This window comes from Mesorhizobium bavaricum (assembly GCF_056781655.1).
This window is the reverse complement of the sequence record NZ_CM165566.1, coordinates 2,461,126-2,517,902: the sequence shown is the minus strand read 5'-3', so window position 1 is coordinate 2,517,902 and position 56,777 is coordinate 2,461,126. Positions and strand designations below refer to the sequence as shown.

The 56,777-nt window shown below is 62.9% G+C and carries 51 protein-coding genes and 1 pseudogene (2 of these 52 only partly in view); 20 read left to right on the top strand and 32 right to left on the bottom strand.

What is annotated here, in order from left to right:
• The 3 genes in view from AC1RZR_RS12175 to AC1RZR_RS12165 are tightly spaced (each overlapping or abutting the next) and all read right to left on the bottom strand, a layout consistent with a single transcriptional unit that may run on beyond the window.
• On the bottom strand, positions 1-883 hold the 5' portion of the coding sequence (locus AC1RZR_RS12175) for an NAD(P)/FAD-dependent oxidoreductase (RefSeq protein WP_477269977.1). The gene continues 269 nt to the left of window position 1, outside the view; 883 of the gene's 1,152 nt are visible here — the first part of the coding sequence; the start codon lies at positions 881-883; its stop codon lies off the left edge, out of view.
• Complete coding sequence (locus tag AC1RZR_RS12170; RefSeq protein WP_477269975.1) at positions 880-2,265, bottom strand: FAD/NAD(P)-dependent oxidoreductase; 1,386 nt, start codon at positions 2,263-2,265, stop codon at positions 880-882. The genes AC1RZR_RS12175 and AC1RZR_RS12170 overlap by 4 nt, the downstream gene beginning before the upstream one ends.
• Entirely contained in the window at positions 2,247-2,567 is a 321-nt protein-coding gene (locus AC1RZR_RS12165; protein WP_477269973.1) for a (2Fe-2S)-binding protein, read from the bottom strand. The genes AC1RZR_RS12170 and AC1RZR_RS12165 overlap by 19 nt, the downstream gene beginning before the upstream one ends.
• A 112-nt stretch (positions 2,568-2,679) precedes the next feature.
• Between AC1RZR_RS12165 and AC1RZR_RS12160 the strand changes: the two genes are divergently transcribed.
• Both AC1RZR_RS12160 and AC1RZR_RS12155 read left to right on the top strand, forming a co-directional pair.
• Positions 2,680-3,585 carry a LysR family transcriptional regulator gene (locus AC1RZR_RS12160; RefSeq protein ID WP_477269971.1) on the top strand — a complete coding sequence of 302 codons (906 nt, stop codon included), beginning with the start codon at positions 2,680-2,682 and terminating at the stop codon, positions 3,583-3,585.
• 468 nt (positions 3,586-4,053) lie between these two features.
• Entirely contained in the window at positions 4,054-5,436 is a 1,383-nt protein-coding gene (locus AC1RZR_RS12155) for an aminomethyl transferase family protein (protein WP_477269969.1), read from the top strand.
• A gap of 229 nt (positions 5,437-5,665) precedes the next feature.
• Here the strand turns inward: AC1RZR_RS12155 and AC1RZR_RS12150 are convergent, their stop codons facing one another.
• Positions 5,666-6,592, bottom strand: a complete 927-nt coding sequence (locus AC1RZR_RS12150; protein ID WP_477269967.1) for an ABC transporter substrate-binding protein — start codon at positions 6,590-6,592, stop codon at positions 5,666-5,668.
• Between the two features lie 222 nt (positions 6,593-6,814).
• Between AC1RZR_RS12150 and AC1RZR_RS12145 the strand changes: the two genes are divergently transcribed.
• Positions 6,815-7,681 carry a hypothetical protein gene (locus AC1RZR_RS12145; protein ID WP_477269965.1) on the top strand — a complete coding sequence of 289 codons (867 nt, stop codon included), beginning with the start codon at positions 6,815-6,817 and terminating at the stop codon, positions 7,679-7,681.
• 69 nt (positions 7,682-7,750) lie between these two features.
• Positions 7,751-8,314 carry a YceI family protein gene (locus AC1RZR_RS12140; protein WP_477269963.1) on the top strand — a complete coding sequence of 188 codons (564 nt, stop codon included), beginning with the start codon at positions 7,751-7,753 and terminating at the stop codon, positions 8,312-8,314.
• Positions 8,315-8,467: 153 nt separating this feature from the next.
• On the opposite strand, the gene AC1RZR_RS12135 is transcribed toward AC1RZR_RS12140, so the two are convergent.
• The 12 genes from AC1RZR_RS12135 to AC1RZR_RS12080 all read right to left on the bottom strand — a co-directional run bounded on the left by AC1RZR_RS12135 (position 8,468) and on the right by AC1RZR_RS12080 (position 20,313).
• Positions 8,468-9,202 (bottom strand): FCD domain-containing protein, encoded by a 735-nt coding sequence (locus AC1RZR_RS12135; RefSeq protein ID WP_477269961.1) that lies wholly within the window; start codon positions 9,200-9,202, stop codon positions 8,468-8,470.
• Between the two features lie 120 nt (positions 9,203-9,322).
• Positions 9,323-10,177 carry an S-formylglutathione hydrolase gene (gene fghA, locus AC1RZR_RS12130; RefSeq protein WP_477269959.1) on the bottom strand — a complete coding sequence of 285 codons (855 nt, stop codon included), beginning with the start codon at positions 10,175-10,177 and terminating at the stop codon, positions 9,323-9,325.
• 180 nt (positions 10,178-10,357) lie between these two features.
• Positions 10,358-11,485: an S-(hydroxymethyl)glutathione dehydrogenase/class III alcohol dehydrogenase gene (locus AC1RZR_RS12125; protein WP_481828564.1), complete on the bottom strand. Its 1,128-nt coding sequence runs from the start codon at positions 11,483-11,485 to the stop codon at positions 10,358-10,360.
• 61 nt (positions 11,486-11,546) lie between these two features.
• Complete coding sequence (locus AC1RZR_RS12120) at positions 11,547-12,545, bottom strand: SRPBCC family protein (protein WP_477269955.1); 999 nt, start codon at positions 12,543-12,545, stop codon at positions 11,547-11,549.
• A gap of 50 nt (positions 12,546-12,595) precedes the next feature.
• Complete coding sequence (locus AC1RZR_RS12115; RefSeq protein WP_477269953.1) at positions 12,596-13,324, bottom strand: ABC transporter ATP-binding protein; 729 nt, start codon at positions 13,322-13,324, stop codon at positions 12,596-12,598.
• Complete coding sequence (locus AC1RZR_RS12110) at positions 13,317-14,048, bottom strand: ABC transporter ATP-binding protein (RefSeq protein ID WP_477269951.1); 732 nt, start codon at positions 14,046-14,048, stop codon at positions 13,317-13,319. Before AC1RZR_RS12110 ends, AC1RZR_RS12115 begins: the two co-directional genes overlap by 8 nt.
• Complete coding sequence (locus tag AC1RZR_RS12105) at positions 14,045-15,013, bottom strand: branched-chain amino acid ABC transporter permease (protein ID WP_477269949.1); 969 nt, start codon at positions 15,011-15,013, stop codon at positions 14,045-14,047. The genes AC1RZR_RS12110 and AC1RZR_RS12105 overlap by 4 nt, the downstream gene beginning before the upstream one ends.
• Entirely contained in the window at positions 15,013-15,879 is an 867-nt protein-coding gene (locus AC1RZR_RS12100) for a branched-chain amino acid ABC transporter permease (protein ID WP_477269947.1), read from the bottom strand. The genes AC1RZR_RS12105 and AC1RZR_RS12100 overlap by 1 nt, the downstream gene beginning before the upstream one ends.
• A gap of 60 nt (positions 15,880-15,939) precedes the next feature.
• A complete protein-coding gene (locus tag AC1RZR_RS12095; protein WP_477269945.1) occupies positions 15,940-17,148 on the bottom strand; it encodes an amino acid ABC transporter substrate-binding protein in 1,209 nt (402 codons plus the stop codon).
• 376 nt (positions 17,149-17,524) lie between these two features.
• A complete protein-coding gene (locus AC1RZR_RS12090; protein WP_477269943.1) occupies positions 17,525-18,787 on the bottom strand; it encodes an NAD(P)/FAD-dependent oxidoreductase in 1,263 nt (420 codons plus the stop codon).
• Positions 18,788-18,802: 15 nt separating this feature from the next.
• Positions 18,803-19,120: a 2Fe-2S iron-sulfur cluster-binding protein gene (locus AC1RZR_RS12085; protein ID WP_477269941.1), complete on the bottom strand. Its 318-nt coding sequence runs from the start codon at positions 19,118-19,120 to the stop codon at positions 18,803-18,805.
• A gap of 11 nt (positions 19,121-19,131) precedes the next feature.
• Positions 19,132-20,313 (bottom strand): cytochrome P450, encoded by a 1,182-nt coding sequence (locus AC1RZR_RS12080; RefSeq protein WP_477269939.1) that lies wholly within the window; start codon positions 20,311-20,313, stop codon positions 19,132-19,134.
• A 102-nt stretch (positions 20,314-20,415) separates the two neighbouring features.
• Between AC1RZR_RS12080 and AC1RZR_RS12075 the strand changes: the two genes are divergently transcribed.
• Entirely contained in the window at positions 20,416-21,351 is a 936-nt protein-coding gene (locus AC1RZR_RS12075; protein WP_477269937.1) for a LysR family transcriptional regulator, read from the top strand.
• A gap of 111 nt (positions 21,352-21,462) precedes the next feature.
• Here the strand turns inward: AC1RZR_RS12075 and AC1RZR_RS12070 are convergent, their stop codons facing one another.
• The 3 genes from AC1RZR_RS12070 to AC1RZR_RS12060 form a co-directional block, all read right to left on the bottom strand.
• On the bottom strand, positions 21,463-22,005 hold the full coding sequence (locus AC1RZR_RS12070) for a cupin domain-containing protein (protein WP_477269935.1): 543 nt from the start codon (positions 22,003-22,005) through the stop codon (positions 21,463-21,465).
• A 63-nt stretch (positions 22,006-22,068) separates the two neighbouring features.
• Positions 22,069-23,190, bottom strand: a complete 1,122-nt coding sequence (locus AC1RZR_RS12065; protein ID WP_477269933.1) for an alcohol dehydrogenase catalytic domain-containing protein — start codon at positions 23,188-23,190, stop codon at positions 22,069-22,071.
• Positions 23,191-23,303: 113 nt separating this feature from the next.
• Positions 23,304-24,053, bottom strand: coding sequence for an FCD domain-containing protein (locus AC1RZR_RS12060; RefSeq protein ID WP_477269931.1), 750 nt, complete (start codon positions 24,051-24,053; stop codon positions 23,304-23,306).
• A 332-nt stretch (positions 24,054-24,385) separates the two neighbouring features.
• On the opposite strand from AC1RZR_RS12060, the gene AC1RZR_RS12055 reads away from it, so the two are divergent.
• The 5 genes from AC1RZR_RS12055 to AC1RZR_RS12035 all read left to right on the top strand — a co-directional run bounded on the left by AC1RZR_RS12055 (position 24,386) and on the right by AC1RZR_RS12035 (position 29,904).
• Complete coding sequence (locus AC1RZR_RS12055) at positions 24,386-25,231, top strand: fumarylacetoacetate hydrolase family protein (RefSeq protein ID WP_477269929.1); 846 nt, start codon at positions 24,386-24,388, stop codon at positions 25,229-25,231.
• 94 nt (positions 25,232-25,325) lie between these two features.
• Positions 25,326-26,225 carry a VOC family protein gene (locus AC1RZR_RS12050; protein ID WP_477269927.1) on the top strand — a complete coding sequence of 300 codons (900 nt, stop codon included), beginning with the start codon at positions 25,326-25,328 and terminating at the stop codon, positions 26,223-26,225.
• 101 nt (positions 26,226-26,326) lie between these two features.
• Complete coding sequence (locus AC1RZR_RS12045; protein ID WP_477269925.1) at positions 26,327-27,208, top strand: alpha/beta hydrolase; 882 nt, start codon at positions 26,327-26,329, stop codon at positions 27,206-27,208.
• 32 nt (positions 27,209-27,240) lie between these two features.
• Complete coding sequence (locus AC1RZR_RS12040; RefSeq protein WP_477269923.1) at positions 27,241-28,278, top strand: Ldh family oxidoreductase; 1,038 nt, start codon at positions 27,241-27,243, stop codon at positions 28,276-28,278.
• A 57-nt stretch (positions 28,279-28,335) separates the two neighbouring features.
• A complete protein-coding gene (locus tag AC1RZR_RS12035; RefSeq protein WP_477269921.1) occupies positions 28,336-29,904 on the top strand; it encodes a bifunctional 3-(3-hydroxy-phenyl)propionate/3-hydroxycinnamic acid hydroxylase in 1,569 nt (522 codons plus the stop codon).
• A 79-nt stretch (positions 29,905-29,983) separates the two neighbouring features.
• On the opposite strand, the gene AC1RZR_RS12030 is transcribed toward AC1RZR_RS12035, so the two are convergent.
• Together AC1RZR_RS12030 and AC1RZR_RS12025 are read right to left on the bottom strand one after the other, a co-directional pair.
• Positions 29,984-30,604, bottom strand: coding sequence for a TetR/AcrR family transcriptional regulator (locus tag AC1RZR_RS12030; protein WP_477269919.1), 621 nt, complete (start codon positions 30,602-30,604; stop codon positions 29,984-29,986).
• Positions 30,605-30,660: 56 nt separating this feature from the next.
• Positions 30,661-31,017, bottom strand: coding sequence for a DoxX family protein (locus tag AC1RZR_RS12025; RefSeq protein ID WP_477269917.1), 357 nt, complete (start codon positions 31,015-31,017; stop codon positions 30,661-30,663).
• A 284-nt stretch (positions 31,018-31,301) separates the two neighbouring features.
• Here AC1RZR_RS12025 and AC1RZR_RS12020 point away from each other — a divergent pair, with 284 nt between their 5' ends.
• The 3 genes from AC1RZR_RS12020 (at position 31,302) to AC1RZR_RS12010 (ending at position 34,275) form a co-directional block, all read left to right on the top strand.
• The gene (locus tag AC1RZR_RS12020; protein ID WP_477269915.1) at positions 31,302-32,411 is read left to right on the top strand and encodes an alcohol dehydrogenase catalytic domain-containing protein; all 1,110 of its coding nucleotides are present in this window, start codon (positions 31,302-31,304) and stop codon (positions 32,409-32,411) included.
• Between the two features lie 104 nt (positions 32,412-32,515).
• Positions 32,516-33,538, top strand: coding sequence for an amidohydrolase family protein (locus AC1RZR_RS12015; protein WP_477269913.1), 1,023 nt, complete (start codon positions 32,516-32,518; stop codon positions 33,536-33,538).
• A 65-nt stretch (positions 33,539-33,603) separates the two neighbouring features.
• Entirely contained in the window at positions 33,604-34,275 is a 672-nt protein-coding gene (locus tag AC1RZR_RS12010; RefSeq protein WP_477269911.1) for a 4-carboxy-4-hydroxy-2-oxoadipate aldolase/oxaloacetate decarboxylase, read from the top strand.
• A gap of 265 nt (positions 34,276-34,540) precedes the next feature.
• Here AC1RZR_RS12010 and AC1RZR_RS12005 read toward each other — a convergent pair whose 3' ends face one another.
• Positions 34,541-36,007 (bottom strand): MFS transporter, encoded by a 1,467-nt coding sequence (locus AC1RZR_RS12005; RefSeq protein ID WP_477269909.1) that lies wholly within the window; start codon positions 36,005-36,007, stop codon positions 34,541-34,543.
• 91 nt (positions 36,008-36,098) lie between these two features.
• Between AC1RZR_RS12005 and AC1RZR_RS12000 the strand changes: the two genes are divergently transcribed.
• A complete protein-coding gene (locus tag AC1RZR_RS12000; RefSeq protein ID WP_477269907.1) occupies positions 36,099-36,620 on the top strand; it encodes a MarR family winged helix-turn-helix transcriptional regulator in 522 nt (173 codons plus the stop codon).
• Between the two features lie 21 nt (positions 36,621-36,641).
• On the opposite strand, the gene AC1RZR_RS11995 is transcribed toward AC1RZR_RS12000, so the two are convergent.
• From AC1RZR_RS11995 to AC1RZR_RS11975, 5 genes are all read right to left on the bottom strand, one after another.
• Entirely contained in the window at positions 36,642-37,028 is a 387-nt protein-coding gene (locus tag AC1RZR_RS11995) for a RidA family protein (protein ID WP_477269905.1), read from the bottom strand.
• Positions 37,029-37,130: 102 nt separating this feature from the next.
• Entirely contained in the window at positions 37,131-38,447 is a 1,317-nt protein-coding gene (locus AC1RZR_RS11990; protein ID WP_477269903.1) for an MFS transporter, read from the bottom strand.
• A 37-nt stretch (positions 38,448-38,484) separates the two neighbouring features.
• The gene (locus AC1RZR_RS11985; RefSeq protein WP_481828563.1) at positions 38,485-39,273 is read right to left on the bottom strand and encodes an SDR family oxidoreductase; all 789 of its coding nucleotides are present in this window, start codon (positions 39,271-39,273) and stop codon (positions 38,485-38,487) included.
• A 1-nt stretch (position 39,274) separates the two neighbouring features.
• Positions 39,275-40,261, bottom strand: coding sequence for a D-2-hydroxyacid dehydrogenase family protein (locus tag AC1RZR_RS11980; RefSeq protein ID WP_481828562.1), 987 nt, complete (start codon positions 40,259-40,261; stop codon positions 39,275-39,277).
• A gap of 16 nt (positions 40,262-40,277) precedes the next feature.
• Positions 40,278-41,024 carry an RraA family protein gene (locus tag AC1RZR_RS11975; RefSeq protein WP_481828561.1) on the bottom strand — a complete coding sequence of 249 codons (747 nt, stop codon included), beginning with the start codon at positions 41,022-41,024 and terminating at the stop codon, positions 40,278-40,280.
• 158 nt (positions 41,025-41,182) lie between these two features.
• On the opposite strand from AC1RZR_RS11975, the gene AC1RZR_RS11970 reads away from it, so the two are divergent.
• Complete coding sequence (locus AC1RZR_RS11970) at positions 41,183-42,130, top strand: LysR family transcriptional regulator (RefSeq protein ID WP_481828560.1); 948 nt, start codon at positions 41,183-41,185, stop codon at positions 42,128-42,130.
• Positions 42,131-42,206: 76 nt separating this feature from the next.
• Here the strand turns inward: AC1RZR_RS11970 and AC1RZR_RS11965 are convergent, their stop codons facing one another.
• Positions 42,207-43,250 carry an MBL fold metallo-hydrolase gene (locus tag AC1RZR_RS11965; RefSeq protein ID WP_477269893.1) on the bottom strand — a complete coding sequence of 348 codons (1,044 nt, stop codon included), beginning with the start codon at positions 43,248-43,250 and terminating at the stop codon, positions 42,207-42,209.
• A 302-nt stretch (positions 43,251-43,552) separates the two neighbouring features.
• On the bottom strand, positions 43,553-44,944 hold the full coding sequence (gene eglC / locus AC1RZR_RS11960) for an endo-1,3-1,4-beta-glycanase EglC (RefSeq protein ID WP_477269891.1): 1,392 nt from the start codon (positions 44,942-44,944) through the stop codon (positions 43,553-43,555).
• 399 nt (positions 44,945-45,343) lie between these two features.
• Here eglC and AC1RZR_RS11955 point away from each other — a divergent pair, with 399 nt between their 5' ends.
• The 5 genes and pseudogenes from AC1RZR_RS11955 to AC1RZR_RS11935 form a co-directional block, all read left to right on the top strand.
• Positions 45,344-45,982 carry a response regulator transcription factor gene (locus AC1RZR_RS11955; protein ID WP_477269889.1) on the top strand — a complete coding sequence of 213 codons (639 nt, stop codon included), beginning with the start codon at positions 45,344-45,346 and terminating at the stop codon, positions 45,980-45,982.
• 426 nt (positions 45,983-46,408) lie between these two features.
• Complete coding sequence (locus AC1RZR_RS11950) at positions 46,409-51,130, top strand: beta strand repeat-containing protein (RefSeq protein WP_481828559.1); 4,722 nt, start codon at positions 46,409-46,411, stop codon at positions 51,128-51,130.
• Positions 51,131-51,236: 106 nt separating this feature from the next.
• A complete protein-coding gene (locus tag AC1RZR_RS11945) occupies positions 51,237-52,952 on the top strand; it encodes a type I secretion system permease/ATPase (RefSeq protein ID WP_477279943.1) in 1,716 nt (571 codons plus the stop codon).
• A gap of 3 nt (positions 52,953-52,955) precedes the next feature.
• Entirely contained in the window at positions 52,956-54,482 is a 1,527-nt protein-coding gene (locus AC1RZR_RS11940; protein ID WP_477279941.1) for an HlyD family type I secretion periplasmic adaptor subunit, read from the top strand.
• Positions 54,483-54,522: 40 nt separating this feature from the next.
• Positions 54,523-54,783, top strand: a pseudogene (locus tag AC1RZR_RS11935) (beta-barrel domain-containing protein); the annotation flags it as partial.
• Between the two features lie 27 nt (positions 54,784-54,810).
• On the opposite strand, the gene AC1RZR_RS11930 reads toward AC1RZR_RS11935, so the two are convergent.
• The 3 genes from AC1RZR_RS11930 to AC1RZR_RS11920 form a co-directional block, all read right to left on the bottom strand.
• A complete protein-coding gene (locus tag AC1RZR_RS11930; RefSeq protein ID WP_481828558.1) occupies positions 54,811-55,611 on the bottom strand; it encodes a GGDEF domain-containing protein in 801 nt (266 codons plus the stop codon).
• 198 nt (positions 55,612-55,809) lie between these two features.
• Positions 55,810-56,511 (bottom strand): thermonuclease family protein, encoded by a 702-nt coding sequence (locus AC1RZR_RS11925; RefSeq protein WP_481828557.1) that lies wholly within the window; start codon positions 56,509-56,511, stop codon positions 55,810-55,812.
• Positions 56,512-56,576: 65 nt separating this feature from the next.
• Positions 56,577-56,777, bottom strand: the 3' portion of a protein-coding gene (locus tag AC1RZR_RS11920; protein ID WP_477279935.1) for a type 1 periplasmic-binding domain-containing protein. It continues 999 nt past the right edge of the window; the window shows 201 of its 1,200 coding nt (coding positions 1,000-1,200); the start codon falls outside the window, past its right edge; it ends in the stop codon at positions 56,577-56,579.

Genomic DNA, 56,777 nt, shown 5'->3' with positions numbered 1-56,777 from the left:
GGCGACGGATCTGCCGAAGCTGGTTGCCAAGATGACCCGGCACCGCATAGGCGCGTCTTATGTCGGCAAAGGCCGGACCGCGCGTGCCGCCACCGAAGACGACATTGCCGCGCTCGACCTGGCGCAGATAGACGACCTCTTGCGGAATCGCAGTCGATACGCCGATCACCGGTTTGAGGCGATATGGCAGCGGCTCCGTCACCGCCATTTGCGGTCCGTGCACGGCAAGGGGAACCGGCTCTTCGAACTGCCGGGACAGAGCCCCACCCCAGGCTCCGGCGGCAACCAGCGCGATTGGTGCGCTGAACATCCTGCCGTCCGACGCGATCGCTTGGAAATCATCCCCTGGCTTGGCGATCGAGATGATCTCGGTGTTCTCGAACACGGCTACGCCGGCTCGAGCGGCAGCGCGCCCGAAGGCGGGTGCCGCAAGCCGTGGATTGGCATGGCCGTCATTCGGCGAATAGGAGCCTGCGATCGCCTCCGGTCCGAAAAAGCCGAAGCGCGCCTTGAGGGAATTGGCGTTCAACAGCTCCAGCTCGAGGCCGTAGTCGCGGGCCTTTTGCGCATAGGCTTCGATCACGCCGATCTGCCCGGGATCGTAACAGACGCGGATATGGCCGGTCGCCAGAAACTCGGCATCTTCGCCAAGCAGTTCCTTCAGCTTGCCCCAGATTTCGCGTGAACGATTGGCGAGCGGAAGTTGGGGCAGGAAGCGTCCCTGCCGCCGCACATTGCCGAAATTGACGCCGCTTGCCTGCTGGCCGACCAGCCCCTGTTCGAGCAGGATGACCGAACGTGCGCGCCGGCGCAGGAAGAACGCTGCGGCCGTTCCCATCAGGCCGCCGCCAATGACAATCACATCGGCCTGCAACGGCTTCATGCTGCCTGCTCCGTGTCGCTTTCGGCACCGATGACAAGGGGCTTGACTGGCGCCTGGGCGCGGATGCGGCCCACCGCTTCAACCGGAATACCGGCGCAAGCGGCGATCACTTCGGCAGCGGCATGCCCGCAATAACGTCCCTGGCATCGGCCCATGCCGACACGGCTGAAGGCCTTCGCGCGATTGACCTCGACGGCGTCATTGCCGGAAACGACGGCACGCAGTTCACCCGCTGTGATGTTTTCGCAGCGGCACACCACCGTATCGTCGCTGAGCGTTGCGGCGGCGCTTGCCGGCCATGGAAAGGCCGCTGCGATGCCACGCCGAAACCGCTCAAACAGGCGCAGACGGCGGCGAAGTCGCGCAACGTGGCCCGGCGCCACCTGACGTCCGAGATCGGACAGCACGGCCAGTGCAACGAGCCGCCCTGCAGCCTCGGCAGCGTCGGCGCCGAGCGTTACGGCGCCATCGCCGGCCAGATAGACACCCGCCACGCTGCTGCGGCCGTCGGCGTCCTTTACCGGGAAGAACTGGCGCGTCTGCGCATCGAAACGGAACTCGCAGCGGGCAAGGTCCGCCAGTTGCGCGTCCGGGCGCAAATGATAGCCGAGCGCGACGGCATCGCAGACGATCGTCCGGACTTGCCCCTTGCTGGTGCGGAAGCGGATCGTCTCGACGCCGATCTCAGGCCGGCCTTCGATCTCGACCGGTGTGATGCCGGTTTGGATCTCGATGCCGGCGTGGCGAAGCTTCAAGGTGAGGGCCAGCCCCTTCAGCAGGACATCCGGGCGGGCGATCAGCGTGGACAGTGCCTTGACCCGCAGGTGGAAAGGCGAGGTATCGAGCACCGCGGCCACCTCGGCGCCCGCTTTCGAATATTGCGCCGCAACGAGATAGAGCAGCGGTCCGCTTCCCATGAACACGACGCGCTTGCCGATCGCGGTGGCCTGCGATTTCAACGCAATCTGCGCAGCACCCAGGCTGTAGACACCGGCCCGGTTCCAGCCCCGCACCGGCATCAGGCGGTCCGTTGCTCCCGAGGCGACGATCAGCGCATCGAAATCGACCTCGCTGGTTCGGGACCCCTGAAGGAGATGCAGCTGCTTTTCCCATATTCCCCAGGCGAGGGTCTCAGGCCGATAATCGATGCGAGCACGCAAGGCATCGAAACTGCGATGCAGATCCTCGGCACGGCCGGCTTCCGACCCATAGAGTGCGGCGTAGGAGCGGTGAAACCCTTCCGGCTGGCGGCGGTAGATCTGGCCGCCGTCACGGCGGCCCTCGTCGATCACGATCGGCCGAAGCCCGGCCGCAACCAGCGTCTCGGCCGCACGCACACCCGCCGGACCGGCGCCGACAATCACTATGCGAGGCTCGGCCATGCCTGCTCCGGAGCTTTGGTGGCAATGCGCATGCCTGCGGCAAGCGGCGTGGTGCAGGCGCGCAAGCGCTCGCCTGTGTCGGTCCATACCCAGCAATCCTGGCAGGCACCCATCAGACAGAAGCCGGCACGATCGCCGTCGCCGAATTCGGAACTCCTGAGGTGGCGGATCTGCATGAGCATCGCCACCAGCAGCGTATCGCCCTTGCAGCCTTCTGCCGGCCGGCCGTCGATCGAGAAGACGAGCCTCGGCCTGCCTTCCTCGCCAAGGCGTCGGAAACGGCCGCTTTCGTTTGAGATCACGGGCGATCCTCCTTTGGATCTGGCTGTTGCCACCCCACGATCTTTTCAGTCCGCCACGCCCGGCGCCAATACTATGTGTTTTGTCATCCAGAACTTTTGGTTATGATGAGTCATGAACGCCAGGCATCTCGAAGTTTTCCGCGCCATCATGCGCCACAGCTCGCTCACCGCGGCGGCGGCGGCCTTGAATGTCTCCCAACCCGCCGTAAGCAAGGTGCTGCGCCATTTCGAAACTCTGATCGGCTACAAGCTGTTCGAACGCATAGGCGGCCGCCTCGTGGCCACGCCGGAGGCGCATCTGCTGTTTCGCGACGCCGACCGGATTTTCCGCGAGATCGAAACGCTGAAGATCTATTCGGATCGAATTCGCGACAAGCAGTTGAGCCTGCTTCGCGTCGCTGCCAGCGCGCCTCCCACCTTCGCGCTGCTGCCGGCCGCCACCCGCCGCTTCCGCCGGCGCAATCCCGGGGCTCGCCTAGTCCTTCAGACGCTTCCCGCGGAAGAGATTGCCGAGCGCATCCTGATCGGCGACATCGATCTTGGCCTGACCATGACCACCCTGCGCGAGCCGCAGATACGCAGCGAGGTTGTTGGCGCGGCCGATATCGTCGCCCTGGTGCTGCCGGAATCGCCGCTAGCGACGCTCAATGCCGTTACACCGGCCGATCTGTCGGACCAGACCTTGATCAGCTACGGCATGAACACACCTGCCGGCCAGATGCTTGCACGCGTGTTTCAGGAGCAGGGTTGCGTCTGCGACCCGCAGATTGAAATTAGCCTGTCGATCGCGGCTGCACCTCTGGTGTCGGCTGGACTGGGGGTCGCGCTGGTGGACGGGCTGGTTCCCTGGGCAAAACTCGGCAACCTGAAGGTGCTGCCGTTCCAGCCTCGCTCGGCGCTCGATATCGTGCTGGTGACGAGCACCACTCTGCCGCAATCGCGCTTTGGGCGCGAATTTGCCCGCGACATCCAAGCCGCGATCCACGATCTGGGCCGCGGCAAGCCGCCTCACGCCTAGTCGGCGAACCGCGCCGCTGCGGCCGTCCTGACTTGAACAACCTGCCACGCGCGATAGCAATGCGTGTCCAGTCCAGTGATCGGCAGCAATGAAGCTTGGGAGGGGGTCATTGTCCTCACCAGCACATTACCCTCGAGAGCGGGGAAATCGCGGGTTGACATTCCTTATAGTTTTTGGATACTTTTTGGCATCTGAGTTAGTTTCCTAGCCCTGCATTCTGCCCCCTGAAAGCCGCACAGGCCTGGACTGGATCCAGCCAGCTTGGATGACGCTCATCGGGAGGATTTTTGGCTTTCTCGCACGGACTCTTACCACGCAAAGCGAGCGTCGTCCTGGCGCCGTGACGGATGGTTGCGTCGGACGCCGCTGCAGGAGGGCGGACGAGGCATTGTTCTCTCGTGGACTTGCCGAAGCCCACGGCGGTTTGCCGGAAGCAAGTGACAAAGAAAGACAAATGGAGGAACCGATATGGCAACGACGAATGACGCACCGAAGAGCCTTGAGAGCATCCTGACAGCGGCGGGAGGACCGGTAAATCTGCTCCGCGGCTCCAACCTCGGGCCCTACCGCTTCCCCGTCATTCCGCCCGAGTTCACCAACTGGCGCGACGAAGTGCGTGCGTGGAAGGATAGCTGCGCACTGCTTGAGCAGTCCTACCACATGACTGAACTGCATCTGCGCGGGTCGCAGGTCATTCCTTTCCTTTCGGAGATCGCGGTCAACAAGTTCGACCCGTTCCCTGTCCTGCGCGCCAAACAGCTCGTGCTGGCAGGCCACGACGGATTCTACATTGCCGACGCCATCATCTTCCGGGAGGCCGAGGACTTCTTCCGCATCGTCGGCGCTCCCTTTGCCAGCGATTGGGTGCTCTACAACGCGGAGAAAAGCAATTACGACGTAGAGGCGAAAAAGGATGACAATTTCTCGATCCGCTCCGGAACGCGCGAGGTGTTCCGCGTCCAGATCCAGGGACCGCACGCCCTTGCGCTGATGCGCGAGGTGAGCGGCGGCGGCCTGCCAGAGATCAAGTTCTTCAACATCGGCGAGTTCAAGATCGCCGGAAAATCTGTCCGCGCCCTGCGCCACGGCATGGCCGGCGAACCCGGATTCGAAATCTACGGCGCCTGGGACGACCAGCAGGCGGTGCGCGAAGCGCTGGAGAAGACCGGCGAGAAATATGGGCTGCGCAAGATCGGCGCCCTTGCCTACTCGACCACCGCGCAGGAATCCGGCTGGGTGCCGATGCCGCTGCCGGCCATCTACCACAGCGAGGACATGAAGCCGTACCGCGAGTGGCTGAACAGCCACTTCCTGGAATCGGTCGCTTCGCTCGGCGGCAGTTTCGTGTCCGACGACATCACGGACTACTACGTCGATCCGATCGAACTCGGCTACAGGAACGTGATCGACTTCGGCCGCGATTTCATCGGCCGCGATGCCTTGCTCGAGAGGGCCAACCATCAGCGCCGCACGAAGGTGACGCTTGAGTGGGACGACAAGGATGCGGCCGCTGTGATGCAGGACTCCATCTTCCCGGCCAACGGCACCCCCGCCAAATTTCTCAACATGCCGATGCCCATGTACGCGACATTCCAGGTCGATGCCGTCATGATGAAGGACAAGGTTGCGGGCATCTCGACCTGGCCGTCTTTCACGGCGAACGCCAACCGCTTCATCTCGCTGGGACTTGTCGACCTCGAGCATGCACAACCGGGAACCGAGGTGACGCTTGTATGGGGCGAGCCGGAGTCGCGCCGCAATACGGTGGAGAAGCACCAGCTCCGCGAGATCCGGGCGAAGGTCGCGCCGGCACCCTACTTCGAAAAGGTCATCAAGACCGGCATGCACTGACCGGCACGGCATGGGTGAGCCGCCGACTACCGGCCTGCCAGCCATATCCAGATTCCCTTGATCCGCGGCCTCGATATCGAGGCTGCGGAAGCGATGTCGTGTCCCGAGCTCCCGCGAGCCCCCCGGGCATAGTCGCCCCCAGCCCCTGAACACGCCCGATTGCTGTCGTAGCTCGCGACGTCGAATGACGAGGCAAAGCCAACGGTCGATCACATATGACCGCCAGTGGTCAGGCAGCGCCTTCCAGATAGCGCCTGTCGAAGACGCCTTCAGCCGCGTCGCGCTTCGACTTGTCGAGCAGGTTCGCCCTGACCATCAGGTCGATCGTCGTCTTCAGCGCCTTGTCTGGCACGGCCAGCCCTTGCGGCCACATGCCCATGCCGCGCATGTATTCCAACCCCCGTCGCGCCAGGGATTCACTGTCGGGCGTGGTGATGCGCTGGAAGATCGGCAGGGTGATGCCATGGTTGGCCGCATCATTGGTGACCGCATGCGCCTCGATCAGCGCCTTGAGGAAGCTGGTCACCACATCGCGGTTCGCGCCGAGCCAGGAAGCCTTTCCGATGATGGCGGTGAAAACGATCTCGGGGATAGCGGCGCAGACCTCGCCCAGCAAGTTGTAGCCCATGTCCTGCGCGAGGAAGTTCCACGGCGCAGGCTGCGGAGCGCAGTCGATTTCGCCTGCCTGCAGCGCCTCCCACCTCTTGGTGTGAATGCCGGCCAAGGCAAACTCGTAGTCGCCGGGATAGTGCAGCCCTTCCGCGGCCAGCATGATCTGCGTGTAGATAGCAGTGCCCTCCGTCAGCGAGGACGTGCCGATCGTCTTGCCCCTAAGCCCTGCGAGCGAACCAATGCCTGGGTGCGCCACAATGGACATCGGCAGGCGCACGGCGTTGGCTGCCACGATACGCAGCTCTCCTCCCCTGACGAAGTCGGCGACGGCGCCTTCCGGCGGTGTGATCGCCAGGTCCGCTTCGCCCTCGAGAACGGCTGCGGTGGCCTTTTCGACGCTGCCCATCCGCTTGTAGACGATGCGGACGCCGTGCTTGTCGAAAAGGCCCTGTTCGTCTGCAACGAAGACAGGAAGCCAGTTGAACCCCTGCGCGCCGCCCGCGAGCCGAAGGTCGATGAGGCCGGCAGGCTCCAAATCGGTCATGACGATATCCTCCCTTGAAACGTCCGGTGCAGGCACCATCCACATTGACAGGCATATAAGATTCAGATACGCATTGGTATCTAAAGAACAATCGGTATGTCAACACATCGATCGGTGAATCGGCTGGTGCAACATCAAGCCGGGAGGGAGGACGTATGCCTATTGCTCGGAGTATCGCCGGCATCCGCGGCCGGCAGTTCGAAGCACTGACGGACTGCTGATATGAGTGGCCTGGCGCGATCGCCACAAGAAGCGCTGATCCTGGGCATAGTTGCGGCGGGTTTGCTGGCGCTTGTCGCTGCTGGGCTGCTGCGCTGGCTCCGCGCCGGCCGGGTCTGGACGGATCTCCTGGTGCCGGCCGCTTTCCTGGTAGCCTATTGGCTCGCCTACAACAAGGTGCCGTCGTCCTTTCCGCCAGCAGGCGCGGTCAACAAGATCTTCTACGTGGCCCTGATCGGAACGGCGCTCGGTGTCCTGGCCGAGGCCGCCGGCCGTCGCCGGCTCGGTCGCGCACTCGTCCTTGCCCAGCCGATCGTGTCCGCAGCGTATATCGGAACAGCTCGCCTGCCCGATGCGCTCCTGGACGTGGCGGCGGCCGCGCTATGGGGCCTGCTGGTGATGTATGGCCTTTCCCGTGGGGCGGGCAACGCCGAGGACGAATCCGGCACAAGACGCTCCGCCTTGCTCGGCGCGGCATGCGTCGGGTTTGCGCCGATCGCGCTGCTGGGAGCATCGTCCACCAGCTTCCAGCTCAGCCTGTTTTTTGCAGCCGCCATCGCGGCCATTGTCGCCGCCAATATCTCAAATCCGAATTTCGGATTTCGCTCCGCATCCCTCCTGGGAGGAGCAGGAGGCATGATCGCGGTCGCACAAACCGTCACGCTCATCACACGCAAGACCGACTTGCTGGCGCTGACCGTGCTCACTTTGGTCTTTGTCACGCCTTTCGTCGTCGATCCGGTTCTGCGCCGGGTCCGCGCCACGAACAAAGTCGTCCGAATCGCCGCATTTGCCGGGATGTGCCTGCTGCCTGTCGGCGCATCCCTGGCGACTGTGATCGCGCGGTACGGCTCAAGCTTCCCGGTATGACCCGGGAGGACTGTCGGAACCATCAACAGGGAGGAAATCACAACCATGTCGAAGTTATTGCGCACCACCTTGCTTGCCGCCGCCATCGCCTGGCTGCCGCTGACCGCCGAAAGGGCAGCGGCCGGGACGTTCGATATCGATCCCGTGCATTCAGGGATCGCTTTCTTCATCGACCATCTCGGCTTCTCGCAGGTGATCGGAATCGCGAAGGAATTCTCGGGCTCGTTCCAGTTCGACGCGACGAAGCCGACGGAAAGCAGCCTGGAGGTTGCGGTGAAAGTTGCCGGCATCTCGACCAACAATACGCAGCGAGACAGCGACATCCAGGGCGCGGACTGGTTCAATGCGACGGAGTTCCCGCAGATCACTTTTGTCGGGCATGAATTCAAGGCGGCCGACGCGAAGACCGGAACGATCTCGGGCGATCTGACGATCGCCGGTGTCACGAAACCCGTCACGCTGGACGTCACCTTCAACAAGGAAGGCCAAAACCCGTGGGACAAGAGCCACGTTGTCGGCTTCAGCGCGCGCACTTCGATTAAACGCAGCGACTTCGGCATGAAAGCCGCGCTCGGAATGATCGGCGACGATGTGAGTCTCGTTGTTCAGGTTGAAGGGCGTGCCCGTTCCTGAACCAGCGGTGAGCTTCCGGCAGGCAACAGGGCTGCCGGGTACCTCGGTTCCGCGCAACGGCCGGGAGCGGAGCGCGCATCGGCGCGGTCCGCCTCCTTCCGGCCAATTGAGAAACTCTCGTCGGCGGATTGCGCCGGTGAGACTTGCCGTGACCTATTCCGCCGCCACGGGATCCTTGCGCCTGAAAGAATCGCCCATACCGCCTTGCGCAAAAAGGTGGCTTGCATGAGCGATGACATTCTCGGTCGTCTCGCGGATATGCCGCTCGATCAGATCCTGGGCCGCGGCCGTGTCACGGGCGATGACCCGATCCATGATCATCTTGTGCTCGACGTCCTTGGCGCGCCATTGAGGGCGAAACTGCGAGGACATCCTGCGGTAGCGGTGGGCGCGCTCGAAGAGCTTCTGCCGGATTTCGAGCAGGTTGGGCGAGCCGCATGCAACGACCAGGGAAAGGTGGAAGGCACTGTGCAACGCGGCCCAGTCGTCGGAGAGATAGTAGCTCGCGCCGAGCCGGCTTTGCAGGCGATCCATCCGATGGAAGTTGGCCATGATGTCCGCCTCCCAGCGATCGTCACCACGATCGATCGCCAACCCGATGCACTGCCTTTCGATGAGCACTCGGACATCCGTCAGATCGTTGAGATCAAACAGCGAGACCGGTGCGACCAGGAAACCGCGCTGCCCCTCCGCGACAACCAGGCCCTCGGCCACCAACCGCGAGAGGGCCTCGCGCAAGGTGGAGAAGCTTACTTCATACAGCTCCTTAAGCGTTTCGAAGCGCAGCTTGGTTCCCGGCTTCAAGGCGCAGCTGATGATGTCGCTCCGCATGCGCGCCAACACATCCCCGGCGCGCGTCTCTCCGGCAGGCCTGACGGTGTTAGCCATGCATACGACTCCGCATTGAATTAGCGCGGAGATTACTGTGGATTTTCGAAATAATCAAACCTGTCGCCCTGAGCGTGCGGGTACCCGCCGTCCGACGAGTGAAAAACAGGGCGTATGGTCTTAGCCGTCGGGCAGCAGCCTCTCGGCATGCCAGCGCAGATGGTCGTCCATGAAGGTCGAAATGAAGAAGTAGGAATGATCGTAGCCCTCCTGCATGCGCAGGACGAGCCTGATGCCTGCCCGGTCGCACGCCTCCTGGAACAGCCACGGCCGCAGACCGTCCTGCAGAAATCCATCGGCCGTGCCCTGGTCGACCAGGAATTCCGGGAAGCGCGCACCGTCCTCTACGAGCGCGCAGGCGTCATACCCGCGCCATGCCACTTCGTCGCCGCCGAGATACTTTTTGAACGCCGGCCGCGACCAGCCGGCAGTGGTCGGCTGCACGATCGGCGCGAACGCCGAGCAGCTTCGGAAGCGGGCGGGATTTCTGAGCGCAATCGTCAGCGCGCCATGCCCGCCCATCGAATGGCCGAAGATCGCCTGGCGCGTCATGTCGGCGGGAAATTCCCGTGCGATCAACGCCGGCAATTCCTCGGTGACATAGGAATACATGCGATAGTTTCCGGCGTAGGGCTTTTGCGTCGCATCGACATAGAAACCTGCGCCGCAGCCGAACTGCCAGTTGTCTTTTTCATCCGGAACATCGGCCCCGCGCGGGCTGGTATCAGGGCAAACGACGATCAGGCCGAGTTCGACGGCCATACGCCTGTACTCGCCCTTGTCCATCACGTTGGCATGCGTGCAGGTCAATCCTGACAGGTACCAGACGACCGGCAGCGGACCTTGCGCCGCCTGAGGCGGCACGAAAACGGCAAACGTCATTTCGCAGCCGCAGGCATCCGAAGCGTGGGAATAGACACTTTGGACACCGCCGTGTGATTTGGCTGCGGAAATCAGTTTCATCTGTTCTGGCATGTGTTCCTTCTCCGCCAAACGCCAACCATGCCGGTGTATCTACCGCAGCGGTTGTGATCGCAGCAAGCTTGGTGGACCGACCAACGGGTGTTCCGAATGCCGCGCGGCTTCCGCCGATCCTGGAGAAGCACCGCATTTTTTCAGCACAGGGCTTTCAGCGCGGCGTCTGGCTCATACCGATCAGTAAACGACGACGCTTCGGATCGATTTGCCCTCATGCATGAGGTCGAAGCCCTTGTTGATGTCCTCGAGCTTCAGCGTGTGGGTGATCATCGGGTCGATCTGGATCTTGCCGTCCATGTACCAGTCGACGATCTTCGGCACGTCGGTGCGGCCGCGTGCGCCGCCGAAGGCGGTGCCCATCCAGGTGCGGCCGGTGACCAGTTGGAACGGCCGTGTCGAGATCTCCTGGCCGGCGCCGGCGACGCCGATGACGACCGACTTGCCCCAGCCGCGATGCGACGCTTCCAGCGCCTGGCGCATCACCTTGGTGCTGCCGGTGCAGTCGAAGGTGTAGTCGGCGCCGCCGATCTGGTCGGCGCCGCGCTTGGTCATGTTGACGAGGTGAGGCACGACATCGCCGTCGATCTCCTTCGGATTGACGAAATGCGTCATGCCGAATTTTTCGCCCCAGGCCTTCTTGTCGTTGTTCAAGTCGACGCCGATGATCATGTCGGCGCCGGCAAGCTTCAGGCCCTGGATGACATTGAGGCCGATGCCGCCGAGGCCGAAGACGACGGCGGTCGCGCCTTGCTCGACCTTGGCCGTGTTGATGACCGCACCGATGCCGGTGGTGACGCCGCAGCCGATGTAGCAGATCTTGTCGAAGGGCGCGTCGGGATTGACCTTGGCCAGCGCGATCTCGGGCAGCACGGTGAAGTTGGAGAAGGTCGAACAGCCCATATAGTGAAAGATCTTGTCCTTGCCGATCGCGAAGCGCGACGAACCGTCGGGCATCAGGCCCTGGCCCTGCGTGGCGCGGATCGCCGTGCACAGGTTGGTCTTCCGCGACAGGCAGGACGGGCACTGCCGGCATTCCGGCGTATAGAGCGGGATGACATGGTCGCCCTTCTTGACGCTCGTGACGCCCTTGCCGACATCGACGACGATGCCGGCGCCCTCATGGCCGAGGATGGCCGGAAACAGGCCTTCTGGATCGGCGCCCGACAGCGTGAACTCGTCGGTGTGGCAGATGCCGGTCGCCTTGATCTCGACCAGCACCTCGCCGTCGCGGGGGCCGTCGAGGTCGACCTCCATGATCTCCAGCGGCTTTCCGGCGGCGACAGCGACTGCGGCGCGGGTTTTCATGCGTGTTCTCCAATTTCGATCGACACCGGCCTGCGACGTCAGGCCGGTTCTACGGTGGCCGCTAGACGGTCGGCTTTGCGAGCTTCACCTTGTGCCAGGCGATGATGTCCATCAGCTCCGGCGAGAATGCGTCATAGGCGGGAATCCCCGCTTGGGCCAGCGTGCCGCGCACGCTGGCCATGCTGGTCGCCGGCATCCCGGTCTCTACGAGCGAAGACACAAAGGCCACGAACTCGATCTTCGGCTGGTGCCCATCCGTCGCCAGTTCGGGATGCACGAATTCGAGGCCGTAGAAATGGTGATCCGGATCGGACACCTTGCCGACCATATGTGTCCCGCAGGATCTGCAACGGTGGCGTTCGATCTTCTGCGTGGCGTCCACGGCCTCGAGTTTATCACCCTGCGCCATGACGGAGATGCTGCCGGCCGGGACAACGGCAATCTGCGCAAAGACGGCACCGGCAGGCTTCCAGCATTTCGAACAGCCGCACAAATGGTTGTGCGCCACGGCCTGATCCGCCGCGATCTCCACCGGTGCGCTGGCACATTTGCAGCGCGCGCTGAACGCGCCGACCGGCGAAGCCGACATGTCCCGCCCGACGGCCGGGTGCAGCACGGCCGTCTGGTCGCGCAGCGCCTCCGCCCGCGCCTTCAGCGCGCGGTTCAAGTCGAGATAGGCCGATCGCAAATTGGTATCGATGCTGGGCCAACGCTCATCGGCCATCGGGCCATCGAAGACCTCGTTGTGGCGCACCCGAGTGCCGCCATTCCTGGTCGGCTCCAGGATGAAAATGTGTTCCGCGCTGAACACGCCGCCGGGCGCCTGGCTCAGCCAGCGAAGTTCCCGCGCGCCCACGATGCGGGTGATGGTCGGTGTGACCTCGCGCTCGGGAACATTAGGCTGACGCAGCGTACCGACGACGCGCTGACCAACGATCGTGCGTCCGCGTAACGCCGGCAAGGCCGGATTCCATTCGGGGTAACGCTCGAGGTCGTCCAGCACGGCCCACACGGTCTGCGGCGGCGCGTCGATGACGATCTCGGTTTCAAGCAAGCGCATGGAGCATCCTCTTTCCTGGGTCGGATTCGTGCTTGGCGAGCGGCGGCGAGCTAGTGCGCGGCCATCGTGGTGGAGGCGCCGAGATAGGCGCTCATGACCTTTGCGTCGTTGAGCAGGTTCGACGCAGTGTCCTCCCCGACGATCCTGCCGGTCTCGATCAGGTAGCCGCGATCGGCGGTCTTGAGGCTCAGCCGCGCGTTCTGCTCGACAAGCAGGATGCCGAAGCCTTCGCCGGCAATGGTGGCCAGTGACTTGAACAGCTCCTTGGACAGCAGCGGCGACAGCCCGAGGGAGGGCTCATCCAGCATCAGGATGTCCGGCTTGGACATCAGCGCCCTGCCGATCGCGACCATCTGCTGTTCGCCGCCGGACATGGTCTGCGCCAGTTGGCGAGGACGTTCGGCAAGCCGGGGAAACAACCCGTAGACGAAGTCGAGCGTCCTGCGCGCATCGGCCTTCGCGCGCCTGGCATGACTTCCAAGCCGCAGGTTCTCCGCCACGGTGAGTTCGCCAAAGATGCCTCGGCCCTCCGGAACGAGCGCGATCCCCTCTTCCACCATCAGATGGGCATCGAGTTTCGTGACATCCTTGCCGTTCATGACAATCCTGGTGCCGGGCTCCGTCCCGACAAGCCCTGCGACGGCGCCGAGGAAGCTGGACTTTCCAGCGCCGTTGGCGCCGAGGATAACGCAGATCTCGCCCTTGGAAACGCGTGCGGAAACACCTTCCAGTGCGACGTGCCGTCCGTAACGGACGCCGAGATTGGAAACCTCAAGCATCGTCGTCTCCCAGATAGGCACGGACGACCTCCGGGTCGGCCAGGACATCGGCCGAGCTGCCATCGGCGATCTTGATGCCGGAATTCATGACCACGCAGCGTGAACAAAGCGAACGGATGGCATCCATCACGTGCTCGACCATGATGATCGTCCGGCCCTGCGCGCTGATCTCGCGGATAAGCTCGATGCCGACCCCCAACTCGCTCGGGTTGAGGCCGGCGAGCCATTCGTCGAGCAGCAGGACATGAGGGTTTCCCGCAAGGGCACGAGCGAGCTCGATCCGCTTCTGGTCGATGTAGGTCATCGCCGCGACGGGAACCTCCTCGCGACCTTTCAACCCCACCCGCTCCAGCAACTCGCGGGCGAGCGCCAGCGCCTCGTCGCCCCAGAGCCTGTTGTGCCCGAAGACGGCGCCGGCGACGACATTCTCCAGCGCGCTCATCGATGGCAGGACGCGCACCAGCTGGAAGGTTCGGGCGACCCCGATGCGGGCGATCTTGTGAGCCGCCAGCCCGGCGATGGGCTTGCCGGACAGCAGGATGGCGCCCGATGTCAGCGACAGCGCCCCCGATATCAGGTTGAGCATCGTGGTCTTGCCCGAGCCGTTCGGGCCGATCAGCCCGAGCAACTCGCCCTTGGCGACCTCGAAGCTCACGTCGTTGACGGCGACAAGGCCACCGAAGGCCTTGCGCGCCCGATCTACGGTCAACAGCGGAACGCTCATCTGCCCTCCTCGGCGGTCGTTGCCAGCGGACTTTTGTCGATGGAGCGGCGGCGGCGGAACAGGGTTTCCAGTTGTCCGGTTACCCCGTCGGGAAGCACATAGACGATCGCCAGAAATGCGAGTCCCATGATCACCGCCGTCTGGTTCGGGAAATGGCCCGAGATAAAGTCCATCACCACGGTGAAGGGGACGACGCCGACCAGGGGTCCCCAAAGGCGGCGAGTCCCGCCGAGCAGCGCCATGATGACCACGAGGAAGGACGTCATCGGATTGAACGCTGCGTCCGGCGTTATGTAGGCGTAGCGAGGCGCCATGATCGCTCCGGCTACGGCAATGAAGGCCCCGGAGACCGCGAACAGGATGACCCTAGTGCGAGCGGTATCCACGCCGACATGTCGCGCCACGGCTTCGTCATTGCCGATGATGCGCAAGGCCAAGCCCAGTCTCGACCTGTTGACGAGCCATCCGGTCACGAACACGACCACCGTCAGCGCGAGCAGCATCCAGTAGAGATGCGTCTCAGTGAAATCGGTAAAGACGTAGAGGCCGATCGTGCCGCCGAAATTGGTCTGCACCCAGGTCACGATCTGGCCGAGGAGTTCGGCAAGGCCGAGAGTGAAGATCACGAAATAGACCCCCGAGAGCCTGAGGGTCGCCAATCCGACCAGTGTGGCCAGCAAGGCGCCGGCGACGATCGCGATGAGGATAAGCGCGGGGAAAGGCAGGACGTCGATGAAGATCGCGACCGAATAGGTTCCGACTCCGAAGAAGGCAGCGCTCGCCAGCGAGACAAGGTGCGTCGGCCCGGAAAAGAGCGCCCAGGCCGTGCATATGGCGGCATAGAGCATGATGTTCACGCTGAGCGACAGCCAGAACCCTTCGGTGACCAAAGGGAGGAAGGCCAGCACAGCCGCGCCGGCAAGGCCGGCACCAAGAGCCAGGAGTTCATTGCGCGGGATGTTCATCACGCCGGCCGCTTTCCGAAGATGCCCTGCGGCCGGAACAGCAGAACGATGATGAAGAGGGCGTAGTTGGCAGCCAGCGTCAATCCGGGATCCAGCAGGCTGGCGACGAGCGTCTCGGTCACGCCCAGGACGAGAGCGGCAAGAACCGCGCCGCGAACGTCGCCGACGCCGCCCATGATCACGATGATCAACGCCTTCATGGTGAAGATCACGCCCATCGACGTATTGAACGTGTAGAAAGTCGACAGCAGCGTGCCGGCGCAGGCCGTGATCGCTCCTCCGAGCGCAAAGCCGAACGCCGCGGTCTTGCGCACGTCGATCGCCACGAGACTTGCCGCGCGCGGATCGACGGCGACGGCGCGAACCGCCGTGCCGCGGTCGGTGTGGTAGAGGAAGACGTAGAGAGCCACGGCAATCACGGCGGCGGCGACGAAGGCCACGACGCGGTTCAGGCCGAACGAGTTGCCCATGATCGTGAATGGCTGGGCGAGGAACTCGTAATTGAAATAGGACCCGCCGAAGGCCAGCAGCATCAGCCCCTGGAACAGAAACAGCAGTCCGAAGGTCGCCAGTATGGAGTCGACCTCGAGCATGCCGCGATTCTTGGCCCGCTTCACCAGAGGCTGCATCAGCCAGGCATAGATCAGCCAGTTGACGACGAAGGCGCCGGGGCCGATCACCAGCAGGCCCAGGAGCGGATTGATCCCGAAGCCTGTATACAGCCAGAATGTGACGAAGCATGCGGCAACGAGCGTCTCGCCATTGGCGAGGTTCATGATCCGCGCCACGCCGTACTGGAGCGTGAGCCCGAGCGCGATGAGCGTATAGGTGCCCCCAAGGAGCAGGCCTGTCAGCAGGATGAGCATTGTACTCTCGCAGTCACGGGCCTGGCGTCACGAGGACGCCAGGCCGCCGGGAGGATCGGATCAGTTGCTGGGCCAGACGGGCTTGAGCACCGGCTGCTGCGCGCCCTGGAGGTTCCCGGTCGCCCTGACGCCATGCACGACGCCATCGCTCCACTGGCCCACCGTCCAGTTGTTGTTGTTGATGTTGTTCTCGAAGTGGATATCGCCAATGACGGTCTTGAAGGTGCCCGACTGGATTTCCTTGTTGAGCGCTTGCTTGTCCAGGCTTCCGACCCGCTCGACGGCCTGCTGCAGAATCTCCAGGCTGGCATAGGCCACAGGGCTCGCCCACCAGTCCGCCTCCTGGCCGGTCACCGCGAGGTGCTCCTTGCGGTAGGCCTGGAAGACGGGGTCGCTCGCATTGACGCCGCCCATGATCAGGATGCCGTTGGCAGCGGCGCCAAAGCGCTTTCCGTATCCGTCGAGATTACCGCCGACACTGACGAAGAACGCCTTGACGTCGAACTTCTGCAATTGCGCTTGCTCGGTGAGAGCAAAGCTGTCCGGCGGATAGGAATAGGCGATGAAGGCGTCGGGATTGGCCGCCTTGGCGCTGGCGATCACCGGAGCGACGTCCTGATTGCCGAGTGGATAGGAGGTCTCGTAGACGACATCGAAGCCGGCCTGCTTGAGCGCGGGCTTGCCGGTCTTGATCATTTCGAGGCCGAAAGCATCGGAAACGTTGACCACCGCGACCCGGTTGCCGATCTTGCCAGCGTCGCGCAGATCCTTGAGCGTGCCGACGATGCCGTCGGCGATGCCCTGGGCCGGGCCGAGCAGCCAGAAGGTGTTCGGCCAGCGCTTGACGAATTGATCGAGATCGTTGGCATTGCCGGTGGAGACGATTTGCGGGTAGCCATATTTCGCGATCAGCGGGGCGGTCGCGAGATTGAGGCCTGTCGAATATGGCGGGATGATCAGGTCGACCTGGTCCTGGGTGGCAAGACGCTGGATGTTCTTGACCGCCTCTTCGGGCGACGACTTGTCGTCATATTCGACGATCTCGATCGGCCGCATCTGATCGCCGACCTTGAGGCCACCGGCCTTGTTCACCTTCTCGGCCCACAGCTTGATGTTCGGCCAAAGCACACCTGACGCGCCGCCCGCAAGCGGCCCGGTCTTGGATGCGCTGACGCCGATTCTGACCGGGTCCTGCGCGAACGCGGCGCCGAACGTGCCAGCCGCCAAGGCCGCCGAAAGCATGAGTAAATTGAAACTGCGTCGCAACATCGAAATTCCTCCCAGTTCTGGTTGCGGTGGGCGCTGCACTCGCCTCGCAGCTGCGAAGAACGAGTTGATCGACCTCCCCCTAGCGGAAATTGCTTAGGCCATTTTCCTCTGATGATCCAGCAAATTTCGTAAACTTACATATTTTCGTTATTTTCTCTGAGTGACGATATTCCCTGTCAGCCCCTTGTGCTTCATGGCCCCGAAGGTTGCTGATTTGGCCGCACTGCGGAAAACCGGTTCCGCACCGCATCATTTAAGATACTTTCTAGTATGCAGATACGCTTTAGAATGTCAATGCCGACAACTCTGCGGTGAGCCCTACTTCCTGCTTGTCCGCCCGAGGCGACATGGAACGCCGCCTTACTCGGGCGCAGCCTCATTTCGAGGCACTCGCCAAGGCCTCAAGTGCCAGCACCGGATCCGCCACCTGAGCGGGATCGGGGCTGGCCGACGCGGCAAGGAGGCGCTTGCCGATCAGATAGTCGCGTGGCGCATTCAGCCCATCGACGGCGACAAGCTGCCCTTCTCGGTAGTACCAGTGCGACCGTCCCGGCCCCGCTCCCTGCCTGACAACCACCGTATCGCCCGGCCTGGAAAGGCCCGCGATCTGCAGCTTGAGATCGAACTGATCCGACCAGAACCACGGCTTCGGTCTGTAGGGTTGGCGCGCGCCCATGATGTTGCGGGCGACCACGTCGGCGCTGTCGATCGCGTTGCCGACGCTCTCCATCCGCAGCCCGCCTTCGGGCAAGGAGAAATTAGCGCAATCGCCGGCGGCCCAGATGAACGGGTCGTCGGTGAGCCCGTATGCGTCGGCGGTGATGCCGTTGTCGATGGCGAGGCCCGCCTCTGCCGCCAGCGCCGTTTCCGGCATGCCACCGATCCCTGCCACGATAACGTCGGCCGTGACGATCGTGCCGTCGCCCAGCCTGGCGCCGGCAACCCGGTCCGCCCCAAGCAACTCACTCACCGCCTTGCCGAGATGAAACGTCACGCCTCGGGAGCGGTGGAGCGCCTCGACCGCTGTCGCGGTTTGCGCCGAGGCTACCCTCGCGAGCGGGCGATCGGCGGCTTCCACAACATCCACGGCCATGCCAAGCCCACGTGCGACGGCGGCGATCTCAAGCCCGATATATCCGCCGCCGATGACAAGGAGCCTGCCTTGCTTTTCAAGTGCCGGCCGCAACCCATCGATGTCGGCGAGCGTGCGGATCGTGAAGATGCCGCCAAGGCCTCGCGAGATCGCCTGCGGCAACTTTCGGGCGGTCGCCCCGGTTGCGAGCACCAGACGATCGTAATTAAGCATGGCGCCATCGGCCAGACACATGCGCCGCCGCGCACGGTCGATGGATGCGACGCGCACTCCCAGTCGCAACGCGATCCGGTTCTTTGCGTACCAGTCCTCCGCTTTCAGCTTCAGCCGGTCCCGCTCGAGTTCGCCGAGAAGATAGGCCTTAGACAGCGGGGGACGCTGGTAAGGAGCATCCGGCTCCTCCCCGATCAGCGTGAGTGATCCCGCAAAGCCGTTTGCCCGCAGCTTTTCGGCGGTGGACAGGCCCGCCTGTCCCGCTCCGACGATCACGATGCTGCTTTCGTTGCCAGGCTGGGGCGCGGCGCGATGATCGGCGTCAAGGGACATGGTGGGCCTCAACCGCTAGGCGGCCGGAACGCGGACGGAAATATTGTCCAGCGCGTCGCTGACCTTGATCTGGCAGCTCAGCCGGCTTCCGGATTCGCGCGGCGCTTCGGCGAAGTCCAGCATGTCGTTTTCATGCTCGCTGATCGGTCCGAGCGCCAACAGGATTTCTGCGGGAAGCACAACATGGCATGTGGCGCAGGCCGCCGAGCCGTTGCATTCGGCGATGATGCCCGGAACGCTGTTTTCAAGCGCGGTTTCCATCAAGCTGCGGCCGTTCTGGGCCTCAACGGCGAGTTCCGCGCCGTCCGCGAGCAGGAATCTGATCGTTGGCATGTCTCTCTCCCTCAAGCGTCCCAGATGACGGGCATGTGCGTGGGGCCACGAAACACCCAGCCCCGGACGCGAACGAGTTCCGTATCCTTGAGCCGAAGATTGCGCAGCCGTTCGAACACCATCGGCACGGCGATCTGGCTCACCAGCGCGCGCGACACCCACGTACCGGCGCAGAAATGCGACCCGGCGCCGAACGCCAGATGGGACTTCTTCTCCCGAAAGACGTCGAACTTTTCCGGATCGCTGAAACGACGGTCGTCATGGTTGGCGGCGCCGACGCACAGACCCACCTGCTCGCCCTTGCGGACCAGCGTGCCCGAAATCTCGACGTCGCGGGTCAGGCGGCGAGGATACATTCCGATCGGCGAAATCCAGCGCACCGCTTCTTCGAAAGCCTGCCCCCACAGCGAAGGCTCGGCGCGAACGCGCGCGAGTTGGTCCGGGTTCTGCAGCAGACCCAGGATCAGCGTCAGGATCGAGTCGCGGGTCTCGTTCAGCCCGCCGCCGATCGCCACCTTGATGTTGGCGTAGATCTGCTCGACCGTCTGGGGAGGATCGGCTTGAAGCATCGATGACAGCATCGAAGGATTTGGATTGTCCCGGTGATGGGGTAGCATCCTGTCGACGGCGCTCTCGACGCCACCGGCTGCGTCCTTCGCCTTCCGCGCGATCTCAGGGTCGTGCGAATAGTTGCCGGAACCGTCGATGAGCGACTGCGACCACAGTGCCATCGTTCGCCAGTCGACGCCGTCGAAACCCAGGATGTCGGCCAGCGCGCGCGCCGCGATCGGCGCGGCGAGTTCTTCGAAAAGCTCGGCCTCACCCTTGTGCTCGATCTGCGAAATGACGTCATCGCAGATGGTACGCATCGGGTCGGCCCAGCACCGCTTGACGACCCCGGGACGCAGACTCGGATCTATCGCCGCCCTTTCGCGGGCATGGTCTTCGCCGTCCTTGCGCATCAGGTTCGGCCCGATCACGGTGTTCAGCAGCGACTGCGGATTGATGGAGGAAAACGTCTCGGGATCGCGTTCGATGGCCATGACGTCATCGAAGCGCGTGACCATCATGATGTTCGCCGCCTCGACCTTGACGACCGGCCCGAGGTCGCGGACGCGTTTGAAGATTGGATACGGATTGGCAAGCAGGTCTGCGAACGGGACGTCGTCAATCACTTTCACGGCTTCGGACATGGTTTCCTCCCTGTCGGGAAACGAGGTACGAGATCCGCGTGCATGCAGCAATGCGATGGGTTAGATAGAGGTCATCGAAAATTTACATGGAGGAGAAATGTCGTGCTGTCCGACGACCTTGCCAGTGTAGACCTCGCGGCCCTGCAGACGCTTGTCGCCGTCAAGGACCGCGCCTCGTTTTCCGACGCTTCCCAGCTTCTCGGCGTCAACCAGTCAACCATAAGCTACGCCATCAAGCGGTTGCGAAAGGCCTTCAACGATCCGCTGTTCGTCCGCCAGGGCAATTCGATCGTCGCAACCGACAAAGGTGAACAGCTCGCCCAGCAGGCGCGCGGAATCCTTGAGCAGATGGCCGCGCTGTCTTCACCGTCGGGTTTTCACCCGGCCACGGCCGAGGGCAGCGTGACGGTGTCCTGCAACCACCACGAGCGCATGTTCGTCATTCCCGACTTCGTGCGCAGGGCGCAGAAGGAGGCGCCGAAAGCGACGATCCACATCTTCGAATCCGCTGTCGACGGCAAGCAGCAGTTGAAGCAGAACACGTGCGACATCGTGCTTGGACCGGTTGCGATCCTCGGTGACATCTACTACCGCAGGAAACTGTTCACCGATCACTACGCTTGCGTCATGGACCCGGCGCACCCGCTGGCGCGGGGAACGCTGACACTCGACCGCTACTGCGCCTCGCGGCATGTCGCGGTCACGCATAACGGACGCTGGGAAGCCCTCTATTTCGCCGCGCTGCGCGCAACTGGCGTAGAGATGCAGCCGGAGGTCACCGTGTCGAGCCACGACATCTTGGAACGGCTTATACCCGGCTCGGAGTTGGTCGCGACCATTCCGTATCGGCTGGCGCGTCGCCTGTCGGACAGGCTTGCCCTGCGCCGTTTCCCGATGGACGTCTTCATCCAGGTCGACATCTACTGGACCGAGCGTACGCACCACTCCGGCCTGCACCGCTGGGCCCGCCAGATACTGGCCGAGGTCGCCGAGAAGAATCTCGGCAGCGATGACTCGGACAAAGGTGTGACCGCCTGACGGGCGGACGGCAAGCACCGGGCGGGAGTGACCGGTGGCGCGCAAAGGGGAGCACGGCAACGCCTTGCCCGCCACAGACCGCGCCGCATGGCTGGCCTGCTCGAGAACCGCCTATGCCGTCTTCGCACCAAGCATGACGACCGAGACCGTCACCGGCTCGTTGAAGGGATTGCGCCAGGCGTGACGCGCGCCCTGCTGCACGATTGTATCGCCCTGCTTCAGCTCAACGGTCTCGCCGTCGTCGAGTTCGAGGACAAGCCGGCCCTTGACGACGGTCACGTAGTCGACCGTCGGCGTCTGGTGCATGCCGGGATTGTCCATCTCGAAGCGTTCGGCGATGCCGGGCGCGGCCTTCAGATGCTCCGGACCCGCCAATTCGGGCTTCCAGTCGGGCGACATCATCACGCTGTCCGGCGGAAAGGTGATCATCCAGAACACCGAGCCCCCGACCGAAGCGAGCATCGTGCCCTCGCTCGCCATCGGATCGGCACCGTCCCGTTTGGCCAGATCCGGCGTCCCGTCGATCCTCCACTGCGGGGAAGAAATGAAACCGGGCGTGTGCTGGAACGCCATCTCGCGTGGCGAGGCGCCATCGCTGATGAATAGAGATTTTCCTGCGGCGTTCTTTCCGGTGACGACGCGGCGAGTGCTCATGTCTTATCCTCCCGAGGAATAATTCAGATACCAGCTGGTATCAGCATACCATTACGTATACAACTATGGATGGATTACAAAATTCGAGAAGCCGCCATGACGCACGGCGATGCCCGAAATGGCCTCGTTGACCTTCTCCATTGGCGTCGCATGGGTTTCCAGGAGACCCAGGTCGACCTTCCCGATCCCGACGAGGTCAGCCATTTCCTGGCCCTCCGAGGTCGTCAGCCATGCCGAACCGATGAGCCGCTGATTGCGGTCCATCATCATGTGCACGTCGATGGAAACAGCGCCCATGACGGCGCCGATGTCGACGGCGACACCGCCGCGGCGCAGCGCCTTGAGCCCTGCCAGGAAGGGCTCGTGCGACGTGCCGGGGCCGTTGCAATCGATGAAGGCGTCGACCCCCTCGCCCTGCGCCGTCTTGGAGCGGGCCCATTCGTCGGGCATTCCGTCCTCCAGCGAATGCGTCTCGATGATGCCGGGGGCAAGCGCTTCGATCTCCTTCAGCAGCTTCCTGTCGCGACCGGTGCCGAGAATCTTCTTGACCCCGAAGGACGGCCCGAAGACCGCGATCGCGATGCCGAGCGTGCCGGAAATGCCGTTGACAAGAACCGTGTCGCCGGGGCCGACCTGCGCCTTCTTCAGAGCGGAATAGCCGGTGCCCATGTAGCCGAGCCGTGCCGCTTGGTCGAAGGTCATGTTGTCGGGAAGCGTCACGATCGCCGATGCCGGCGCGGCCATGTATTCGGAAATGCCGCCGACCGGGTAGTCTTCGAATGTCTGCAGGGCGTCGTGACTGAAGCCGAAATAGCCCTGGAAGGCGTAGTGGCGGCAGGAGATCGTGTCGCCGCGCCGGCAATGGCGGCAGCTGCCGCAGGAGCGCCCCGGATTGACATAGACGCGATCGCCGGGCTTCAGATTGTGGACCTGGCTGCCCACCGCCGCGATCTCACCGGCCGGATCGAGGCCGAAGATCGCTGGCAGCGGCGGCTGCGGCATGTGGGGAAACCAGGTCGGCCACATCGCCAGGATGTTGGCCAGGTTAGGAACGATGCCGCACGAGCGGACCCGCACCAGCACGTCCATCGAGCCAAGTCTGGGGAGCGGCACCTCTTCGATCTTGAGCTGGCCGCCCACCTCATGCATGCGCGCAGCCTTCATCGTCGCCGGAATTGTGGTCACGTGGATACCTCCCTTTCGTTCAACCCGGTGCGCACGCCGAGCTTTTCAGCGCGCGAATGAGCCTCCTCCCGAGTTCAGATCGGTGGTCGCACAGTTTTTTCGAAATATCAAGCTTATTTCGTAACTTTATCCGAAACGCGATCGTTGCCGTCGCGCGAAAGCTGCCAACCGGCGCTGGACGGCGCAAACAAATGGCCGGCATGTTCGATCACGTTTTCGGTCGTTTCCCGGATATGCCGGTCGATGAGAACGAGTGCCTCACCTTCGTCGCGCGCGACCACAGTCTCCATGATCGCCTTGTGCTCGACGTCCTTCTCGCGCCATCTCGTCCGGAACTGGGAGGACATACGCCGGTAGCGATGGGCACGCGCGAACAGTTTTTCGCGGATCTGCAGAAGATTGGGCGACTGGCATGCGCTCACAAGCGACAAGTGGAAGGCACCGTGGATCGTCGACCATTCCTCGTCGAGATAATACTGGTTGCCGACGCGCAGCTGAAATCGTTCCATGCGATGAAAGGTCCCGATGATGGCCGCCTCCCAGGCATCGTCACCGCGTAGCATGGCGCGCCTGAGCGCCTCCCGTTCGACGAGAACCCGGACATTGGTGAGGTCATTGAGATCATCGATGGATATGGGAGCGACGATGAAGCCACGCTGGCCCTGCGCCAGCACCAGATCTTCCGCCACGAGGCAGGACAAGGCTTCGCGCAAGGTCGAGAAGCTCACCGTGTAGCGCTCCCGCAACGCCTCGAACCGCAGCCTCTCTCCCGGCCCGAGCACGCACCCAACTATGTCCTGCCGCATGCGGTGAAGGACATCGCCAGCGCGGGTTTCGCCTCTCCGTCTGCTCGTCTCTGTCACGTGGTTGTTCCGCGTCTCATTGCATCCGCCTCGGCAGCCCGGGCGGCGACGCGATCGAGCCGCACCGTAACAACTATTTCGAAATTATCAATTCTTTCGATGAAAATCCCGTGCGCCGCATCGCTGAGGCCAGAAAGCCATCTTATGGTGATGATCCTACGCAAAAGCCCGGAATAACGGAAGAATTGCTACTGCGATTCCGATATTGGCCACATCGCCACGATTCCCCGACCGCTTCCATACTCCTGTCGACTTGCATATTTTCGAAAATATTGTTTACTTCGGGCCCCCAACCGCCCACTTTCCGGGCATTCCAGGGATCGGGTGAGCCATTGAAATTCGCTTCGTTCGTTGATCACTCCGGTGCCGGCTATGGACTCGTCGAAGGTGAAACGATCCTGCGCCTGGATTCCGTTCCTGGCGCGCCGCCGGATCTCAAAGCCTATCTCGGCTGCCGGTTTCCCGACCTCGCGCCCAGTCAGCGCGATCTCGAAGCCCTGCAGCTCGCCGAAGTCAGCCTGCTCCCTCCGATACCCAACCCGGGCAAGATCTTCTGCGTCGCCACCAACTTCCACGAGGATGGCAAGCCGGCACCGCAGTTCCCGCTGCTGTTCATGCGCCATGCGGAAGCACAGATCGGCCACGGAGGCGCGATCTTGAAGCCGGCGGCTTCCGAAAAGCTGGATTTCGAGGGCGAGCTGGCGGTGATCATCGGCCGCCGCGCGCACAAGATCGCACCCGCAGAAGCGATGGCGTACGTCGCCGGCTATGCGTGCTTCAACGAAGGGAGCGTGCGCGACTGGCAAAAACACTCGAGCCAGTTCACGCCCGGGAAGAACTTCTACCACAGCGGTGCGTTCGGCCCCTGGATGGTCTGCACGAGCGAAATCCCGGACCCGGCGCGGCTTCTTCTGGAGAGCAGGGTCAACGGCGTGACCAAGCAGTCGATCGCGATCGACCGCATGATCTTCGACATCCCCTGGCTGATCTCCTACATCTCGACTTTCGCTCCGCTCGACCCTGGCGACGTCATCGTTTCGGGCACGCCATCCGGCTTCGGCGCAAGCCGCAATCCACCGGAGTTCCTTTTCCCTGGCGATGAGGTCGAGATCGAGATCGAGGGCATTGGAACGCTGCGAAACACGGTGGTCTCCGACAATTGCCCAAGGATTTCGTAATAATTTCTCTTTTTCGAAAATTCCTTGCCGTCGGGCCGCGTTTGATCTAAGGAGGTCGCCAGGGCCATGCTGCGACCGCGAGAGGAGAATAGTGATGCATCTGGTGTTTGGGGTCGGTCACATAAAGCTGAATGTCCGCGACGTCGGGGCTGTGCTCCATGACTCGACGGAGATTCTCGGGCTGCGCGTCACCAGGCAGGCGGCGGGCGAGACATGGCTGAGTTCGAACGGCCGCAAGGCCGAACTCGTGCTTCTCCAATCCGAAGAGAATTCCTGCCACACAATCGGGCTCGAAGCCCTGACCGCCGAGGCTGTCGCGGAAGCCGCCTCGCGCGTGGACGGTGCCGGCTGCCGAATCCTCTCGCGCGAACCCAGTCTGGCTTGCTGCGATGCCGGCGTGACCTTCGCAACGCCGGATGGACTGCGGTTCGAGGTTCACACCCCGGCACGCGACGACATGTACAATCCACGTTATCCGACCAACGGAATCAAGCCGCGTCGGCTCGACCACATCAATCTCATCACGCCCGACCCGGTCGTCACCAGGCGGCAGCTCTCTGAAATCTGCGGCATGCAGCTCACCGAGCGCATGGTCAACGAAGCACTGAGCTGGATGCATGGCGGCAACCGCCAGCATCACATTCTCGGTCTGGCGAAGGGCCCGGCCGGGCTTCACCACTACTCCTTCGAATTCAGCCACTTCAGCGACTACTGCAGGCTCGGCGACATTCTCGACGGGCTCGACCGCCAGCTGCTGTGGGGGCCGGGCCGCCATCGTCCGGGCGACAACACCTACGCCTACTACCTGGATGCCAGCGGAGCGATGGTCGAGTGCTCCGGCGCCATGCACACGGTGGCCGACGACGCCCACTTCGTGCCGAACGTCATCACCAATCTGGAGCGGCCAGGAAACGTCCGCCAGATGAATGTCTGGGGTTCTCCCGCCCCGCAGGAATGGCGCGAGCATCATTTTCCATTCGCCAGGGTCGACTGATCCTGAAGGGGCAGCGGTCGGCCGCGCCCCGGCACACCGTACAAGGAATCAGGCAAAGCGGCTCGACTTGGGTGCGGCGCTGCTTTCGATAGGAGATTGCCATGCAGGAAAAACTGACGTTCGAATCCGACGGCCTGAAACTGTCGGCGATTCTGCACATTCCAGACAGCCACCGTCCGGGACAGAAGCTGCCGGCGTTCATCGTCTGCCACGGCTTTGTCGGTTCCAAGGACGAGTCGCACGCCCAGATCCAGGCGGAGATGATGGAAGCGTTCGGCTATGCCGCGCTGCGCTTCGACTTCCGCTGCTGCGGCGAGAGCGAGGGCGAGCGCGCGCAGGTGCGCTGCTTCGATCAAGTCGCTGACGCGAAGAACGCATTGACCTTCCTTGCCATGCGACCCGAGATCGACCCGAAGCGAATTGGCATCACCGGCCACAGCTTCGGTGCCGCGGTGTCAGTCTATACGGCCGGGGTCGACGAGCGGTTCGCCTGCGTCATCTCCTCATGCGGCTGGGGCCACGGCGAGCGGAAGTTCCGCGGCCAGCATCCCACGCCGGAGGCCTGGGAGCGTTTCATGGGTCTCCTCGAGAAAGGACGCGAGCACAAGCGCGCGACCGGCGAGAGCATGTGGATCTCGCGCTTCGACGCCGTGCCGATCCCGGAGAAATTGCGCAAGAACCTGTCGCCCAAGGCGATCATGGAAATCCCGACCGAGACGGCATGGAGCATGATGAACTTCAGGGCGGATGACGTGGTGGCCAACATCGCGCCGCGACCAGCCCTGTTCTTCCACACCGCCGACGACATCATCACGCCGACCGAGCAATCCATCCGCCTGTTCGAGAAGGCCGGGCAGCCGGCCGAGCTGATGCTGATCACCGGCACCGCCCATTTCCCGCTCGCCCCAGAGGACGCACCGCGCACCAAGGTGATGATGAAGGGCTGGCTCGACAAATTCTTCCCGGCAACGCCGGTCGTTTGAGGTCAGCACAGCCAGACCAGGAGACATCAGGCATGCCCGTCGCCCAGGAAACCGAACTGACCGTTTTTGCCACTGCGCTCCTGCATGCTGCCGGCTATACGCCGGACGAGGCGGCACAGACCGCGCGGCTGTTGGTGTGGGCCAATCTGCGCGGCGCGGATTCGCACGGCGTTCTCAGGATCCCGCGCTACATCGAGATGATCAGGACCGCGGTCGTCCGCGCCGGTCAACAGCCGACGCTGATCCGGGAATTCGGAGCGACATGCGTCTTCGACTACGCAAAGGCACCGGGCGCGGTCGCCATGATGCACGCGGCCGGCAAGGCCGGCGACCTGGCGGAAAAGTTCGGCATCGGCTGGTGCGGCGCCCGCGCCATTTCGCATGCCGGCGCAATCGGTTACTTCACGAACCAACTGGCCGGCCGCGGCCTCATCGGCATCGCCATGACGGCGTCGAGGCCGCTCATGAGCTACTTCGGCGCAAAGGGCGAGGCCCTGTCGACAAACCCCCTGTCGATCGCCGTTCCGCGACCTGGTGGCGCCGATCCGATCGTGCTCGACATGTCCACGGCCGCCGTCGCGCTCGGCAAGATCATGGCGGCGAAGGATTCGGGCAACCCGATCCCCAAGGGCTGGGCCATCGACGCCGACGGCGTCGAAACCCAGGACCCGCACGCGGTGGCCGCCATACTTCCCATGGCCGGCCCAAAGGGATCCGGACTGTCGTTGATGATCGAAGTTCTGTCGAGCGTGCTGGTGGGCAACGCCATCATCGCGCCGTTCCTGTGCGGCGAGAAGAAGGGCGGTTTCAATGGCCTCATGCTTGCCATCAATCCAGCGGCCTTCGGCGACACATCCTCTTTTCTCGCCTCGATGGAAAGCCTCGCCGGCGCGATCCATGCGCTCGATCCGGCAGCCGGCTCCGATGGCGTGAAGCTACCCGGCGAACGCGGCTTTCAGACCGGGCGGGAGCGCATGGCCAACGGCATCCCGCTGGCGAAGGGTACCGCCAGCAACCTCGCCGATGCAGCCGTTGGGCTGGGGCTCGCGGTGCCGGCTTTCCTGCAGTGATGCAGCGCGACAGCGCCCACGCCTGAGCGAACCGAAATCAAAGGGGAGTTCCACGAGATGACGCAAGATGAGGCGGACGTCGTGGTGGTCGGGCTCGGCCCGGTCGGCATCGCGTTGTGCAATCTTCTTGCCGCAGCCGGAGTCCGGGTGGAAGGCATCGATGCCGCTGACGACGTTTACGCACTGCCTCGCGCGATCGGCATGGATCACGAGGTGATGCGGATCTTCCAGAACATCGGCGCGGCCGACCAAGTCGCCGCGGCGACAGGCCAGTATCGTGCGTCCGAATACAGGTCCGCCGACGGGGTCTTGTTGCGTCGCTTCGAGTCCCCTGCCGAGCCCTACCCACTTGCATGGCCGCCCTATCTGACCTTCCTCCAGCCGGAGCTTGAAAGGGCTCTGCGCGCCAATGGCAAGAGATTCCCCAACCTGACATTGCGCACGGCAACGGAGCTTGTCAGCCTTGAGAACCCGGATAGCCCGGTCCTGACTTTGCGCGACAAGGTGAGCGGCAAACGCACCAAGCGGACCCCGCGCTATGTCGTCGGGTGCGACGGCGCAGCCAGCTTCATCCGGCGGAGGCTCGACGTCGCGCTGGAGGACCTCGACTTCGACGAACCCTGGCTCGTAGTGGACATGATACTGGAGGACGGGCACGTGCCGTTGCCTGAGACCAACGTCCAGTTCTGCGATCCCGCGCGCCCGCACACATATGTTTTCGGGCCCGATCGGCTGCGACGTTGGGAGTTCATGATCCTGCCCGGGGAAGATCCGGTTGAGATCAACCGCCCGGAACGGATCTGGCAGTTGCTTGCACCTTGGCTTCGGCCGGACCAGGCCAGGCTTTGGCGCTCGGCGACCTACAACTTCCACGCTCTTGTTGCGGAGCCGTGGCGCGTGGGCAGCGTGTTTCTTGCTGGCGACGCCTGCCACATGACACCACCGTTTCTCGCGCAGGGAATGGTGCAGGGCATCAAGGATGCAGCCAATCTTGCATGGAAACTGGCCTATGTGATGGGCGGCGGATCAGAGCACCTCCTCAACACCTACGAGACGGAGCGCCGGCCGTTCATACGCGAAGTCATCGGGATCACGAAGCGGCTGGGAAAAGTCATCTGCGAGTTGGATCCCGGCAAGGCCCGCGCCCGTGATGCCGAGATGGTAGCCGCCATGCAAGCGGGCCAGGGTGTCCAGGTCCGGCAGAATCTCTTTCCGCCCATCCGTCATGGACTTGTCTCCGGTGGCGTTGACGGGTCGTCGACACCCGGAGCCGGCGAGCCCTGTCCACAGCCGTGGGTCGTCGGCCCTTTCGGCCGGGTGCGGCTCGACGAAGCTTTGCCGCCCGGGTTCCAGCTTCTCATCACCGGCGACATGGACGTCTCACTCAACCTTTTGGAGAGGTCGCGTGAGGCTGGCGTTGCCGTGCATCGCGTGGCGCAGGATAGGTCCTATCCTGCGCTGTTGGTGGAAGAAGACCACGTTCTGGCGGACTGGTTGACGTCGAAGGGTGCACGCGCCGTCCTGGTACGGCCCGACCATGTGGTTTTCGGTACGGCCACGGACGCAGGGGAGGCTGAGCAGCTCGTCCGTCAATTGCAGACGATGCTGGCAGCAACCGACCAATGACGGTTCATGCTTCGTGTGCGGCGGGACGACCTCGGGCGCAAGTCAGGACCGGCCAGTGCGCCGCGGAAGCTGCGTGCGCTTACACGCGGGCGGCCGGCTGCTTCATGTGCCTGTAGAGATGGGCCTCATGCATCGAGGTGAGCGTTGCCCTCACCATTTCGCCCGGCGAATCGTCCTTCATGAAGCTGGAGAGGCCGCCGTAAATGAGTTCGAGAACGACGCCGCCCACATAGAGCGGTTCGATATCGGAACCGCCGTAGGGAAAGAGTTTGCCGGACAGCAATTTGCCCAGCCCCACCCACTGGTCCTTGAACAGGCGCAGATGCCGTTCTTCCAGTGTGTTGTCGCGGCGGGCGATCCGCAGCAGGTCGATGGCAAGCGTTCCCCACCGCTTGTCCTTCGCCCGCTGGTTGGCCCAGTCGCACATCGCGTCGATGATCTCTTTTGGGTCATCGTAACCGTCGAGCAGGCCGGTGAGCTCGACCACGTCGCCGCCGGCATGACGCTCGAGCAGTTGAAGGAATATCTCTTCCTTGGTGGCGAAGTTCGAATAGAAAGCGCCCTTCGAATATCCCGCCTCTTCAGCGATGCGTTCGATGGTCGCGCCGGAGTAGCCGTCGCGCGCCACGACCTCGCTCGCCGACAGCAAAAGCTTCTCGCGGGTCAGAGCCTGGCTCTGTTCGCGTGTCAGTCGTGCCATCTTCTGTCCTTCCAACCCACTATCTGGATACCTTTGGTATCCGAATCGGCCGAAGGTTAGAAGGCCGAAACAACACAGGCAAGCGCCCAGAAAATCGGATATTCGGGACCCATTAGCTGCCAGCGCCAGCGCGGGCCATTGATACGCACCACCGCATAGGCCGCCCCCAGCAAGACAACCACGGCGCATGCTGCGGCCCAGCGTGGGTGGATGTTGAACACCATTCCGACGGCGGCAAGAAACTCCAGTGCTATCGTCAACACGATGACGGGCTTTCCAGGCTTCAGTCCAGCGGCCTCGAACGTTTTGGTCGCCTTTTCGAAGTTCCTGATCTTTCCGACGAGATGCGGAAGAAACCAGACCCCGCACAGAATTCGCAGCAGGTCGATTTGCGTTAGCATGAACTCCGGCACTGATCCCTCCGTGGGACGCTGAAAGGCTTTCGGTGCCCTTCATCCGTCCTAGTTCCCTCGATGGCGCGACGTTCTCTCTTTCAGCGAGCGACGGTTCCGCGCGGCGAAAGCGTCCGTCGTCGGGCCGCAAACCGGCACGGCGAATGGACCAGATCTCCCGCAGTTGCGTCGTCAGTGGAAATCGGCTCTTGCGTCACCCAATCCAGATACTGTACGGTATCTGCAGTCCAATGGGAATGTCAATCAGACATCTCCACAAACCGACATATTGGGAGGAACAGACGATGACGATCATGATGCGGGCGGCACGGCTGCATGCCGTGAACGAGCCGATGCGTGTCGAGGACGTGGCGAAGCCTGTGGCGTCCGGCACGGATGTGGTCGTCGAGGTCAAGGCCTGCGGGATGGTCCCCAACCTCGCGAACGTATTGAACAACTGGGAAACTTGGTACCCACACCAGCCGCTGCCGACGAAGCCGGCAATCTTCGGCCTCGATCCCGCGGGTATCGTGCATCAGGTCGGCGACCAGGTTGTGGCGATCAAGCCAGGCGACCGCGTGTACGTTAATCCGCTACGCTCCTGTGGTGCCTGCCATGCCTGCGTCAGCGGGCATCAGGCGAAGTGCGAGTACTTCACCTTCAATGGCTATTTCGGCTTCAACAGGAACAGCCTCGAGATCTACAAGCGCTATCCGGAAGGCGGCTTCGCCCAGTTCATGCGCGCGCCCCAGAATGCGATCGTCAAGATCCCCGACAACATGACCTTTCCACAGGCGGCCCGCATGGGTTACCTCGGTACCTCCTATTCCGCGATCAGGAAGTTTGGCACACCGACCGGCAAGTCGCTGATCATCAATGGCGCGACGGGCACGCTGGGCGTCGGCGCGACGCTCTTCGCGCTCGCCATGGGTGTCTCGACGATCTACGCGGTGGCCCGCGGCAAGCCATTGCTCGAGCGGCTGAAGCAGCTTGCCCCAAGTCGGATCCAGACCTTCTCCAACCAGGACGGCAAGGTCGCCGACTGGGTCCGCTCACAGAGCGGCGGTCTTGGCGCCGACTTCATGCTCGACTGCCTCGGCGCCGTCGCCGACGTCAATGCGATGAAGGACGCCATGATGGGCGTCAGGCGCGGCGGCCGCATCGTCAACATTGGCGGCACCGGCAGCGACATGCTGTTCAACACCAAGTGGTGGATGGACAATTCGATGGAGCTGATCGGCTCCGCCTGGCTGACCACGGCCGAGGGCATGGAGATCGCCGACATGGTCCGCTCCGGCACGATCGACCTCTCGGTGCTGGAGGCCAGGACGTATCCGCTCGAGCGGATCAACGAAGCCATCAACGGTGTCGCTTCCGGCGACGGCGGTTTCACCAACTACGTGCTCGAACCGTAGGCGGAACCATCGGCGTTGGCGGGCTTCACCGTCCGCCGCTTGCCGGATCGCGGAACGACGTGCCGGATCGGCAATGCGCAACCTTTTGTGCGAAGAGAAACGAAATGATCATCGACTGCCACGGCCACTACACGAGCGAACCGGCGGCGCATCATGCCTATCGCAAGACGCAGGTCGAGTTCATCGAGGGCAGTCGCGACGCCAGACCCGCCTATCCCGGTATCGCCGACGACATACTCAGGGCGACGATCGAGCAGAACCAACTGCGCCTGCAGCGCGAGCGAGGCTCGGACCTGACCATCCTGTCCCCGCGGGCTTCGGGCATGGGCCATCATATCGGCAGCGCCGACACCAATGCCGAATGGGCGCGCATCTCCAACGACTTGATCGCACGCATCGTCGACATGTTCCCAGCCAACTTCGCCGGCGCATGCCAGCTGCCGCAATCGATGAGCGGCGATCTGAAGCCGGTCCTTGCCGAGTTAGAGCGCTGCGTCGCCGAACTCGGCTTCGTCGGCTGCAACCTCAATCCCGATCCGTCTGGTGGCTTCTGGTCGGCGCCGCCGATCCACGACCGCTACTGGTACCCGCTCTTCGAAAAGCTGGTCGAGCTGCAGGTACCGGCCATGATCCATGTCTCCGGCTCCTGCAGCGCATGCCTGCATACGACCGGCGCGCATTACATCAACGCGGACACCGCCGTGTTCATGCAGCTGATCCAGGGCGACCTGTTCAGCGCGTTTCCCGACCTCAAGCTGATCATTCCGCACGGCGGTGGCGCCGCGCCCTATCACTGGGGACGCTATCGCGGCCTGGCGATGATGCTGGACAGGCCTGCACTGAGCGAGCACCTGATGCGCAACGTCTTCTTCGACAGCTGCGTCTACCACAAGGCAGGCATCGACACGCTGTTCCGCGTCGTTGGTCCGGCCAACATCCTGTTCGGGTCCGAATTGCTCGGAGCGGTCAAGGCCATCGACCCCGAGACCGGCTTCGACTTCGACGACACGCGGCGCTACATCGACGCACTTTCGCTTGGCGATGCCGAGCGGCGGGCCGTGTTCGAAGGCAATGCTCGAAAAGTGTATCCGAGGCTTGATGCGAGGCTGAAGGCGCAAGGGCGCTAGGCCACCCAATGAGCACCCTTCAGGCGCGGGCCAGACGCCACGCCTCGTTTTCCCGGAGAACAACTATGGCCAGAGTCGTCACGAAGACTGAGCGCACGCCGATCGAGACCTGCGAGGCTCTTGGCCAGCTTGGCGTGGCAACGGTTCACGAAGCGCAGGGACGGACGGGCCTGCTCGCCACGCGCCTGCGGCCCATCTTTGATGGCGCCAGGGTTGGCGGCAACGCGCTGACTTGCGAAGTCGCACCGGGCGACAACTGGATGATCCATGTCGCGCTGGAACAGGCGCGGCCAGGAGACGTCCTTGTCGTCACCCCGACCTCGCCCTGTGAGGACGGCTATTTCGGCGACCTGCTGGCCGAGTCGGCCAAGGCGCAAGGCATCAGGGGCCTGATCATCGACGCGGGCGTGCGCGATGTCTCGACGCTGCGCTCCATGGCCTTTCCGGTCTGGTCGAAGGCAATCAGTGCGCAGGGGACCGTCAAGGAGACGCTCGGCAACGTCCAGGTGCCGATCGTCTGCGGCGGGGCCCACATCCGGCCAGGCGACGTGATCGTGGCCGACGACGACGGCGTGTGCGTGGTGCCGCGCGAAGCCGCTGCAAAGGTCCTCGAAATCGCCCGCAAGCGCGAGGCGATGGAAGAAGAAAAGCGAGGTCTTTACGCCGCGGGCAAACTAAGCCTCGATGTCAACGACATGCGCGATCGCCTGCGGCGCAAAGGCCTCGTCTACGAATAGGCAACCGCATTGCCGGTTCCGCGGCCCGCGGGGAGAACTTGATCCCGGCGGGCACGCTCGACCCCGGCTGTTTCAGGACGCCTGAGGCCTCGCGCATTGCTGTGCAAGGCCACGGCTAGCGGCCGCGGGAATGGCATCGCAAACCATGCAAACTGCCCACATGCGCGCGGCGAATTGCCACCTCAGCTTGGGCGGGCGGCATGTGGCGCCAAGGAATTGTGCTGCTTGCTGGCGATGAATCCGCTGAGTTTGGCGCATCGGGAGGTCACATTTCCACCGGATGGGCGCTGGGCTGGTGCTTGGTGAAGCGCGGCAGCAGCCCGGTGCACAGCACCAGCACCAGGATGATTGCGAGTTGGATACCAATGACGGTGCCGAAGGCCCGCGCAATGCCTCTCGGCTCCACCGCCAGATAGAGCGTGCCGAGCGTTGCGACCCCCAGTGCCAGACCGGACTGCTGCAGCGTGATGAGAACGCCGCTGCCAACGCCCGCGAGGTGAGCCGGAACATCGGCGAGCACGGCGCGGAACAATCCTGAAAACAGCATCGACTGTCCGGCGCCGATCAAGACCAGCGGCGGGGCCAATTCGATCAGGCTCACATCCGGCCAGCTGGACACGGTTATGGCGACCAGCAAGGCCAGCCCCAGCGCCTGCGTGATGCCGCCCGCGGCAAGTGCGCCGCGGCCAAAGCGGTTGATCATGTGCGGACTGACCACTGAGCCGATGAAGAACATGACCGCCATCGGCAGGATGGCGAGGCCGCTTTCGAGCGGGTTGGCGCCGAGGCCGTTCTGGACGGTAAGCGCGAAGACGAACATGAAGGCGCCGAAGCCGACGCTGAACAGCGTGATCATGGCCAGCCCCCTCGACATCGAGGGTAGCTTGAGCAGCGATGGCGGCAGCAAAGGCACCTCGCCGCGCGCCTCGGCAGCCCGTTCGACGATCACGGTGGCGATGGCCAGCACCAAAGCGGCGGCCAGCATCGCCCGGGTCCATGCCGGCCAGCCGAGCGAATGGCCTTCGGTCAGCGGCAACAGGAGGGTGGTCAGCGTCGCGGCAAACAGCACGGTGCCGGGCAGGTCGATGCCCGTGGGGTGCGGCGAGCGGTTGGCCGGCACGACAGCCCGCGAGGCGAAAAAGACGATGATGCCAAGCGGGATGTTGACGAGAAAGATCGGCCGCCACGACGTGCCGAACAGATTGGCGCTGACCAACAATCCGCCGGCGAGCTGACCGACAACTGCGGCGATGCCCGAAGTCGCGCCGTAAAGCGCGATGGCCCGGGTCTTGCGCTCGCCTTCCAGGGTCGCCTGGAAGGTCGCCAGCACCTGCGGCACCAGCATCGCCGCCGTTGCGCCCTGGACCAGCCGGGCAGCGATCAATGCGTCGATGGTCGGCGCCAGGCCGCAGGCAAGCGACGCCAGGATGAAGCCTGCCAGCCCGACCAGAAACAGCGTGTGACGGCCGAACCGATCGCCAAGCCTGCCGCCCAGGACGAGCATGGCGGCATAGGCCACACCATAGACGGAAACCACCAGTTCAAGTGCGGCCGGTGTGGCATTGAGCGAGGTGGCAATCGTCGGCAGTGCCACGTTGACGATGAAGAAGTCGGCGACCGGCAGGAAGGCGCCGGCGAGCAATACATAGACGCCGACCCCGTGCAGCCCGCCGGCGAGCGCCATGGAGCGGGGAGAGTGCCAGGCCACGTTTGGTGAATTGGTGGGCGTCATCCGAGCCTCGATATGGTTATTGGAAGATAGTTATGCAAACATAATCATTATGAGCATATACACATCTGATTGGAAGCTGTAAACTCCGTTCATGGAAATCGATCGCGAAACGTCCACACGCAAAACTCCACCCCCGGCGGTCCGGTGGGCAGATCTAGCCGACCTGATCCTCATCATTGCCCGAGAGATCCAGTTCCAGGGATACCGGGATGAGCGGGCAATATCCCTCACGCAGTCGGAAGGCATGGTCATGCGTCACCTGGTTGCACATGTCTCGGCGACACCCAGCCAGATCGCGGCGGCGACCGGGCTGCAGCGCACCAACGTTTCGACTGTGCTGCGCGACCTCGAAGGCAAGGGTCTTATCGAGCGGCATGTCGATCCGGAAGACCGCCGCGGCGTCAGCGTCCACCGCACGCGGCGAGGAGCCGACAACTACGCGCTGGTGCGCAAGGAATGGGGCTCTGCCGTCTCCGACGCCGCCGGCGGCGACACCAGCAAGCTCGATGATGCGCTCGCGCTTCTCAGGGCCATTGAAGCCGGCCTCACCGCGACGCGGCCGAAAGGCGGCGATGGTCCGGTGCGAGGTTCCGCCCGCCAGCAAAACATCTAGCCCCGTGGCTTTGCGCCGAGATCAAAGAACGTCCTCGATGACTGCAATGAATTCGCATTGCACCAGAGATGGGCTATCTGGCGGCAATGGCCGAACGTGCCGGGCCGGGCGCGACTCCGGATCGGGAAACATCCGCAGCCATTCTTCATTCACGGCATTCCTGTTGCTGCTGTCGCGGAGATAGATCTCCACCTTGACGATGTCCCCCACACTGCCGCCCGCGGCCTCGATGATGGCAAGCATATTGGCAAACACATTGGCTGACTGATCCGCCATCTCGGCCGGCAACTCGTGATTGGTCGGGTTCACGCCGTGAACCGCTCCCGAGAACACCATGTTGCCAATCCGACAGGCATTGGGAACTGGATGCCTGTGGCTCAGTCCCTTGACCGAAATGCTCCTGCGCATGGTTCTGCTGATCCTCCGTGAGATCTGATCCGTGGGATAATTCGCAAACTGCCGGTGCCGGGGCGCTTGGAGTGAGGCTGCACCCGAATGCACCTGGGCCGGCTATTGTCTTGCGCGCAAAACCGAGGCCTCGGCGGGAGGCGAGGAAACGACCGCATCAGGACGCGGCGCAGGCGGCTCATAGCCGGAAGTCAGTTGAATTCCGCGCGTCTCGGGCAGCAAAAGGGTCGCGGCGAAAGCGATGCCGTAGCCCAACAGCGCAACCAGGCCGATCGCCTCCGCCAGGCCGATATATTGCGCCAGTATCCCGATAATGGATACGGCTGCCGCGCCCGCCGCCTTGCCGGAGTTGTAGGCGAAACTCTGGCCGCTGGCGCGAATGGCAGAGGGGAAAAGCTCGGTGAAGAACGGTCCCAACGCCGCATAGTTTCCGATGGTGAAGAAGCCGAACGGCGCACCCAGGACAACGAGCAGCCAGCCGGATAGCGGCAAGAACATGTAAGCGACGGTCACCAGCCAGGAACACACCAGAAAGAGCTGGAATGTCCGCCGCCGCCCGAGATAGTCGGCCAGGTATGCGCTTGCCAGAAATCCGAAAAACGAGCCGCCAGTCACCACGAAAACGTAGTAACCCGTAGTGCCCGGCGACAGTTCGCGCACAGTCTTCAGAAATGTCGGCAGCCAGTTGACGATGGCGCCGCCAACGCCAATCACACCGAATGCAAGCAACGAGGACAGCACGGTTATTCGCAGCGTTTCCGGCTGAAATATCGCCCCCAATCCCGGACGGGTGCCGCTCCTCTCGACAAGCTCGCGCGTTTTGACAAAAACCTCGGGCTCCTCGATCTTGCGGCGCAAATAGAGAACCAGAAGGCCGGGAAGAACGCCGATCATCAACAGCACGCGCCAGCCATACTCCTGGGGCAAGTGCGCCAGAACCACGCCTGCCAGAATGGCGGCCGCGCTCCATCCGATGCCGAATCCGCTCTGGACGGTGCCCACGGCCTTGCCGCGATGTTCGGCGCGAATGATCTCGCCCATGAGGACCGCGCCGGCGGCCCATTCGCCGCCAAAGCCCAGCCCTTGCAGGATGCGCAAGAACATCAGTTGCTGGAAGTCCTGCGCAAAACCGGCAAGGAAGGTGAAGACGCAGAACCACAGGATTGTAAACTGCATGATGCGGGCACGGCCGAAACGGTCAGCGAGATACCCGCAGGCCCATCCTCCGATCGCCGCGGAGAGCAGCGTCGCCGTGGCCAGGTAGCCGGCCTGCGCCGTCGTCATTCCCCAGGCCACAATGAGAATTGGCAATACGAAGCTGAAGAGTTGCGCGTCCATCGCATCCACTGCCCAGCCAGCGAAGCAACCCCAGAAGGTGTTCCGCTCCCGCTCCGTCAACTGCTTGTACCAACTGAACATTTTTTCCTCCCATCGCTTCTTTTGGTTGTCGGGCCGGCTAGACAACCAGTGGAGTGAGACCTCCGTCCATGGTCAGCGAAGCCCCGGTCACATAGGAGGATCTTGCGCTGGCGAGGAAAAGTGCGGCGTCGGCTACTTCTTCCGGCTTGGCGTAGCGCCGTAGCGGAATGCGCTGCTCATTGAGTCGCAGCAATTCCTCCGGCGCCTTGCCGGTCATTTTGGATTCAACTTCAAGCGACATCTGCAGACGCTCGGTCATGGTGGCGGCGGGATTGATGACGTTGACCCTTATGCCGGCGGGTCCCCAGGCGGCCGCCAGTCCCGCCGAGGCGAGCATCAGCGCCGCGTTGGCGGCCCCTCCCGGCAAATGCATGGGCGATGCGATTTTGCCGCCGGTCCCGACTATGTTGACGATCGTGCCGGCGCGCCGTGCCACCATCATCGGCAGGACGTAGTCCATGACGTTCATGTAGGTGAAGAATTTCGCGTCCATCGCAACACGCCATTTGTCTGGCGTCAGTTCGTCGGGTGGAACTCTCCTTGCGCCGCCGGCCGAATTGACCAGGGACGCAATCGGACCCACCTGATCCTCCAGCGCGGCGACCATTTCCTTTGCCGCAAGCCCGTCAGAGAGGTCGGCGGCGAAGGTCGCTGCCGACAGGCCCTCGGCAGCCAGAGCTGCCTTCGCGTTGTCAAGGTTCTCCTGACTGCGTGATACAATCGCCACGCGGGCCCCTTCCCTGCCGAAGGCGCGCGCGCAGGCCAGCCCTATTCCCTTGCTGCCCCCGGTAATCAGGACAACTTTGCCGTCGAGTTCGAGATCCATCTCAGTGATCCTGTTTTGGGCCATGGGCATTGTGGACGTTGATCGGGATTCCCGCCGCGAACGCCACGATCTGATCGAATGCGTTGCCGTAGGCGAACTCGTAATTGTCACGTTCGACGTAGCCGAGATGCGGTGTGCACAGTGCGTTGGGAAGCCTGAGCAAGGCGTCGTCGGGATCGGTAATCGGCTCGCGTTCGAACACGTCGATGGCCGCTTTCCCGGGGCGGCCATTGGTCAGCGCCGCCACCAGGGCCCCTGCTTCAATCAACTCGGCACGGCTGGTGTTCACAAGCAGAGCGGTTGGCTTCATCGAGGCGAGGTCGCCAAACGTGATCAAACCGGTGGTCTCGGCATTCAGCCGCAGGTGCAAACTGAGGACATCCGACAGCCGGAACAGCGTGTCCTTGTCCGGCGCGGTGTTGAATCCCTCGGCTCTGGCACGGGCCAGCGAGCCCTCGCGGCCCCACACCAGCACCTCCATGCCGAAGGCCATGCCGACCCGTGCGACCATCGAGCCCAACCGGCCGAAACCATAGATGCCCAGAACACGACCCCTCAAGCCCAAGCCAATGGTCGTCTGCCAATGGCCTTGCCGCAGCGATGCGCTCTCGAACGGAATGTTGCGCATCGCCGCAAGGATCAACCCCCAGGTAAATTCCACCGTCGAATAGGACGGACGCGATGTGAGAGCAGACGAAACGACGACGCCATGCCGGTCGCAAGCCGCCAGATCGATGTGCGGGATGTGACCGTTCTGGCTGATGAGCTTCAAGTTGGGCAGGCGGCTGAGCAGGCCTTCATCGATCCTGGTGCGCTCACGCATCAGCACGAGGACATCTGCCTCGAACAGACGATTTGCCAGGACGTCGATGTCCTCAACGATATCGGTCCAGATGGTGACGTCATGGCCTTCCAGCTTGGAAAAGCAGTCCAGCGTGCGGACGACGTCCTGGTAGTCGTTGATGATGGCGACGCGGAGCTTCTTCACGGGATGACCTATCGCTCTATGCATTGCCCGGCAGATCCGCAACGGAGGTACCGGCTTCGATCGCTTCGCACTTCGCCTCTTCGAAAGCCGACTTCTTCAGCGCCTTTGCGAGAATTTCGGCGGCCCGGCCGATCGGGATGAAGCAGACACCGGTTTCGTCCGCGACAACAAGATCGCCGGGGGCAACCCGCACCCCGGCGATCTGGATATCGCCATTGATCTCCACGGTCTCGATCCGCCATTTGCCGGTGACAGGCGTGATCTCGGTGGCCCACAGGGGATATCCGACCCGCCGCGAATGTCCGAGGTCGCGAATGCCCCCGGAGACGATCGCACCGGCCTCCCCCTGCCTTTTTCCGGTCTGGGCCGAAATCCCGCCCATGTTCGAAACGCCAGCAACACCGTCGATGACCACCACGTCGCCCGGCAATGCCAGGTTATGAGCTTCGAACTCTGCCATCCGGTTGACGTGCTCGCGCGCCGTCTCGTAGACATGCTCGCGCTGCAGGATGTTGCGCACCGTAAGCGCGGGACCGACAATCGACGTCGAAGGCAGGGTCGGCTTCAGGGTTGATGCGCCAATCGCGCCGGTGATACCGAGCTCATCCATAATATCCGAAATAACGCTTGTTGCATCGCCGATCCGCTTGAACCCGTCGATCAGCCCCTGCGGCGGACGCGGCGTTCGCATCAATCGAATGCGGTCGGGGCTGATCTTGCCGGTAAGTTTCGGCAGCACGTCCGCGAAAGCGAGATCATTCATGGCGTATCCTCTATTTTTGTACGGAGCTTTATCACCGGTTGCGAGGTGCGCGTATTCACTCGCATGTGTTCGGCTGCTCGTTCGAAACAGGATTGCTTGCCGGGTTCAGTGCGTCCAATTTAGAATCAGACACAAGCGTCATTTCCTGGGTGAATAACGTGCGCCTCGATCTGAACCTGATCGCAGTCCTTGAGGCCATCATGCTGGAAAGGAACGTAACGCGAGCGGCCATAAGCCTGTCGATGAGTCAGCCGGCGGTCAGCAATGCCTTGCGCCGCGCCCGCAATCTGACGAAAGATCAGCTCTTTCTCAAGACAGCAACGGGCGTCCAGCCAACGTCACGCATGGTCGCGATGTGGCCCGACCTTCATCACTCGCTTACCGTAATCCGAGCGTCTTTCGCCCCCGACGACTTTGATCCGCGATCAGATGCGACCAGTTTCCGAATTGCGGTCACAGACAGTCTTGCGATGGAAGGTGTCAGCGCAATCACGCTGAAGTTGCAGGCAACATCCCCGCGTGCCCGTGTTTCTTTTGCCATTCATACCCATGAGGGCTCGCTGGAAGGGATCGACCGCGGCACGCTTGACTGCGCCGTTGGCATGTTTGCCTCGCTGCCAAGAGACGTACATGTGCAAAGTCTACGCACCGATCGCTATGTCTGCGTCATGCGCAGCGGGCACGAACTGGCGCAATCGCTGACCCTCGATCAGTTCACCGCTGCGGCGCACGTGCTGGCAACCCCATCCGGTTTGGAACTTGGGCTCGTGGACGGCTGGCTTGGCCTGAAGGGGCGGACAAGGACGATCGTTGCCGTCGTCAATCATTTTGCCGATGCACTGAGGATTGTCTCGCGGAGCGACCTTCTCACCTGTGTCCCGCTTGGCTTCTTCAACGGACCATGGCGCACCATTGCTGCCGAGCATCCGCTGGTGGTGCGCGACCTGCCGTTCGAGACGGAGAAATTGCTGTACAAGCTGATCTGGCACGAACGACTGCAGACGCACCCTGCCCACCAATGGTTTCGATCGCTGGTGGGCGACGTTTGCGGATCGCCATTCGACGGCTCATCGATTGAAGACGCCGCCCCAGCCACGCAACCATAGTCTGTCTTATGGCGCCAGAGCGACGTTCAGCCTGTCCTCTTGCGCGGACAGATGCGCTCCGCGCCGGGGCAAGGGCCTATCCCTGTCCGTAATCCAGCGGCACATAGGTGTAGGCGTTCCCGGCGTCGCGGCGCACGTGGCCCAAGCCGGGAAACGATATGTGCGCACCGCCCACGATATAGCCATTCTCTGCAGCATCTGCGAATGCGAGCTCGTGCACTCGTTCGGCGTCCGATGCGTTCTCATCGTACTGGATTGTGACCGAAGGGGCTTTGAACTGCACAGCGGCGACATGCACGACATCGCCCCACAGCACGATCTTCTGGCCCCTGCTCTCGACCACGTACATGGTGTGTCCCGGGGTGTGCCCATAGGCTGTCTGCGCGCGCATGCCAGGCACGAGGTCGGTGTTGCCTTCGAAAACGGCGAACTTGCCGGCTCGCATGTATGGCGTGATCGATGCCATAGCGGCCTGAAAGAACCGCTTCGCTTCAGCGGGAGCAGCGCGCATGTTTGCCTCGCTTAGCCAATAGTCGGTGTCCCGCTTGTCGGCACGTACAATCGCGTTGGGAAAAGCCCTCTGGCCCTCGGTCATGAGACCGCCAACGTGATCCGCATGCAGATGTGTGAGGTAAAGCTCATCGATCTGCTCCGGCCGATACCCCGACGCGCGCAGATTGCTCAGCAGATGGCCTGTGCTAGGCCCCAACAGTGAGCCTGCCCCAGCGTCGATCAAGACCAGCTTGGCTCCGGTATTCACGAGAAAGGAATTGTGCGAGGTCTCGACGACGTCGCCGAGGTAATTGCGTTTCAGCGCTTCTTTGATCCGAGCCGGGTCGCCCTGCAGTAACTTCGTAGCAGGCAGCATATTGCTGCCGTCGGACAGTGCCGTTACCTCAAAATCGCCGACCGCCAGGCGATAAAACCCGGGTGCCTGGCTTTTCACCATGGGCGCATCTGCGAACACAGGCATCGCAAAACTGCCGGCCAGGCAAAAACAGCCAGCGGCCAGAAAAGCGCGACGGGTAGGATTGACGGCGTCGCTGCTGGTCGGCGGGGGCTGGACAGAGCCTTCTGTGTCGTCGAACAAACGATCAAGCGTTTTTCGGGGGGTAACCATTTTCGGACCTCTGTTTGCGTTCTGTCGGGGCACTACGGATGGACGTAAGTCCTCCTGCCTCGCTCCTCGTGCGCGTACCGTTCCCGAGATGGCCAACTCCGTCCAATTCAGAGTCTGGGGCAGCATCATAACTCCGTTGAATAACGGCTGTCTTGCTGTGCGGGGAAAGGCGGTAGCGCGCTCCCGCCAGGTGTTGCGCCTAAAGCGCGTCACGTTGAAACGGACTCAGGCGACGCGCTTTAGGCTCGTGTTTTATGCATGTCGTTGCCCCAAAAACCGCGGCCACTTTTGGGCGACATGCATTAGATAACCCAATCTTTCAGGGCGTAGGCGTGAATGTAGTCGATCTGCATTTCCGCGGGCGTCGCAAGCCCGTCGGCGGGCGCTCCTGCGATGCCGCCCACTGCCAGATCGACCAGCATATACATCGGCTCGTGCATGTCGGCAGGTGTCGCGGCATGGGCAACTTCGACGTTGTCGAAATACCAGACGAGTTCATCTTCCGTCCACAACACCCCGTACGTATGGAACCCTCCGGTATCCGAGACAAAGGGCGTCGAGGACACCGTTGTATGAGTTCCCGTCTCATTCGTGTGGCTTGTCAGAAGGAGCTTGTTTGGATCCTGGCCGGTCATCTCTATGGCGTCCAGTTCCGGTGGCCAGGAGCCGTCCTCCGGCAGTAGCCAGAAGGCCGGCCATGCGCCTTGTTTTTCGGGCATGTCGGCCCGAATTTCGAAATAGCCGTAGGTCTGTGCGAAGGATTCGTGAGTGGTCAGCAGACCTGACGTGTATTGGTAGTTGTTGATGTAGGGCTTGATAGCCTCAGGGGTTCGGGCGGCGGTAATTGTGAGAACACCGTCCTCGACGCTGAACGGGTTGACGGACTTCGTCGGGGCGTAGCTGGTGTCGATATACCATTGAAGCTCGCCGTTGCCCGTGAGCGAGCTGCCGTTCGCGCCTCCCCACCAGAAGTTCGAGTCCCAGGTGCCGCTCGAGCCATTCCACAGGTTCAGTGTGTTGAACTCGTCCGAGAAGGTGAGTGCCAGATGCGACCTGTCCAAGGCCAGATCGAACTGGCTTGCGGTGAACTGGTCGATTGTCTTGTTGGCGAAGACGAGGAACTCGGTGCCTGATAGATTAAGTCGGACGTTCGCTCCCGACTGGACCATGTGGGTGTGCACCTGCTCGAAGGAGGTGAAGCCATAGCTTCCAACGCGCACTGTATCCTCGGCGCTAAAGTCCAGGATCAGGTCACTGCCGTTGCCGGGGGCCACGACGAAAATGTCTGCCCCCGATCCGCCCTTGAGGACGTCGTCGCCCTTCAGCCCGTCGAGCGTCTGTTGGCCAGAGCCGCCGGTAATGATGTTGTTTAGCTCGTTGCCGAAAGCATACTGTTTGTCGTTCGTGACTGTCAGGTTCTCGAAATGCGCCGGGAGCCTGTAGCTCATCCAGGTCGAGATGGTGTCGACGCCCTCGTTGGCCAGTTCGACCGCCTTGTTCTTCGCGGAATACAGATAGTAAATGTCATCGCCCTTGCCGCCATACATCGTGACGCTGACGCTGCCGTCGCCGTAGAGCGAGTCGTTGTAGATGCTGCCGTAAAGTGCCGGGCCGGAATTCGTCGCCGAGTACCACTTGGTCGAAGACCCGCTGTAGGGGAGTGGAACGCCCTTGGCGTTCAGGACGGTGGCCATGCTGGTCTCTGCTCCTCGGACTCGCCTCGAGCCCTAGCATCTATGGAGGGCACGAGAAGCCAATGCCTTTTTTGGTCTTCGGTTCGTGTTCGGCTTGTGAGAGTTACCAGGAACTTAACACGCAGGCGGTCCGGGCCGCCCCCATTGCCTCGAATGCACCAAGGTTGGGCTGGCAGCACTTTTTTTGGTCACAAGCCGCCGCATCTGTGGGGCGACATGACTTCGCCGTCACCGAACCTGCTGCCCTGCGGGTGCCCGCGCCGGCCGGTCCAAAAGCCTAGCATTGCTATTATAGCCGAATGTATATTAGCACTTTCTTGACAAACTGCCTAAGTTCTGGTTTCCTGATTCAACGGGTGTTTAGACAAGTTCGTTGCGTTTTTTACGGACGGTGTTCGCATGTCGACGCTGGTTGTCGCGGACCCGCGGGGGGTGTATCTCGCCGGTCTGGAGTGGGTTCTGCGGAAGGCTGGCCACGATGTTGTCGCCCAGTGCCGCCGCCCTGTCGACGTTGTCCCTCATGTGGAGCGCCATCGGCCTGATATTGTCATCGTCGGTCTGGACATCGCGGACCCGCAGGCGGCCGGTCTTTCCTCACGGCTGAGGGCCTGCAACAGTGCTCTCGGCATCATCTTCATCGTGCAGCCCAACGGCAGGCTCAACTTCAAGGAAATACAGGGGCTCGACGGCGACGGTCTGCTTTTGGACGGCATCAGCCACCGCTACCTCGTCGAATGCGTGAATGCGGTGGCGGCAGGCAAGAAGTGGATCGACAACAAGATCGTCCAGCAGCTGCTGACGCCAGAACCGCAGCACCAGTCGACATCCAGGCTGACCGGGCGGGAGACCGAGATCGCCGACCTCGTCTCGCGCGGGCTGCGCAACAAGACCATCGCGCAACGGCTGCATGTATCCGAGGGCACCGTGAAGATGCACCTGCATCACGTCTACGAGAAGCTGCACCTCGGCAGCCGGGCAGAACTGGCCTGGGTAGCGCATGGCAAAGGCGCCGAGCGTCCAGGGGCCGGCCTGCTCTGACCAACCGCTTTCCACTGACATCGACGTCGTGCGGCAACAGCACCGAAAGCCGCTGATGGCATCGGCCTATGCCGGCGCGACCGCCCAGCCCCGCGACGCCTGCCTGATCTATCGAAGGATATATATCGTTCGATCAGGTATGGGCATTCACCCCAATACTATCGAACCGGGAATGGACGCGTCTTCTGCGTCGGCGGCACATTGAAGGGATAAAAGGCCGCAATTCAGCGCGCCAGCGGATGCACTCGGGTAGGGGCGTCCGGCGTCTGGGGGTGATCCCTTTTCTTGACGCGTTTTGGACAGGGGAGAATCTCCGTGGCACTCGACATCACAGCTCAAGACATCGTCGTCGACGGTTCGGGCGTGCTGACCTCACCAGACGGTGGGGTATTTCAGCGGCGCATCACGCGATAGGGGAGCACAGCAATGACCATCAGCTTTAGTCTCAACGGCCAAGCCGTCAACGACCAGACGACCGGGCTGCAAACCGGCGACAACATCGACGATGTCTTTACGGACACCGATGTTTTGTACTCCAGCTTGCCGGCCACGTTCCGGACCTATCTCGAGTCGACTCTCGGGCTGAATTCCGCGTTCCCGACCAGCATCGGCGTCGCGACCAAGACGAACTCGGTCACTGTCAACGCCACCGCCGGCTCCCAGCTCGTTGGCACTACGTTCACCGACGGCAGCGGCGGCACCCTCGACGGCGATGATAGCGGGCTCAACACCCTCGGCGGCAAGGATATCCTGCTCTTCGCCGGCGCAAGCGACACCGTGATCGGGCGCTATGACAGCGATGGCAACGGCACTGCCGACGCGATCGCTTTCGTCGTCTTCAAGCAGGACACGATCAACGCTGGCGCGACCAGCGACCAGGTGACCTTCAACATCGTCACCTATGTTCCGATCTTCCATGGCGGCAGCACCAACCCGGATGACGCGGTCGATCTCGGCAACACCCTCAAGCTCGCGGCGAGCGAGACGCTCAACTTCGGCTTTGCCGGAGCACCCTCCGGCAGCAACCTGTTCATGATGTTCGGCAGTCCGGCCTCCACCCAGATCGTGGTGATCGGGAAGGACCCCTTGAATCAGTCCGAGGGCGGGAACTTCAATACAAAGGACGTGCTCAATATCAGTCAGGCCGGCGGCACCACCTCGTTCGGCGTCAACGGCAACGCGATCAACCCCACTGAGGGCGCGTTCATCACCTACGTCTCGGGGGCGAATACGAACTTCCTCGTGCCGAATCTGGACCAGAACGAGGCCGATGTCGAAGCCAACATCGACTTCCAGAACGTCGTCGATGCGACCGCGGCGTCCTTTACCGTCAATCAGACCAATCCCGGCAAAGGACCCGTCACCGTCAAGATCACGGCCTTCAGCACCGCCGCGGAACCGGGGGTGAACTTCGTCGACGGACTTACCAACGATACCCAGGTCAACATCACGTCGGGCTCGGTCGTCAACTTCGTCGTCAGTGGCGAATCAACTCCGGTCGCCACCGTCAACGCCGACGGCACCTTGACGATCACCGGGCTTACCAGCGGCGACAAGGTGCAGTGGACGACGAGTGGAACCCACGACCGCGTCCTAATCGAAAACATCAGCAACGCGGACGGCATTGCCGGCAACGACAACAACACTCTCGACATCGGCGGCTTCGGCATAGTGACATCCAGCGCCGCATCGGCGGTCGTCGGCCAGCAGATCGTGATCGAAGACGACGGACCGACAGCAGGCATTGTGCAAGGTGCTCCGACGGTGGCGCATGACGAGACCGCGGGCATTCAGGCAGATGCCGATGACACCACGGCACCAGCGGTTGTCGCGTTGTTCGCGGGCGTCAGCAATGTCAGCACCGACCTCAGCCCGGCCGGCTTCGCGCAGGATGCAAGCGCGGTGGTGAGCTCGACGGGAAGCGCTACGGGTACAGATGGCGGCACGACGGCATTCTCGCTGGCAGTGTCCGCCGCAGGCGTGGATTCCGGCCTCGACACGACCGCCGGCACCAGCATCTTCCTGTTCAAGGAAGGCGACCTGGTGGTCGGCCGCATCGGCGGGGCCGCTGGGGCGGCGGCGTTCGCCGTCGCGATCAACAGCACGAGCGGCGTCGTCAGCGTGGCGCAGTACGCTTCGTTGAAGCACCCGGGCACCGCCAACCCAGATGATTCGGTGTCGATCACCGACGGCGCCTTGCTGGCGGTGGTGACGGTCACCGACGGCGACGGCGACACCGCGACCAACTCGACCGGTATCGGCGATGCCGTGCAGTTCCAGGACGACGGCCCGACGGCGGGCATCGTCCAGGGCGCTCCGACGGTGGCGCATGACGAGACCACGGGCATCCAGGCAGATGCCGATGACACCACTGCGGCAGGGGTTGTCGCCCTGTTCGCGGGCGTCGGCAATGTCAGCTCCGATCTGAGCCCGACCGGCTACGCACAGGACCCAGGCGCGGTGGTGAGTTCCACCGGAAGCTCGTTCGGCGCCGACCAGGAAGGCGGCACGACGGCATTCTCGCTGGCGGTGTCCGCCGCAGGCGTGGATTCCGGCCTCGACACGACCGCCGGCACCAGCATCTTCCTGTTCAAGGAAGGCGACCTGGTGGTCGGCCGCATCGGCGGGGCCGCTGGGGCGGCAGCATTCGCCGTCGCGATCAACAGCACGAGCGGCGTCGTCAGCGTGGCGCAGTACGCTTCGTTGAAGCACCCGGGCACCGCCAACCCAGATGATTCGGTGTCGATCACCGACGGCGCGTTGCTGGCGGTGGTGACGGTCACCGACGGCGACGGCGACACCGCGACCAACTCGACCGGTATCGGCGATGCCGTGCAGTTCCAGGACGACGGCCCGACGGCGGGCATCGTCCAGGGCGCTCCGACGGTGGCGCATGACGAGACCACGGGCATCCAGGCAGATGCCGATGACACCACTGCGGCAGGGGTTGTCGCCCTGTTCGCGGGCGTCGGCAATGTCAGCTCCGATCTGAGCCCGACCGGCTACGCACAGGACCCAGGCGCGGTGGTGAGTTCCACCGGAAGCTCGTTCGGCGCCGACCAGGAAGGCGGCACGACGGCATTCTCGCTGGCGGTGTCCGCCGCAGGCGTGGATTCCGGCCTCGACACGACCGCCGGCACCAGCATCTTCCTGTTCAAGGAAGGCGACCTGGTGGTCGGCCGCATCGGCGGGGCCGCTGGGGCGGCAGCATTCGCCGTCGCGATCAACAGCACGAGCGGCGTCGTCAGCGTGGCGCAGTACGCTTCGTTGAAGCACCCAGGCGCCGCCAATCCAGATGATTCGGTGTCGATCACCGACAGCGCGTTGCTGGCGGTGGTGACGGTCACCGACGGCGACGGCGACACCGCGACCAACTCGACCGGTATCGGCGATGCCGTGCAGTTCCAGGACGACGGCCCGACGGCGGGCATCGTCCAGGGCGCTCCCACGGTGGCGCATGACGAGACCACGGGCATCCAGGGCGATGCCGATGACACCACTGCGGCAGGGGTTGTCGCCCTGTTCGCGGGCGTCAGCAATGTCAGCTCCGATCTGAGCCCGACCGGCTACGCGCAGGATGCAAGCGCGGTGGTGAGTTCGACGGGGAGCTCGTTCGGCGCCGACCAGGAAGGCGGCACGACGGCGTTCTCGCTGGCGGTGTCCGCCGCAGGCGTGGATTCCGGCCTCGACACGACCGCCGGCACCAGCATCTTCCTGTTCAAGGAAGGCGACCTGGTGGTCGGCCGCATCGGCGGGGCCGCTGGGGCGGCAGCATTCGCCGTCGCGATCAACAGCACGAGCGGCGTCGTCAGCGTGGCGCAGTACGCTTCGATCCTTCATCCGACCCCGGGCGCCAGCCACGACGAGTCGGTGAACATCACCGACGGCGCGTTGCTGGCGGTGGTGACGGTCACCGACGGCGACGGCGACACCGCAACCAGTTCGACAGGTATCGGCGATGCCGTGCAGTTCCAGGACGAAGGACCGGCCATCGGGCTTATCAGCGATGGGCTGGTGGACTTCGCTTCTGGCAGCACCGTGACCAAGACGCTCAGCGGGGTGGTCGGGGCGGATGACCCGGCAACCTATAGCATCACGAGTTCGCCGGCGACCCTGACGATACTGGACGGCACGTCCTCGCAGGTGACGCTGCTCAGGGACCTTACCAACAGCAATACTGTCGCTACCTACTTCAAGGATGTTGATGGCAGCGGCACACATAACACCGGAGACATCGATTTCTTCAAGCTGACCTTATCGGGCGGTAACTACACCTTCGATGTCCTCCAGAACCCTCCACCCGCGGATTTGAATTTCAGCTTCGCCGGGGCACCCTCCGGCAGCAACCTGTTCATGACGTTCGGCGACCCAAACTCCGCCCAGATCGTGGTGATCGGGGAAGACCCGCTCAATCAGTCCAACGGCGGAAACATCACGACCAAGGATGTGCTCAATATCAGCCAGGCCGGCAGCACCACCTCGTTCGGCGTCAACGGCAACCAGATCAACCCCAATGAGGGCGCGTTCATCACCTACGTCACCGGCGCGAACACGAACTTCCTGGTGCCCAATCTGGACCAGAACGAGGCCGACGTCGAAGCCAACATCGCCTTCACGAACGTGTTCAATGCAAACACGGCATCCTTCAGCGTCAACCAGACCAATCCCGGCGTCGGACCCGTCACCGTCAAGATTTCGGCCTTTACAACCACTAACCAGTCGGGGACGAGTTTCGTCGATGGGCTCACCGACGACACGCACGTCGCCATCACCTCGTTCTCGATCACCGACTTCGTCGTCAAGACAGGCAATACGCAATTTGCCCCACTCGCCTCGATCGACGGCGATGGCAATTTGATCATCACCGGCCTGAGCACCGGCGACAAGGTGCAGTGGACGACGAGCGGAACCCATGACCGCGTGCTGATCGAAAACATCAGCAACGCGGATGGCATTTCCGGCAACGACAACAACACCTTCGACATCGGCGGCTTCAGCCTCGTCCAGACGCAGCCGGCGCCCGACGAGAAGCTCGACTTCACCGTGCAGATCGCCGACGCCGACGGCGATACGGCGATCGACAGCTTCTCCATCGGCATCGACGGGACCGGCATCTTCGACGACAACCACGTCGACGGGATAGCCTGACGCGATACCGGCCGGGCGCCAACCTTGGCGCCCGGCCGTGCCCAATCCAAAGCATCGCAACGGGGGGCAAACCGTGACGCAGCCAAGACCGCAGTTTCAGGAGGTGATGCATCTGGCCCGGCGCCAGCTGCCCGCCCTCCTCCTCTTCAGCCTTCTTGCCAACCTCCTCCTGCTCGCCAGCACCGTCTACATGCTGCAGATCTACGACAGGGTGCTGTCGAGCGGGTCGATCGATACGCTGATGTGGCTCACCCTCGCGGTGATCGGCGCGATCGCCGTCTACGGCCTGCTGGAGCAAGCGCGCCGCATGATCCTCGGGCATATCAGCCAATGGCTCGACGACCAGCTGAGTGTCCCGGTGATCGAACGAGCCATCGAGGCTCGTCTGGCCGGCAGCAACCTCGAGGCCGGCCTGAAGGACGTGGCGGACCTGCGCAGTTTCGTTGCCGCTGACGGCATGCTGACCTTTCTCGATGCGCCGTGGACGCCCGTCTTCCTGGCGTTCATGTGGCTTCTGCACCCGGCATTGGGCCTGGTCGGAATAGCTGGGGCGGTGCTTTTGTTCTGCGGCGCGCTGGCCAACGACTTTCTCACTCGCCGCAAGAGCCAGGAAGCGTCACTGGGGCTGCGCCGCAACCAGGCTGCGGCTGGTCAATATGTCGATGGCGCCGAGACGCTCCGCTCGCTCGGCATGTCCGAGCCGGCGCTGCAGCGCTGGGAAGAAAAGCAGCAGTCGTTGATGACCATCCAGTCGCAGCTTCTCGCGCGCACAACCAGCATCGGCAGCCTGTCGCGCTCGCTGCGCCTGGCCCTTCAAGTGGCCGTGCTGGGGCTTGGCGCCTATTTTGTCCTGCGTGGCGAACTGACGGCAGGATCGATGATCGCGGGATCGATCCTGCTGAGCCGCGCGCTCGCGCCGATAGAACGCTCGATCGGAGCCTGGCGCAGCCTGGTTACTGCTCGCACTGCGCGCCGTAACCTCATGCGCCTCTTCGCCGACACCGGACCTAGGCAGAGCGGTGGCGTGACCTTGCCGCGCCCACAAGGGCGGCTGAAGCTCGAGGACGTGTGCTACTACGCGCCGGGTACACAGCAGGCGCTGATGAACAAAGTATCCTTGAACATCGTGGCCGGTGAGACCTGTGGCGTGATCGGACCGTCGGGCTCCGGCAAGACTACTCTCTGCCGCCTCATGGTGGGAACCCTGCCCCCGTCGCTCGGCCATGTCAGGCTGGACGGTGCGGAGGTCGCCAGCTGGCCGTCGGACCAGTTGGGGATCCACATCGGCTATTTGCCGCAGCAGGTCGACCTGTTTCCCGGGACGATCGCCGAGAACATTGCGCGCCTGCGCGATGTCGACAGTGTCGCTGTCATCGCCGCGGCGCAGCTTGCCGGCATTCACGAGATGATATTGCGGATGCCAAACGGCTATCAAACCGAGGTAGGGCCGCACGGGGCGCGAATATCGCGCGGCCAACGTCAGCGCATCGCCCTCGCCCGGGCCCTGTTCGGCAATCCCGCACTCATCGTACTCGACGAACCGAACACCGGCCTCGACAGCGAAGGTGAGATGGCGCTGTTCAATGCGCTTCGCCGCCTGAAGGGACGAGGCCAGACCGTTATTCTCGTCAGCCACCAGATCAGCCTTTTGCGCACGGCGGACCATGTTGCTTTGATGCTCGATGGCACTGTCAAGGCGTTCGGCACGCGCGACGAGGTGTTGGGCGCGCTAGGCGGTCAGCACAAACCGACTGCCGTGCCGATGCCAGGGCAAGACAAGACTGTCGTTAGTGTGCCGGCAAAATTGAAGGCCGCGGAGTGAACCATGAACGACCGATTTGGCGACCTGTCGAAGATGCTCGATCTGCTGATTGCCAGCCTACGCGACGTGCTGGACAGGCTGGTCGTCGCTGCTGGAGATCTGGCAGCCACGGCATCGAACTGGTTCGAAGGGTTGGATATGCCGGCGCGCATCGGATTGGCGGCACTGGCAACCGCACTGCTTCTGCCCATCCTTGCAGGGCTCGTCCGGCGGCAGTCGCGCGCATTTCGCGACAGCGGCCGCGACCTGAAGCTCCGCACGCGACCGGCACGGATGCTCGGCTATTTCTCGGCGATAATCTTTGTCGGCGGCGTCGCGGCCTGGTCGAGTGTGGCGCTTCTGGCAAGCGCCGTCGTCGCCAATGGCGTCGTCAGCCCGGAAGGCTACCGCAAGACGGTCCAGCATCTGGAGGGCGGCATCATCGGGGCTATCCATGTGCGGGAAGGCGACAAGGTCAGCGCCGGCCAGATACTGATCAGCTTGCAGACGACCGATGCGCAAGGGCGCTACGACGAGCTGCATGAACGTTACATTCGCCTGCTGGCCGTCGAAGCGCGCCTTAGTGCGGAGCTGGCCGGGGATGATCAGATCACCTTTCCCAAGGAGCTGACGTCGGTTGGCAGCGAGGCCACGCGGAAAATCGCCGCCGAGGAGGAAGCGTTGTTGCGCAGCCGCCTTGCGACCCGTGAAGGGCGCGAGCAGATCCTCCACAAGCGTATCCAGCAAATAGAGGAGCAGAGCAGCGGATCCAGGGAAGTTATCGCAGCCGAGGAGGAGCAGCTGGGGCTGATCGACCGCGAGATCGCTTCGGCACAGGAAATGTACAAAAAGGGATTGGAGCGCCTGCCGCGGATCCTGGCGCTGCAGCGTGCCCAGGCCGACATCCGAGCGAACCAGGCGTCGAACCGGTCGCAGGTCGCGCGCAACGAACAGCAGATCGGCGAGACCGAGCTGCAGATCCTCAACCTGCACCAGCAGGACAGCGAGAAAGCCAATGAGGACCTTGCCAAGGCGCGCGGCGATCTGGCCGAACTGCGCAGCCTGTTGCCGTCACGCCAGGATGTGCTGACCAGGACCGACATCGTCGCGCCGATTTCCGGAACGGTGATGAACCTGCGTGTCAGGACCGAATCGGGCGTGATTTCCAGCGGCCAGCCGCTTCTCGATATCGTTCCGAACGAGCCCAACCTGGTCATCGATTCGCGTATCAAGCCAGACGATATCGACATGGTGCATCCGGACATGCCGGCTCGCGTGGTGCTGTCGGCCTTTCCGACGCGGCACCTGCCGCAGATCCATGGCTTGCTGACATCGGTGTCGGCAGACCGGCTGACGGACGAGAGGACCGGAGAGCCCTATTTCCTCGCCAAGGTCAAAGTCGATACAGCCGATCTCGGAAAACTCCATGATGTCAGATTGTCACCTGGCATGCCTGCGGAAGTCATGATCCTGACTGGCGAGCACACGCTGCTGGACTATATGCTGGCGCCAGTCCGCGACTCGCTCAATCGCGGGTTCAGGGAGCATTAGAGTCTTCCACTGTCCCGTGTCCCGACGCCATCCGATCCACCCGGCCTTCGCCCGCTACAACCTGCCGCCACTCGACGGCGTGGTGGAGATCGTGTCGGCTGACCTTATGGTGGAGGAGCGCAGCGGGGCACCGTATTTCACCGCGACGGTGTTGATCGACAAGAGCGAACTCGTCAAGCTGGAGGGCCGCAAGCTGCTGCCCGGCATGTCGAGCGAGGCGATGATCCGGACAGGTGCCCGCACCGTGCTTTCCTACCTCGCCGAGCCGATCACGCAGAACTTCCGCCGGGCGCTACGGAAAAATAGCCGTAGGCCGCCCGGAGGGGTGTCAGCTGTGGAGATGCTTCAATTCAAACCCGGAGTCATCCTGGGCGCCAGAGATGCGCTGTTCGGCGGACTGGAACAAGTCCGCAAACTCCACCTCGTTTTCAAACACCACGCCACCGACTTTGATAGCCAGGGCATCCTCGGTCCCTTTTGGTGCGAAATAGACTTGCGCGACACGCGCCCGGATACGCTCGCCGATTTCCTTCGCTTCCGCTTCGGTTGCGCCCGAGAGGAAAATCCCGAACATCGAAGTCCCTATGCGCCCAACCAGGTCCTCCGCGCGCACCGATGATTGTATGGTTGAGGCTATGAGCCGCAAGGCCTCGTCGCCCCATTCAAGACCAAAGCGCAGGTTGATGGAGCGCAGATGCTCCGAATGAATGACCAGGAAGGCGCCCGAGCGTGGCCCCGGCGCCGATGGCCTTGTTGTTCTTCGGTCGACCATCGACGTGAAGACCGGCCCATTCAGACAGCCTGTCAGCCTGTCAAAAGTTCCAGACCTGTTGAGTTCTTGCCGGCAGGCGCGGATCTGGACCTGCTGCCAGCCGATCAGCGCGAAAACCGGCAGGGCAATGATCACCGGCAGCAGCACGGCGGTCATCATGCTGCGTCCGAACGGCGTGAACACGTCGCTGAACAAAAGCAGGTAGTTGAGGCCGAGGGAAAGACCAAGGCTCCCGGCTGTCCCCAGAAAGGTCAGCCATGCGACGCTTCTCCATGCCCGCGCAGAGGCGGTCGCTACTGTTTGTGCCATTGGCCAATCTCCTGTCAGATCAGCCAGCATAGAGCCGGCGTACAGCATTTTCAGTTTCCGAGAACCATACAATTTGATCGATGAGACCCAATGACTGTTCGCGAACCGGCTTGTTCAGGAAATCTGCGCCGCAATGGTTAATGAATGGAAAGCCCACGACCGTTGAACAATCAACGGTCGTTCACCCCCTATCAATCATTCAACCATGGGTTCCGCAACCGGGACTTTCCGGTTCTTGAGCCCAGCCTATCGCGGCGGGCCGAAAATGCCCATCTCCGCGCCCCTGGCCGTCGCCTCCGCCTTGCCATAGATGCCGCCCGGCAGGGCCGTCGCCCAGCCGTTGGACACAAGCCAGGCGCCGACATCCTGCTTGCCCAGCCTGCACGGTGCGGCAATGGCAAAACGCTCCGGGTCCGGCGGCACGAAACATGTCAGCGCACGCCCCCGCAGCCAGGAATTGAAAGCGGCACGTGCGCGCTGGCCGCAAGGCCAGGTGACCTCTTGAAACAAGCAGGATCCGTCGAGGTCGATGCCTTGCACCCCGCTGATGATCACCTCCCGGCCCATGGATTCGAAGATCGCGGACGATGTGGCAACCGGGCGGTAAAGCAGGACCTCCCGCCAATCTTCCGGCATCGGTGCCCTCGGGGGCTCGGCCAGACCAAGATCGGTGAGCGGCGGACGGGGCTCCACCCGTTCCAGCTCCACAGGATCAAGCTGTGGCGGAGCGATGAGGTTCTGAGCAATCTTGCGTGCCGATTCTCGTCGATGTGCTTCGACGAAGGGCACAGCCCGTCGGGCTGGCTGCGTGCCGCTGTTTTGCGAAGGGGCAAGGACAGGCCGATCGACCGAAAGCAAAGCCTCGGCCTGAATGATCAGCAGAACCCCGGCCAGAAGCAGGAGGCTTCCGAGCGCGATCGCCAGGCGGCTGCTGCCCTGCCTACTCATCAGCCAGTCTACCCAGCAGCCAGCCTGTCCAGCAGATTGAGCGGGTTCCCAAGCCCCTCCCCCGATCAGAAACCCGACGTCGATTTCGCAACCAGTTTGAGAGCACCCTTTTGAATCTGGTAAAACGGCATCGACCGTTCACTGGATCCGTCAGCCCGAAACCGGAACAGACCTGTCGATCCACGAAAGCCGCTTGGATTTTCGAGCACCTTTTTGCTGAAGCCATCGGGCCCGACCGCACTGGCAATCCCTGCTGTCAGGGCAAC

What these genes read in the sequence shown, in the direction of transcription:
- AC1RZR_RS12115 (WP_477269953.1), bottom strand. Translation starts at nt 13,324, where the DNA reads ATGCTTGAGGTTTCCAATCTCGGCGTCCGTTACGGACGGCACGTCGCA.
- AC1RZR_RS12100 (WP_477269947.1), bottom strand. Translation starts at nt 15,879, where the DNA reads ATGCTCATCCTGCTGACAGGCCTGCTCCTTGGGGGCACCTATACGCTC.
- fghA (WP_477269959.1), bottom strand. Translation starts at nt 10,177, where the DNA reads ATGCCAGAACAGATGAAACTGATTTCCGCAGCCAAATCACACGGCGGT.
- AC1RZR_RS12080 (WP_477269939.1), bottom strand. Translation starts at nt 20,313, where the DNA reads ATGTCCGAAGCCGTGAAAGTGATTGACGACGTCCCGTTCGCAGACCTG.
- AC1RZR_RS12110 (WP_477269951.1), bottom strand. Translation starts at nt 14,048, where the DNA reads ATGAGCGTTCCGCTGTTGACCGTAGATCGGGCGCGCAAGGCCTTCGGT.
- AC1RZR_RS12000 (WP_477269907.1), top strand. Translation starts at nt 36,099, where the DNA reads ATGGAAATCGATCGCGAAACGTCCACACGCAAAACTCCACCCCCGGCG.
- AC1RZR_RS11985 (WP_481828563.1), bottom strand. Translation starts at nt 39,273, where the DNA reads ATGGATCTCGAACTCGACGGCAAAGTTGTCCTGATTACCGGGGGCAGC.
- AC1RZR_RS12010 (WP_477269911.1), top strand. Translation starts at nt 33,604, where the DNA reads ATGGCCAGAGTCGTCACGAAGACTGAGCGCACGCCGATCGAGACCTGC.
- AC1RZR_RS12050 (WP_477269927.1), top strand. Translation starts at nt 25,326, where the DNA reads ATGCATCTGGTGTTTGGGGTCGGTCACATAAAGCTGAATGTCCGCGAC.
- AC1RZR_RS12035 (WP_477269921.1), top strand. Translation starts at nt 28,336, where the DNA reads ATGACGCAAGATGAGGCGGACGTCGTGGTGGTCGGGCTCGGCCCGGTC.
- AC1RZR_RS12145 (WP_477269965.1), top strand. Translation starts at nt 6,815, where the DNA reads ATGAGTGGCCTGGCGCGATCGCCACAAGAAGCGCTGATCCTGGGCATA.
- AC1RZR_RS11940 (WP_477279941.1), top strand. Translation starts at nt 52,956, where the DNA reads ATGAACGACCGATTTGGCGACCTGTCGAAGATGCTCGATCTGCTGATT.
- AC1RZR_RS12030 (WP_477269919.1), bottom strand. Translation starts at nt 30,604, where the DNA reads ATGGCACGACTGACACGCGAACAGAGCCAGGCTCTGACCCGCGAGAAG.
- AC1RZR_RS11990 (WP_477269903.1), bottom strand. Translation starts at nt 38,447, where the DNA reads ATGTTCAGTTGGTACAAGCAGTTGACGGAGCGGGAGCGGAACACCTTC.
- AC1RZR_RS12015 (WP_477269913.1), top strand. Translation starts at nt 32,516, where the DNA reads ATGATCATCGACTGCCACGGCCACTACACGAGCGAACCGGCGGCGCAT.
- AC1RZR_RS12020 (WP_477269915.1), top strand. Translation starts at nt 31,302, where the DNA reads ATGACGATCATGATGCGGGCGGCACGGCTGCATGCCGTGAACGAGCCG.
- AC1RZR_RS12105 (WP_477269949.1), bottom strand. Translation starts at nt 15,013, where the DNA reads ATGAACATCCCGCGCAATGAACTCCTGGCTCTTGGTGCCGGCCTTGCC.
- AC1RZR_RS12095 (WP_477269945.1), bottom strand. Translation starts at nt 17,148, where the DNA reads ATGTTGCGACGCAGTTTCAATTTACTCATGCTTTCGGCGGCCTTGGCG.
- AC1RZR_RS11930 (WP_481828558.1), bottom strand. Translation starts at nt 55,611, where the DNA reads ATGCTGTACGCCGGCTCTATGCTGGCTGATCTGACAGGAGATTGGCCA.
- AC1RZR_RS11975 (WP_481828561.1), bottom strand. Translation starts at nt 41,024, where the DNA reads ATGAATGATCTCGCTTTCGCGGACGTGCTGCCGAAACTTACCGGCAAG.
- AC1RZR_RS11945 (WP_477279943.1), top strand. Translation starts at nt 51,237, where the DNA reads ATGCATCTGGCCCGGCGCCAGCTGCCCGCCCTCCTCCTCTTCAGCCTT.
- AC1RZR_RS12160 (WP_477269971.1), top strand. Translation starts at nt 2,680, where the DNA reads ATGAACGCCAGGCATCTCGAAGTTTTCCGCGCCATCATGCGCCACAGC.
- AC1RZR_RS12090 (WP_477269943.1), bottom strand. Translation starts at nt 18,787, where the DNA reads ATGTCCCTTGACGCCGATCATCGCGCCGCGCCCCAGCCTGGCAACGAA.
- AC1RZR_RS12040 (WP_477269923.1), top strand. Translation starts at nt 27,241, where the DNA reads ATGCCCGTCGCCCAGGAAACCGAACTGACCGTTTTTGCCACTGCGCTC.
- AC1RZR_RS12155 (WP_477269969.1), top strand. Translation starts at nt 4,054, where the DNA reads ATGGCAACGACGAATGACGCACCGAAGAGCCTTGAGAGCATCCTGACA.
- eglC (WP_477269891.1), bottom strand. Translation starts at nt 44,944, where the DNA reads ATGGCCACCGTCCTGAACGCCAAGGGCGTTCCACTCCCCTACAGCGGG.
- AC1RZR_RS12125 (WP_481828564.1), bottom strand. Translation starts at nt 11,485, where the DNA reads ATGAAAACCCGCGCCGCAGTCGCTGTCGCCGCCGGAAAGCCGCTGGAG.
- AC1RZR_RS12150 (WP_477269967.1), bottom strand. Translation starts at nt 6,592, where the DNA reads ATGACCGATTTGGAGCCTGCCGGCCTCATCGACCTTCGGCTCGCGGGC.
- AC1RZR_RS11925 (WP_481828557.1), bottom strand. Translation starts at nt 56,511, where the DNA reads ATGAGTAGGCAGGGCAGCAGCCGCCTGGCGATCGCGCTCGGAAGCCTC.
- AC1RZR_RS11995 (WP_477269905.1), bottom strand. Translation starts at nt 37,028, where the DNA reads ATGCGCAGGAGCATTTCGGTCAAGGGACTGAGCCACAGGCATCCAGTT.
- AC1RZR_RS11955 (WP_477269889.1), top strand. Translation starts at nt 45,344, where the DNA reads ATGTCGACGCTGGTTGTCGCGGACCCGCGGGGGGTGTATCTCGCCGGT.
- AC1RZR_RS11965 (WP_477269893.1), bottom strand. Translation starts at nt 43,250, where the DNA reads ATGGTTACCCCCCGAAAAACGCTTGATCGTTTGTTCGACGACACAGAA.
- AC1RZR_RS12085 (WP_477269941.1), bottom strand. Translation starts at nt 19,120, where the DNA reads ATGCCAACGATCAGATTCCTGCTCGCGGACGGCGCGGAACTCGCCGTT.
- AC1RZR_RS12070 (WP_477269935.1), bottom strand. Translation starts at nt 22,005, where the DNA reads ATGAGCACTCGCCGCGTCGTCACCGGAAAGAACGCCGCAGGAAAATCT.
- AC1RZR_RS12170 (WP_477269975.1), bottom strand. Translation starts at nt 2,265, where the DNA reads ATGGCCGAGCCTCGCATAGTGATTGTCGGCGCCGGTCCGGCGGGTGTG.
- AC1RZR_RS11950 (WP_481828559.1), top strand. Translation starts at nt 46,409, where the DNA reads ATGACCATCAGCTTTAGTCTCAACGGCCAAGCCGTCAACGACCAGACG.
- AC1RZR_RS12135 (WP_477269961.1), bottom strand. Translation starts at nt 9,202, where the DNA reads ATGGCTAACACCGTCAGGCCTGCCGGAGAGACGCGCGCCGGGGATGTG.
- AC1RZR_RS12120 (WP_477269955.1), bottom strand. Translation starts at nt 12,545, where the DNA reads ATGCGCTTGCTTGAAACCGAGATCGTCATCGACGCGCCGCCGCAGACC.
- AC1RZR_RS12005 (WP_477269909.1), bottom strand. Translation starts at nt 36,007, where the DNA reads ATGACGCCCACCAATTCACCAAACGTGGCCTGGCACTCTCCCCGCTCC.
- AC1RZR_RS12045 (WP_477269925.1), top strand. Translation starts at nt 26,327, where the DNA reads ATGCAGGAAAAACTGACGTTCGAATCCGACGGCCTGAAACTGTCGGCG.